This is a genomic window from Paenarthrobacter nicotinovorans, from assembly GCF_007670255.1.
GTDB classification, from domain to species: domain Bacteria; phylum Actinomycetota; class Actinomycetes; order Actinomycetales; family Micrococcaceae; genus Arthrobacter; species Arthrobacter nicotinovorans_B.
Window position 1 is genome coordinate 283,250 of record NZ_SZVS01000005.1, and the last position, 53,149, is coordinate 336,398.

Sequence of the window (53,149 nt, forward strand, 5' to 3'; positions counted from 1 at the left end):
CTTGGGCTGGCACCGGGAGGCCGGCTCCAAGAACGCTGTAGGCGAGTCCCGCAGTATCGGCCGAGGCCGCGTCGTCCACGGCGCTCAACGACTCCAGCGTCACCACCGCCACAACCTCCCGTGGGTGCACGGTTCCAAAGCTTTCGCCGCGGTCCAGGACCAGGAAGGCCGGCTCGCCAGGTGCCAGGCCACGGGCGTAAAGTTCGACGGCGGCCTCCGCCGCGGTCAGTCCGCTCGCCAGGAGCTGGACACCGGAAGGCGCACGGGTGAGCAGCGAACGGACGGTTCCGGACGGCGTCGTGGGTTCCAGAAAGCCCAAAGAGGTGAGCCAGTCGTCGTCGAAATAGGTTGAGAGGTAGTTCCGGCCGGAGTCGGGCAGGACCACCACGATGGTGTGGTTTTCGTCCAGGGTTTCGGCGAGCTGGAGGGCGGCCGCGAGTGCCGTGCCGCCGGTCGCCCCGATCAGCAGGCCTTCCTCACGGGCAGCGCGCCTGGCGGTGAAGATGGCGTCGCGGTCGGTGATGCTGAAGTACTTGTCCACGAGCGCGTTGTCGAACGCTTCGGGCCAAATATCTTCAACGGAAGCCGGGTGGAGCGGATGCCCGGCGCCTTCGGTGTATTTGAGCGAGCCGTTGCCGCCGCCGTAGCGGGAATGCTCGGGATCGGCGGCGATGACCTGCACTGCGCCGTCGCTGGCTTGCTTCAGGAATCGCCCGGTCCCGCTGATGGTCCCACCGGTTCCCACGCTTGCCACAAAGTGCGTGACGCTGCCCGAGGTGTCCGCCCAGATTTCCGGCCCAGTGCCGACAAAGTGTGCATCGGGATTGGCCGGGTTGTCGTACTGAAGCGCGAGCCAAGCTCCCGGCGTCGATGCCGCAAAGGCCGCCGCACGGTTGGCGAGGTGCCCGGGGTCCGAACGTGGCACGAAGTCGGCCACCAGATGGACTTCGGCTCCAAAGGCCTTCAGCAGCCGGATCTTCTCGGCAGCTGTGGCAGCCGGGGCGAAGATCACCGAACGGTAGCCCAACTGCGCGGCCACCAGGCTCAACCCGATGCCGGTGTTGCCGCTGGTACCTTCAACGACCGTCCCTCCGGGCTTCAAAAGCCCGGCTTCCTCGGCCGCCCGGATCATGGATAGCGCGGCCCTGTCCTTCACGCTTCCGCCGATGTTCTGGAACTCCAGCTTGGCGTAGATGCGTGGCCGGACACCCGCTCCAAGCTTCTGGAGACGTAGCAGGGGCGTGCCGCCGATGGCGTCGAGGACTGATTCGTGGACGGTCATGCGGCCAACGCTAGGGGTGCGGGAAACACCCGGCAAAAAGCATTGAGAATCGTGTGCTGATGCGTCGCCCGGACCGCCCGCAACAGTCACGGCAGGTCAACCGGAGTAACCCAAATTCATGCCCCTTAACCGGGTGACTCGCGATGCCTCCGGCCGCGTCAAGCGGGCCTAGAGTCACAATTATGGGTACAAACGCCACTCGTTCCGCCCTATGGCTTTGCCTGGGTGCCGGATTCATCACACTGCTGGATCAGTCGGTGTTCGTGCTCGCTGTCCCGGCGATGTCCGCCTCACTCCATGCCGATTCCGGGGCCGTCCAGTGGATCCTCGCGAGCTACTCGCTGGCATTTGGTGTCGCACTCGTTCCGGCGGGGAGGCTTGGGGACATCGTTGGCAGGCGCACCCTCTTCATCGCGGGCATTGCCGTCTTCGGCGCCTCGAGTTTGCTGGGCGGACTGGCCACGGACCCGTCGTGGGTGATCGCGGCCAGGCTCCTCCAAGGGCTGGGCGCGGGCACGCTGAATCCCCAGGTCCTTGGTTTGCTGCAGGACGTTTACACCGGCCACGACCGCGCCAAAGCGCTGGGCGCCTACGCCGCCGCGGGTGGTTCGGCAGCGGTGTGTGGTCCGCTGATCGGCGGGTTGGTGTTGTCCTTGGGCGACCCGGCCATTGCGTGGCGGATCCTGTTCCTGGCCAACGTTCCTCTCGTCCTGATCCTGGTCCCGCTGGCTTTCGCACTGTTGCCCAGGACCGCCCGCACCAGGGGAGGCAAGTCCTCCATAGATGTCCTCGGCGCGCTTTTGCTGGGCGGTGTGGTGGTGGCCTCGCTCATTCCCACGATTTACGGCGCGGGTGCAGTCGCGGTGATTTCCCTGGCAGTCGGTGCCGCGGCCCTGTTGGCGTTCACCGGCTGGGAAATCCTCTACCACCGCCGCGGCAAGACACCGCTGCTTAGCGCCGCACTCGCCACCTCCAAGGGGTACGCGCTGGGAACGATGGTCGCCCTGTGCCAGTTCGGCGTCGGCGCGGGCATGGCCGCCGTGACTTCCTTCTACTTCCTCTCCGGCACCGGCATGGCACCCCTCGCCGCCGCAGCAATCCTCGCCCCGCAAGCCGCGGGCATGCTCCTGGCATCAAGCTTCAGCTGGCGGTACTTGGCCCGTTACAAACGCGCCGGGATCGTCTTCGCCCTTCTCGCGAGCCTGGCCACCCTGGTAGCCAAGGACGTGTTCGTCCAACGCTTCGACTCCGCCACGGCGGCACTGGCGGTCGCCGTCGTCGGGCTCCTCCAAGGGATCGCGACCGGTCTGGTCGTGGCGCCCAACCAGACCCTGACGCTGGGTCACGCACCGGTCGGAGCTGCCGGCGTCGCGGCCGGTTTCTACCAACTCAGCCAACGCTTCGCCGCCGCGCTCTGTTCAGCTGCCGCGGCGGGCATGTTCCTGCAGGCCCAGGGCGCCGTCACGGGCAGGGCCGCGAAAGAAGCCTTCCACCAGGGCATCCTCCTGTGCTGCATCCTGCTGGGCGTCGCAGTCGTGGCAGGCAGCCTCGATTGGCTCCGCGAGGCACGCACCACAAAGGCGCGCACCACAAAGGCGGCCGACCCCGAAAACGGAAGTGCCGCCGTCGTGCCTTCCGAAGCGGAAAGCACGACGACGGCAACGGAACCGCAGGCGCCGGGCCGGGTTTCCGGAAGTACGACGGCGGGAGGAACCAGCCGCGCGGACGTCACCGAACCCGTGGACGCCTAAACGGATTCAGCCGGCGGTGCGGTAGGTCCGGTGGTGGGGACGCCGGCGTCGCGAAGGGCCGGGAAGCCGCCGTCGACGTGGACGGCGTTGGCGTAGCCAAGGACCTTGAGCTTCTCAGCGACAGGACGCGAGCCGTTGACCGAACCGCAGAACACCACGATCTTCTGGTCGGTGCCGGTGACCTGGGGGAGACGGTGTGCGGATTCGGGTGCGAAGTCCTCTTCCACATGTTCGCGGTTCACCACTACAGCACCGGGGACTGCGCCGGTGCTGGCACGTCCGCCTTCGCTGCGGACATCGATCAGCAGGACGCCGTCGGCAATCAGGGCGGCGGCTTCCTCCGCGGTGATGAGCTGGGTATCTTCCTGGATTTCGGTGGTCATTTGTGCTCCTTATGTTGAATGGGTGATCGGACAGGTTCTAGAGTCCCCACGCTTCGGCGAGCAACTGGTAGGAGTTCTCGCGGTCGGCGGGGTCGTGGGCAATGGTGGTGATGAGCAGTTCCTGGGCTCCGGTGGCACGTTGGAGGGTGCGCAGACTTTCGGTGACCTGCCCGGGGTCGCCGACGAACCGGGTGTCCAGACGGTCCTTGATCAGCTCGGAAGCTTCCGCGTCCACGGTGAACTCAGCGGCGTCGTCCGGGGAGGGGTAGGGGATGGCTCCCTGTCCGCTGCGGATGCCGTGGACCCACTGGGCGTAACCACGGCCGATACGGCGGGCACTGAATTCGTCGGGTGCCACCAAGACGTCTGCCGAAACGATGACATGGGGTTCCTGCAGCGTTTCCGAGGGCTTGAAGTGGGCGCGGTATTCGGCGATCGAGTCCAGCACTGTCGCGGGAGCCACGTGGTAGTTGGCTCCGAATGGCAGGCCCAGCTTCCCCGCAAGCCTGGCACTGGGGCCGGCCGTGGACCCGTGGATCCAGAACTGCGGGGACTGGCCCAGGGCGGGAGTGGCCGTGACGTCCTCGCCGTGCTTGGTGCGGTATTCCCCGGTGAAAAAGCCGATGATGTCCTGGACGTCGTTCTCGAAATTGTCTGTGTCGCCCGGGAACCGGCCCAGGAGTTCGCTTTGCAGGCGGAACTTGCGCGGAAGGACTGCGCCGAAAATTGGGCGGGCGGCGGGGACGACGAGACCGTCCACAACGCGCTCCGCCGATTGGTCCGCGGCGGGAGCGGGCTGGCCCGGCGCCGGTTCGCTCGGGGACTTGGGCGGACCGGAACGGCCAAAACCCAGATCCAAGCGGTCCGGGAACACCGCCGCCAGGGTTCCGATGCTCTCGGCGATCTGCAACGGGCGGTAGTTGCCCAACAGTGTGGCCGCGGTACCTACCCTGATCGTCTTTGTTGCCGATGCCACGAGCCCGGCCAGCACATGCGGCGCTGAACCTGCAACGCCGTCGTTGAGGTGGTGCTCGGCCAGCCAGTAGCGGGAGTAGCCGGCGGCTTCGGCTGCGACGGCCAAGGCAATGGTGCTGCGCAGGGCGTCGCCGGAGCTCTGGTTGGCTGACACCGGGCTGAGGTCAAGGACTGACAAGGGGATCACGGAAGGCTTCGGCATGTCACGACCCTACGGAGCGGAAGGGGCGCACCAAAGCCCGTTCGTCACCCGGCTCAACTGGACTCAACGCGGCTCAACCCGGAGCAATGGAATGTCATACGAGCCTGCAAATCGTGGGAAAAATGACGAACTTGGCAGCCGCTTGACGCGCTGTTTCCCGCGTTGACGCTTCAAGTCAACGCCGTTTGTACATTCCTTGGAGCCGCTCCTAGATTCAATTCCAGGTCAAGAGTCAGCGCGCCAAGGACCGGCTCGCGCTGCGGCAACCCTCAGGCATTAAGTGGCGGGGTGCTCCGGAAACAGACCTGGCCGCGACTGCGGCAAGTGAATGTCAACCCGGCCGCGCTGCGGCCTGTGAAAGAGAGAAACATGCCTTCCAAACCTGATTTCCGTTCGCGTGTTGTTGCCTTGGAGCTCGACGGCGATGGAGCCCACCCGGCTGCGTGGCGAAAGGCCCTCCATGATCCGCAGGCACTGTTGGGGGGCCAGCGGATCCGTGAGACTGTCCAGACAGCAGACATCGCGGGTTTCCATCTGGCAACCTTCAAGGACAGCCGCGTGGTGGATGACGGCACCTCCGGGGTTCCTACCCGTATCGACGCCGTCCAGCGCGCAGCCTTCGCCGCACCGATCACCCGCTCCCTGGGGCTGGTCCCGGAAGTGGGAACGCTCTTCACCGAGCCTTTCCACGTCGCCACGCAGCTCGCCAGCCTGGACTACTCCTCCCAGGGCCGCGCCGGCTGGTTGGTGAATGCGGACAATTTCGTGGCGGAAGCCCGCTCCGTGGGTCGCTCGCCGCTGCCGCCGGAAGAAACAGCAAGCGAGGCGGCGGACGTGGTCCAGGCCAACCGCAGGCTCTGGGACTCATGGGAAGACGACGCCGTCATCCGCGACGTTGCCACAGGCCGTTACCTGGACCGCGACAAACTGCACTACGCCAACTTCGAAGGGCAGCGGTTCTCCGTCAAAGGACCGTCCATCATCCCGCGCCCGCTTCAAGGCCAGCTGGTGGTGTTCGCCCCCGCGGAGCTGATTCCCGCCGTCGAAGCTGACGTTGCCTTGGTCTCCGCGGACTCCGCCGACGAGCTCGCGCAGGCGGCCCAGGCGGCAACGGCCTCAGGGGCGCAGCGAACGTTGGTTGAGCTCGACGTCGTACTGGACGCCCGCGGGCAGAGCGCTGCCGAGAGGCTCGAAGAGCTTGACGCCCATGAAAAGTGGCATGGCGGAGCCCGCTATGTGGGAGATGCCCAGGGGTTGGTGAAACTCCTCACCGCCCTCTTCGCAGCCACGGATGGCGTTCGCCTCAGGCCGGCCGTCCTGGACATCGATCTGCCGGAGTTGGCGTACAAGGTGTTGCCTGGACTGCACGCGTCAGGGCTTGTGACGCCCCCAACGCCGGGCACCACGCTGCGCGAAACCCTCCACCTTCCACGCCCCGTCAACCGCTACGCCGCGGCCTGAAACGCCCGCCGAGAAGCCAGAGAGAGCATCAGATGACCAATCACCACCGCATTGCAGGCAACGGGCAGATCCAGTTCGGGGTCTTCTTCCAGGGCGTCAACCACACCACCGTCTGGAAAGACGAAACCAGTGGCTCGCAGACGGATTTCGAATCCTTCCGCCGCGTGGCCCAGACCGCCGAACGTGGCCTGTTCACCGCGTTTTTCCTCGGCGAGGGCCTCCGCCTCCGCGAACACCTGGGCAAGATCCACGACCTCGACGTCGCTGGCCGCCCCGACGCGCAGACGGCGTTGGCCGCGCTCGCTGCCATCACCACCAACATCGGCCTGGTGGCTACCCAGAACACCACCTACAACGACCCCGCCGACCTTGCCCACCGCCTTGCCAGCCTGGACCTGTTGTCCGGCGGCCGGGCCGCGTGGAACATCGTCACGACGGACAATGCATGGACCGGCGCCAACTTCAGGCGCGGAGGGTTCCTCAAGCACGAGGACCGCTACATCCGGGCCGAAGCGTTCGTCCAGACTGCCAAGGCCATTTGGGATTCCTGGGCTGACGGCGCAATCGCCGGGTCCCGGAATGACCCACGCTGGCTCCGCGAGGACAGCATCACCGCGGTGCAGCGCAAGGACCAAAGCTTCGACGTCGAGATCACCGGACGGCTTCCCCGCTCCAGCCAGCACCACCCGGTGCTGTTCCAGGCCGGTGATTCTCCGGACGGCCGCGACTTCGCGGTCAGGAACGCCGACGTCATCTTCTCGGCCCACCCCGAGTTGGAGGACGCGAAGAAGTTCCGCGAAGACATCGTGGCCAGGACCCTCAAAGCCGGCCGCCCGGCAGACGACGTGAAGATCTTCCCCGGCCAGGAGTTCATCCTTGGCGCCACAGCTGCCGAAGCCGAGGAAAAGCACCAGTGGGTCCGTTCGCAGCAGGTTGGCCCGGAAACCGCGATAGCTTACCTTGAGCAGTTCTGGGGCCGGACCCTCACCGAGTATGACCCGGACGGGCCACTCCCGGACATCGACCCGGTGGTGGACGTCACCAACCCCACGCGCGGCAACGCCTTCCACGGCAAGAGCGCCAAGGAACTCGCCGCCCAATGGCGTGCCGAAGCCGAGGATAAGGGCCTGTCCATCCGGCAGTTCGTGGCTGCCCGCTCCCGCCTGAACGGCCGTGGACTAGTGGGCTCCTACGACGACGTCGCGGACAAGCTCGCCGAATACGCCCACGCAGGAGCCGTGGATGGCTTCAACATCACCCCGTGGATTGTTCCGTCCGGCCTTGACGACATCGTGAACGAGCTTGTCCCCAGGCTCCAGGACCGCGGGGTCTACCGCACCGAATACGAAGGCACCAACCTCCGCGAAAACCTCGGGCTCCGCGAGCCCCTCACCCGTCGCGGATCACTCACCAGCACCCACCACACTGAAAGCGAAAACGTCGCATGAGACTCCCCAAACCTTCCGCAGCCCGCAGCGGAAAGAAGCCCGCCGCCGTCGTCAGCGTCCTGGGAGCCGTTGCGCTCCTGGCCTCCGCCTGCGGTGGAGGGGCCGACGCCGGTGCGCAGCAAAGCGCCGCCGCCTCGCCTGTTGCCGGTGGGAACCTGAATTTCGCCGTCTCCGTGGACCGTGGCTGCATCGACCCGCAGCAGGTAGGCAACAACGATGCGATCGCGATCGCCCGCCAGACCGTGGCCTCGCTGACCGCGCAGGACCCGAAGACCGGCGAAATCGTGCCGTGGCTGGCCGAGAAGTTCGAGAACAACGCGAACGCCACCAGCTTCACCTTCACCCTGCGCACGGGTGCAACCTACGCGGACGGCACGGCGATTGATGCGGCGTCGGTGAAGACCAACTTCGAAGCCATCAAGGCCCTCGGCGCCAAAGCAACCCTCGGCTCCACGTACCTCAGCGACGTCAGCGCCATCACCGTGAAGGACCCGCAAACCGTGGTGGTGGACTTCTCCAAGCCGAACGCACAGTTCCTCCAGGCCACGTCCACGTTCACGCTGGGCCTGTTGTCTCCGGCGTCGGCCAAGCTCTCAGAAGCGGACCGCTGCGCCGGGAAGTTCTCGGGTTCCGGCCCCTTCAACGTCAAGAGCTACACCGTGGACAAGGAAGCCGTCCTGGAACGCCGCTCCGGCTATAACTGGCCGTCCTCCACCAACAGCAACAAGGGTGAGGCCTACCTGGACTCGGTCACGTTCAAGATCATCCCGGAGGCGGGCAACCGTACCGGCAGCCTGCAGTCCGGCCAGATCGATGCCACGGCGGCCATCTCAGCGGCGGACATCCAGTTGTTCAGTGGCAATGGTTTTTGGAACGAAACCCGCGCCAACCCGGGCGTCGTCTACAACCTGTACTCCAACGAGTCCAACCCCAAGCTGAAGGAAACCGCAGTACGACAGGCCATTTCCAAGGCCATCAACCGCGAGGAAATCACCAAGACCCTCCTGACCGAGGCGGACCAGCCGGCCAAGGGCATCCTGTCCCACACCACGCCGTACTTCAAGGACTACAGCTCGCTGCTGGCCCACGATCCGGACGGTGCCAAGAAGCTTCTGGACGACGCCGGGTGGAAGCCGGGTGCCGACGGCATCCGCGAAAAGAACGGCGAGAAGCTCTCCTTCAAGGTCACCTACTGGCAGTCACCCAAGGAAGTCCTGGAGCTTGTCCAGCAGCAGCTCAAAGCCATCGGCGTGGACCTGCAGTTGAAGTTCACCACGATTGCCGATGTCACGGCGGCCCAGGCGGACAAGACCTATGACTTCTCCTACGGCAACCTGACCCGAAGCGATCCGGATGTTCTGCGCACTGTCTTTGCCTCGAATACGGCCCGCGGTGGCAGCAACCTCCGCGAGAAACTTCCCGTCGATGACACCTTGGGCGAGCAGGCGGCGGCCTTGGACAAGGACGCCCGCCAGAAGCTGGTTGACCAGGCCCAGGAAGCACTGATCAAGGACGCACACTCCATCCCGCTGTACGAACTGTCCACCACGATTTCGGCCAGCGAGAAGGTCCACGACCTCAAGTTCGAAGCTTCCAGCCGCCTGGACTTCTACGACGCCTGGCTGAGCAAGTAGGCATCCCATGATCCGCTACATCGGCCGGCGGTTGCTGCAGGGAGCGTTCGTTCTCTGGGCTGCCTACACCGTGTCCTTCCTGATCCTGTACTTGCTGCCCGGCGACGCCGTGAGCATCATGGCCAGCGGCGACGAACAAAACGCCGTTGACCCTGCCCTCGTGGCCAAGCTGCGCAGCGAGTACGGGCTGGACAGGCCCATCCACGAGCAATACTTCATAGCGCTGGTGAAGGCCCTGCAACTGGACTTCGGCGTCTCCATCAAGAACGGAGTACCGGCCACGGCCACCGTCGCCGAGGTCCTGCCGGAAACCATCAAGTTGGCCATCGCAGGATTTGCGCTGGCCGTGGTCCTGGGCAGCGCCTTGGCAGTGGTTGCAGCCTTCAGCCGCAACCGCTGGATCCGCACGGCCTTCTCCTCGCTGCCGCCGCTGGGGATCGCGGTGCCGACGTTCTGGATTGGCCTGCTGCTGCTTCAGTTCTTCTCCTTCCGGTTCCGCTTGTTCCCGGCGATAGGGAACGACGGCGGTGAAAGCCTCGTGTTGCCGGCGTTGACTTTGGCCATACCCACCTCAGCCGTGATCGCCCAGTTGCTCACCCGGAGCCTGCACCAGACTCTCGGGGAGCCGTACATCGAACAGATCCGGGCCAAGGGAGCCAGCGAAGCACTGATCAACTTCGGCCATGCACTGCGGAATGCCGCCATTCCAACCCTGACCATGCTGGGGATCCTGGTGGGAAACCTGCTGGCCGGAGCCGTCGTGAGTGAGACAGTGTTCTCCCGCGCCGGAATCGGCAGGCTGACTGTCACGGCGGTGAACAGCCGGGATATCCCTGTGGTGCAGACACTCGTGGTCCTGGCCGCAGCCATCTTTGTGATCACCAGCTTGATCGTCGACCTGATCTACCCACTTGTGGATCCGCGCATCAACACGGCGCGCGGAGCCAAGGCCTAGGAGGGCCAGCATGTCGCAGCAACTTGATAGCCGGGTGGAGACTGTCCCGGATTCCCCATCCGGCAGTATGCTCCCGCAAGCGGCCGCCCTCCCGGAGGCCCCCACGGAAGCCGACCGCCCGGCGTCGGGCCTGTTCCCGGGGGCTCGGAAGGCCCGGGCTTGGCGATCCTTGGCACGCCGGGCCGCCGCCCGGCCGGGGCTGGTGCTGTCCGTCATTGTCCTGGCCACGGTGATCCTGTGGGCCTTGATCCCGACGGCGTTCACGTCATGGCCGCCGGACGCGGGTGTTCCCTCGTCCCGGCTCAAACCGCCGTCCGCCGAGCACTGGTTCGGGACGGACAGCCTGGGCCGCGACCTGTTCTCCCGCGTGGTGCATGGCTCGGCGACGTCCCTTGCTGCAACTGCCGTGGCTGTTGCGGTGGGACTCGTTGCGGGCTCTGCGTTGGGCCTGCTCGCGGGCTCCCTTCGCGGCTGGGTGGACGATGCGATCATGCGCGTCATGGACGTTCTCCTGGCCATCCCCAGCCTGTTGCTTTCGCTGGCTCTGATCACGGTGCTGGGCTTTGGAACCATCAACATTGCCGTCGCCGTCGGTGTTGCCAGCGTGGCTAACTTTGCCCGCATCATGCGCGCCGAGGCCCTCCGCGTCAGCACCGCCGTCTACGTCGAGGCTGCCCGTTCGGCCGGGGTGCGCTGGCACAGCATCCTGCTCCGGCACATCCTGCCCAATGCGGCCGGCCCGGTCCTGGCGCTGTCCGCGTTGGAGTTCGGCATGGCTGTGCTGTCCATTTCGTCGCTGAGCTTCCTCGGCTTCGGTGCTCCGCCGCCCGCAGCCGAATGGGGTTCGCTCGTGGCCGGAGGCCGCGACTACCTGGTGGCCGCGTGGTGGCTGGTGACCTTGCCCGGCGTGGTGATTGCCGCCGTCGTGCTGTCCACCAACCGCATTTCGCATGCGTTCCAGGACGCTGAAAGGAACCGGAAATGAGTCCGCTGCTGAAGGTCGAGGGGTTACGCGTCGATTACCTGGTCAACGGCGAAGCGAAAACCGCCGTGTCCGGTGTGTCGTTCGAGGTCAATGCGGGCGAGGTTGTGGCGATTGTCGGGGAGTCGGGCTCGGGCAAGACCACCACCGCGCACTCCATCATCAACCTGCTGCCCGGGAACGCGCGCTTTGCGGCCGGCAGCATCACGTTTGACGGGGCCGACCTCACCTCGCTGACCCGCAAGGAATGGCAAGGCGTTCGGGGCAAGGAAATCGGGCTGATTCCGCAGGACCCCACGGCATCGCTCGACCCGCTGCAGAAGGTGGGCGAGCAGGTAGCGGAGGCCCTGACCATTCACCGCCTGCAGCCTCGGAAGGAGGCCCGACGTCGGGCGGTTGAGCTGTTGGGGGAAAGTGGCATCCGTGATGCCGCCACCCGCGCGAAGCAGTATCCGCACCAATTCTCCGGCGGGATGCGGCAGCGTGTGCTGATCGCGACGGCCCTTGCCGCCCAACCAAAACTGGTCATTGCCGACGAACCCACCAGCGCTTTGGACGTCACGGTGCAGCGCCAGATTCTGGACAACATTGCCGCCCTGACCGCCGAACGGGGCACCGCCGTCCTCCTGATCACGCACGACCTCGGTGTCGCCGCAGATCGGGCAGACCGGATCATCGTCATGAAGCAGGGCGCCATTGTGGAGGAGGGGCCGGCCGCCGCGGTCCTGGGCAATCCGCAGCACCCGTATACCGAGCAACTCATTGAAGCGGCGCCCGGCTTGAGCCCGCGACGGTTGCGTTCAGTGGGCGCCTCCGGCTCCCTTTCCGGTTCTGTACCGGGCGGAAGCCCGACGGCGGATGGCCAGGTTTTGGTGCAGGCGGAGGCACTGCGGAAGGTCTTTTCGCTGCCCCGAACCGCCGGTGGTGCGCGTTCTTTGACCGCCGTGGATGACGTTTCCTTGGACATACGCCGTGGCGAAACGCTGGCGTTGGTGGGGGAGTCCGGCTCTGGAAAGAGCACGGTGGCCCGGCTGCTGTTGCGGCTCGAAAAGCCGACCTCCGGTTCGGTAGTGTTCGACGGCGTCGACCTCGCCTCGGTGCGGGGTGAGCGGCTGCGCCAACTGCGGCGGCGGTTCCAAGTGGTGTTCCAGAGCCCCTATGCCTCGGTTGATCCCCGGTTCTCTGTGGAGGACATCATTGCCGAACCGCTCCGGGCTTTCGCTGAGGGGTCTCCGGCAGAGCGGCGTGCCCGGGTGCGTTCCTTGTTGGACGAGGTGCATCTGCCCGCGGGCTATGGTTCCCGGCGCCCGGCTGAGCTTTCCGGCGGACAGCGGCAGCGGGTGGCCATTGCCCGGGCCTTGGCCTTGAAACCGGAACTCGTGGTGCTGGACGAGGCCGTGTCGGCACTGGATGTGTCCGTGCAAGCCCAGATCCTTGCCTTGTTGGTGGAGTTGCAGGCGCAGGAATCGTTGAGCTACCTCTTCATTTCGCACGACCTCGCCGTGGTCCAGCAGATTTCCGACCGAGTAGCGGTGATGCAGTCCGGCAAGCTCGTGGAGATCGGTGACGCCTCGGACGTTCTGGTGAACCCTGTGGAGGAGTACACGAAGGCCCTGATCTCAGCCATCCCCGGCCGCCAAAACCAACCCTCTCTCACATAACCCCGGCTTCCGGCGCACCCTCTCTCACATAACCCCGGCTTCCGGCCGACCCTCTCTCACCTGGTGATAGAGGGTCGACGGGAAAGGGGCGGTATGTGAGAGAGGGTTGGAGTGAGGCCGGGCTTGTCAGTGCTGGCCGAGCGAACCACCCAGAGGCGGCACGGCACCCGGTCCCCGTCGGCCCTCCGGTCCGGTGGCGTCCTCCGACGTGTCTCCTTCGAAGACTCCGGCACCTGATTCGTCCTCGTCCGAGCGCTCGGCCGCACTGCGGGTGTCGCTCTCAGCCGTGCCGTCCGAGTCGCCCTCAAGGTCATCGGCCAAGCCATTGGTCTGGTCGAAGGGGTGGGTGATCGGATCCAGGGTGTCTTCGCTTGCGGTGGTGCGTTCCGTATCCTTCTCGGTCACGGTGTCCTCCTCGCTGGCTCCAAATTCATCAGTAAACTTACAATATCCGCTATTGGAGCCGCGGACCAGAGGCTTGGCGCGGCGACCGCCGTCGAACGTCCATGCGTACCTTCCCGACCCTCTTTGGGGCGGCCTTGCAGCAAAATCAACCCATATTGGGTGCTTATCGCTTCAGGCCGCGGGAAAGTGGGTCGGGAAGGTGCGGGACTTACGACGCCGGGACGGCCGCGCTGCTGCGGGCGTATCGTTAAAAGCCCCGGCCGCCTCTCGAAACGGACCAGTGTCATGGCGCGAATCATCATCATGGGCCCCCCGGGTTCCGGCAAAGGCACTCAGGCAGTCCACATCGCCAAGCATTTCGGCGTCCCGGCCATCTCAACGGGGGACCTGTTCCGCGCCCACGCCCGGGAGAGGACCGGACTCGGTTTGGAAGCGGGCGCCTACATGGACCGCGGGGAGTTCGTGCCGGACCACGTCACCACCAACATGCTCAAACAGCGGCTCGAGGAAGTCGACGCGGCCAATGGCTTCCTGCTGGACGGCTATCCGCGGACGGTGATGCAGATCGGGGCCTTGGACGAGTTGCTGGCCATGAGGGGACAGGCTCTGGGAGTCGTCCTTGCGCTCACTGTGCCGGATGATGAATTGGTGGCCCGTATGCTGCTTCGTGCCAAGGAACAGGGGCGCCGCGACGATACCGAGGATGTGATTCACCGCCGTTTGGAGTTGTATCGGGATGAGACCCAGGCAGTGCTGACGGCTTACGTGCAGCGCGGAATCCTGCTCACTGTCGATGGATCCGGCGAGCCTGAAAACATCACGGCCGCCGCCATTGCCGCCGTCGAAAAAGCATTGGTGCCCTAGCCCGTTGCCGCCGGGAGTTCGCTCCCGAGCACCCGGAGGTAGGCCGCGAAGCCCTCAGGGGCGCGGGCGTAAGTGCGCCCGGACGTCAGGACGCGTGTGGTGTCCGTAGCAACCACGCGGAATCCATGGCTACGAAGACGTTCCACCAGGACACGGTCCTCGTGTGCCCGAAGTTTGGGAAATCCGCCCGCCGCCAGGTACGCGGAGCCCCGGACTCCCAGGTTCGCACCGTAAATGTGCTGGTGGTCCTCGCGGAACGGGTGCAGTTCCAACCAACGCCCCAACAATGATGGGTCGAGGTCGTCCGGGTCAGGTTCCACGGAGCCCAGGATGGCATCGGCTCCATCGTCAGCAAGCTCAACCTGGCGGGTCAGCCAGTTCGCCGGAACTGTGGAGTCGGCGTCGGTATTCGCGAGCCAAACCGCCTGCACCGAACCAGCCTGCAGCTGAGCCGGGTTCAGCTGAGCCGGGTTCAGCTGAGCCGGGTTCAGCGACGCCAATGCTGCGCGGATGCCCAGGCGCCGGCTGGACCCCGTGCTGCGGAGCGCAACGTTCATCGAACTGAACCGGGGATCGCCTGCCACGTAGGCAGCCGTGATGTCCGCCGAGCGGTCAGTGCAGCTGTCCAGGACGACGGTGACGGCGACTTGAATCTCCGGCCGCGCCTGCTGCAGAGCGTCCGCTGCCGTTCCGAGCGCAGCAAGCGCTTGGCCGATGTGCTTGTCCTCGTTGTGGGCGGGCATCACCACAGCCACCTGCCGGATGCCCTGCGCTGCCGGAGTTGTCATGTCGCCGTGTCCGGAGCGACGAGGACCTCCAGGATGAAGTCTTTCTCCCGGTACAGCCCGTGGGTCGGCCACTGAAGAGTGGTCCGGGCCATAGCATGCACCGCCTCCGCGTCGAGCTGCCAGCCGGAGATCGGGTGCCGCCAATGGCACAGAAGCAGCGTGCCTCCGGGCCGGGTGGAGGTCTGGATCCGTTCAAGGAGTTCGTTGAGTTCGTCCGGTGAGAGGTAGTAACCGGTCTCGGACAACACAACGAGATCGAAGGTACCCTCAGGCCACTCATGTGGCACGGTGAGATGGCGGAACCTGGCCGAAGGGTGTCCGGGGAGGCGTTTGCGGGCTTCTTCCAAGGCCGTGCTGCTGGCATCGACGCCGAGGAAAGTCCGGCAGCGTTCCGCGAGCTCCTGGCTCAGTGTGCCGATGGAACAGCCCAGTTCCAAGCCCGATTCATAGGATTCCCCGGGCAAAGCGGCCAGGGTCAGTGCGCGCTTCCGCCGTTCGTACCAGCTGGTGGTGTACCTCCAGGGGTCTGCCTCCCTGGAGTGGACCTCATCGAAAATCCGCTCCGCATCCTTGGCGCTGTTGTTGCCAGCCGTGGAAGGGTGCCACACGAAGGTCTCCCACGACCTGCCGAAGTGCTCCAGGAAGGTGCTTGAAAGCAGGGTCTCATCGCCGGGCTCTGCAGACAGGGGTTCCGTTTGTGAGGCGTGGGCGCTCATGGCGATGGCTTTGGCCTCCTGCTCGGCGGCCGAGAGCGGTACCCGGACCCACTCACGCCACGATCCGTCGTCCGGGCCCGCCCACAGCCAGTACCAGATGGGGTATTCCAGCAAGCCGTGGCCGCCGGTTGTGGCGACCTCCGCAGCCGTCGAGCCAAGGGTGTCGTGGTCGGTGTGTCCGTCCGAACGGTAGGGGGCAATGATGGCCACGTTTTCCGCCGGCCGCCCTGATGATGAAATGACCTCCCGCACCGCGGCCGAGATCCGGTCCGCGTTGGCTGCCAGTTGTCCGTCCGGCAGTTCCAAAAACCGCCAGTCCGCGCTGGGAGCCAGCCCGGACACGGCCGCGTCGAACTCTGTGAGCCTGACAGCGGCAAGCTGCTCCGCCGTCGTCGTGGGCGATTCCGGGTGCGACGCCTCCCCGGCAGTGCAGAGCACGAATCTCACGTCCGCGCCCGCAGCGTGCAGTTTGGCGACCAAGCCGCCCGCGCCGAGGGTTTCATCGTCCGGATGCGCCGCGAGCACTACGAACGTCATGCCCGCGAGTTCGTCATGGTCCAAGGCGAGCTCGGGGAGGGCGGCGACGCCGCTGCGCGCCCAATCGGCCTCGGCGGTGCCGGCATCGGCGTGCGTAAAGGTCACCAACTACGGTCCCCCTTCAGCGTCAAGGCGCCCAGCTGGGCGTCGTCGCGCATGGCATGGTGCTGCCGGATGTACAAGGACAGGTCCGCCATGCGCTTTCCGTAGGCCTCATCGAACGCCAGCGGGCCGGGGCCCAGGTTCTGCGTCACCAAGGTTTGGACGCGCTCGACGGCGGCCGCTACAGTTCCGCGGACACGCAGGGCATCGCTCCAGGGGCTTGGGTTGTCATGGGTGGCGTCGTCGGGATCGGCCTCGGCGTCGGGCTCGACGGCGTACGCCTCGCCGGCGTCGATGCGTTCGGCTGTCTGGGCGAGGTAGCCGATGACTCCGCTGATGGTGCGGTCGATGTCTCCCAAAGCGGCCAACGCAATCTGGTCCGGTTCGCGGCCACTGGCTGCGGCTTTCGTGAGTGCCGTGGCGAAGTCCCTTGCTATTGCGACAGCGCCGCCCAGCCAGCATGCGGCCACTCCCATGCCACCCCATGCGAATCCGGAGCGCTTGAAGTACCAATCATCGCCGCCGACGGGGATGGCCGGAACGTTGTCGAAGTGAACTGTTCCGCTGGGGATTTCCTGCAGGCCGCGGCTTGTCCAGGCAGGGGTCTCTGCCGTCACACCAGGGTTCTTCAGGTTCACAGCGAACGCGGCCCGTGCGCCGTTGTCCGGAAGGTGCGCTGTGATGAGGGCGCCGTCCAAGTACTGGGCCAGCGAGCACCATGGTTTGGAGCCGCTGAGGACAAAGCTGCCGTTTGCGGTCCCCTTGGCTTCGAGTTTCATCCCCGGACCCTCGGCGGCGAAGACTCCCCATGCACCTACGGTGTCGGTTTCGACGCCGGACTGGGACAGGATCGCGAGGGCATCCAAGTGGGGCTCAAGGACCCGCCCCGCGGCCACATCCACCGCCGTTACTGAGGCGAGGAGTTCCCATAGCTTGGCCGTGTTGCCTTCGCCGGGCATGGGAGCTGTTTGCCCAACGTCCTTTGCGATGCTGAGCAACGCCGGAACATCACCCACTGCGGCGTGCACTTGGTGGAGCAACGGCTCCAGGGCTTGGAGCTGTACAGGGACCGAGCTGATGTGTACGGGCTGGGGGTCGGGTGCGCTCATGGACCCAGCCTATTCTAAGGACCCTTAGTTTAGCTGCGGGCGGAAAAGGAACGACGGCGGGAGGTGCCCGCCGTCGTTCGCTTGCTTTTGTCTTCGCTTGCTAGATGATCAGGTTCATGGTGTTCCAGCCGGACCCCACCATGCCGCGGGGGAGCCAGCCTCCTTGGCCGTTGCTGGGGTAGAGCCACAGGGCGCCGCCCGCGTCGCGAGCCAGGAGGTCCACGTTGCCGTCGCCGTTGAAGTCGCCGGGGCCGACGATCGCGGTCATGGCGTTCCAGCCGTAGCCTACTTGGGTTGGCCCATGGAAGCTGCTGTAAGTGTAGAGGTCATATCTGGCTACGGAACCGCTATAGAGGCGTAACGTACCGCCTGCGTCGGTAGCCAGGAGGTCCACGTTGCCGTCGCCGTCGAAGTCGCCTGACCCCACGAGTGCCGTCAATACTTGCCACCCGTTGCTTAGTCGGCTCCGTTCCAGCCAGCCGCCGGCTCCGCTCCCTGGGTATAGCCAGAGGTAGCCGTCGGGATCGCGTGCTACCAAATCCGCGGCACCATCCAGATTGAGGTCCCCGACTGCGGTTACTGCGCTCATCGAAGTCCATCCCTGACCGACTTGGACTCTTTGAAGCCAGCCGCCGCGCCCATTGCCGGGGTAGAGCCAAAGTATGCCGCTGCCGTCCTGCGCCAATAGATCGGCTCTTCCATCACCATTGAAGTCACCGGGGGCCACGATGGATGTCATCACATTCCATCCGACGCCCACGTGGAGCCGGGGGAGCCAGCCGCCGTTGCCCTGACCAGGATATAGCCAGAGATTTCCGTACCCATCGCGGGAAAGGACATCTGGGTTTCTGTCGCCCGTGAAGTCGTGCCTAATGTCGTCGGGTTTGACGGTGATGGTGAAAGGTGGACTCACGGCATCAGGCGCATACGTGTTTGTGACCGCTATACGAAAAGTGAAGATGCCGGCGGAGGTGGGGATCCCTGACAGGTATCCGTCCGGGTTCCAGGACTCCAGAGTAAGTCCTGGGGGGAGCTTGCCATCTGCGACCTTGAACTGCGGTGTCAGCGATCCGGTGGCCGTAAACCTGAATCTGTACATTTCGCCGATCCGGCCGGTTGTCGGCGGAGCGCCGGATGTGATGGTTGGACTCACATTCTTGCCATTGATGACAGCCACGGAGCCACCCAGCACATCAGCGACATAGATCTTGTTGGTGGCTTCGTTGATCGCCAGATCTCGGGGTCCGCCGACTCCTGGTATTTTCCCCTCAGCGCCGGTTATGCCATCGAAGACAGATACGTAGTTTCTTGCGCCACTGCTTGCATACACCTTATTTGTTGCCTCATTGACGGCAATATCTGCAAAATGGTTATATTCACTTAGAGGAAGATACTCAACGGAATTTGTTGCGCCATCGAGGGCTATGATGCTGTTGCCCGGCCAGTTGGTCACGTAGACGCGGTTCGTCTTACGATTCACTGCCATCCCGTGGATGGTCGTAGCCTCCACGGGAACTGTGGTGACCGTATTATTCTTTGCATCTATAGTAACAATTGAGTGCGTGCTGGCTTGGCTGACGTAGACCTTGTTTGTTGAGTCATTAACTACAACTAAGTCACCGCGGGCGCCGATGTCGATGTTGGAAACTTCGTTGGTTACTCCATCAATCACAGCGATTTCTGAATCCAAGAAACCTGTCACATATAGTTTGTTTGTGATCGAGTTCAGTGCCATCTTTGCGTTATCTGGTATGGTCAACGGCACGATCGTAGAGGAGTTGGTGGCACCGTCGATAATCATCACACCGTCTCTGTACGCGATGTAGATTTTGTTTGTTGCTTCATTCACTTCCATGGAACTAGGCGACGTGCCAGATGCGAGTTCAGCGGTGATGTTGGTTGCACCGTCAATAACGCTCACGGAACCAATGCTTAAATGGGCCACATAAATCTTATTTGTTTTCTTGTTGACCGCTAGGTATCGGGGATAGTTGGCGACTGGGATGCTTGTGGTGGCTTTGGTCGTGAGGTCGACCTTCGTTATCGACCCGCCCTTCGGATCAAGTACGTAGGCGCTATTGGAAGCACTGTTGAAAACCATCCCGCCGGTGTTAGGCGCCGTTATTCGCTCTGACACGATGTCTGCCTGGGCTGGCTCGGCTGCGACGCCTACGAGGACCGTCGCCATCGTGATCAAGGCCAGGAATCCGGCAGCAAGACGCCTCCCCGCGCCCCCAGCAAAAGTCATCAATGTACCCTGAGCAGCCAATGCTCAACCCCCCAAAATCCGGTGCGCGACTATCGCGTCAACCAGCGAAGCTTACAGCCAACTATCAGGAAAATGTGATGCGGGACGCATTGTGTCCGTCGGGGGCTCAAAGGCCGACAGCCCCCAACGAGCCCACCCCCCGCAAAAGTTCCCCTTTGTCGCCACATGACACCGCATCTTCACAACTTTTGTCATGCGAGTCACATCTGCTTGTCACTGGGCATGACAGATTCCGTAGCTTGGAAGGGTCAGATCCCGAGCCAGGAGAACCCAATGCCCCAATCCAACGAATCCGCCACCATCCCCGCCGACTCCCACAGCCCGCCGGGACCGGAAACCAGCAAGCCCAGCACTGGAAAGCCCAGCTTCCTCAGCAACCTCGGCGCCGACCTCCCCGCATCGCTGGTGGTCTTCCTCGTAGCCCTCCCGCTGTCCCTGGGTATCGCCGCCGCCTCCGGAGCGCCCATCATGGCTGGCCTCATTGCCGCGGCCGTGGGCGGAATTGTCGCCGGCAGCCTTGGGGGCTCCCCACTTCAGGTGAGCGGCCCCGCCGCGGGGCTGACCGTCGTCGTCGCCGGTCTGGTTGCCGAGTTCGGCTGGCAGGTGACGTGCGCCATCACGGTGGGTGCCGGCGTCGTGCAGTTGCTCATGGGTGTCAGCCGTATCGGCCGTGCCGCGCTGGCAGTGTCGCCGGTGGTGGTCAAGGCCATGCTCGCGGGCATCGGAATCACCATCATTTTGCAGCAACTCCATGTGCTGCTCGGCGGGCAAGCCGCAGGGTCCGCCGTCGAAAACCTCACCGCGCTCCCTGCCGCCGTCACCAACGTCGAGCTGCACTCGGCGCTGTTGGGGCTTGCCGTCGTCGCGATCCTGCTGTCTTGGAAGTTCCTTCCCGCCGCGGTGCGAAAAGTGCCAGGGCCGCTTGCCGCCGTCGTTGCCGTCACGGCGCTGTCCGTTGCAGTGGCGCCGGGCGTGGAGCGGATCAGCTTCAGCGGTTCGATTTTCGACGCCGTCGCCCTCCCCAGCCTGCCCGACGGTAACTGGCGCGCCGCCGCCATGGCCGTCATCACCGTGGCGCTGATTGCCAGCATCGAGTCCCTGCTCTCCGCTGTCGCCGTCGACAAGATGCATGGCGGGATCCGCACCAACCTCAACCGCGAACTCGTCGGCCAAGGCTCGGCGAACATGGTCTCCGGCATGCTCGGTGGCCTGCCAGTGACCGGCGTGATCGTCCGCAGCGCCACCAACGTTGAAGCCGGCGCGAAGAGCCGGACATCCGCCATCCTGCACGGCGTGTGGGTCCTGGTGTTCTCCGCCTTGTTCGCGGGCCTCATCCAGCTGATACCGCTGTCCGTCCTGGCAGGTTTGCTGTTGGTGATCGGCGCGAAGCTCATCAAGGTGGCCGACATCCGCACCAGTCTTCGCACCGGTGATCTGCTGGTCTATGCCGTCACCGTGGTCTGCGTTGTGGTCCTGAATCTGCTGGAGGGGGTCATCATTGGCCTGGCCCTCGCCGCGTTGTGCGTGCTGTGGAGGGTGCTCCGGGCGCAGATCCAGGCGCACGCCCCAGCCGGGACCGGCCTGCCGTGGCGGGTGACCATCGCCGGCTCGTGCAGCTTCTTCGCGCTGCCCCGGCTCAACCGGGTCCTCCACTCCGTTCCCGAAGGCCAGGACGCCGTGGTGGAACTCAACGCCGACTACCTCGACCACGCTTTCCGCGAATCCCTGGTGGCCTGGGAGAAACAGCAGCGGAACAGCGGCGCGACCGTGGTGGTGGAGGAACACGGCACCACCGCCTTCACCGACGCAGAGGACAACACGCCGCAGCGCCAGGAACCGCGCGAATTTCCGCTTCCCCCGCGCACGACGTGGCAGGCGGCGGACGCGGCAGCCCAGAGGAACAACGACGACGGCGACCCCCACCCGCCGCTGCGGTCCATCCTCCTGGGCATCGACAAATACCATCGCCGGCACGCAGACAAGGTCCGGCCGTTGGTACAGGACCTCACCGAGGGACAAAATCCTGACACCTTGTTCGTGGCCTGCGTCGATTCACGCGTGAATCCCAACCTGATCACCAGCAGCGGCCCCGGCGATCTGCTCACGCTGCGGAACATTGGCAACGTAGTGTGCAGCGATGACCACGACGCTTCGATCGACTCAACGCTGGCCTTCGCGGTGAAGGCCTTGTCCGTGGACTCGATCGTCGTTTGTGGCCACTCCAATTGCGGAGCCATGAAAGCTGTGATCGCGGATGCCGAGGGTTCGGATGCTGGATTGGGGCGCGGGTTCGATACCTGGCTTGAGCACGCACGGCCCAGCTATCAGGCGCTCCTTGCCGGACACCCCGTAGCCCGTGCCGCCGAAGTCGAGGGCTTCAGCCGCCTGGATCAGTTGAGCATGGTGAATGTGGCCATCCAGCTGGGTAAGTTGTCCGAGCACCCCGTCACGGGACCCGCATTGGCGTCAGGGCAGGTGCAGGCAACGGGGCTGTTCTACGACATCTGCACGGCCCGCGTGGTCCTGGTAACGCCCGAGGGAATCGAGCAGTTGGACCCGAGCATGGCCGTCCGCTAAGTCAGGCGCGGCCGAGCCCGGCCGGCCCGCGCCGCCGCCACCCACTTTGGGCCGCGAAACTGCCCCGACGCGCCGTACCCACGGCGTGTCGGGGCAGTTTCGTGCCAAAGCAGGTGGTGGCGGCACACGCTTCGCCCAGTGGTTTCAATCACGCCGCCGTGGGTACGGGATTAACCATTGAAAGGTGCGGAATACTGGACGTAGAACCACGAATTCCGGCAGACGAGGGCTGCCGTTCGAGGAGGTGGCCCACACAGTGAATGACGGGAACAACGCTTTCAGGCGGAGGCTCGAACGCGGGGCGGAACTTCGTGCCGTTCGCGGCTGGGGCGGCAACGCGCAGGAAGACGCCGAGCTCGAAGCCGCGGAGGCTGAGGAACGCGAGAAACGCCGGAAGGTCGATGACGCCGCCCGCGTTGAATACCTGATCCGCGATGCCATGAACCAAGGGAAATTCGACAACCTGAAGTACGCGGGCAAACCGATTCCCGGGCTCGGCGAGCACTACGATCCTGACTGGTGGGTCAAGGGCCTCATCCAGCGTGAACGCCTGAGCGGGATCGGCCCTCCAGCCATCCTGCTGCGGATTGAAGACGCCGAACTCGACGAAAAGCTGGACCAGCAATACACCGAAAAACAGGTCCGGGACATCCTGGAAGACTTCAACAAGAGGGTCATCGAAGCCAGGCGTCAGTTGCAGGGCGGCCCTCCGGTGATCACAAAGCTCCGGGACGTGGACTCGGAGGTTGAGCGGTGGCGGCAGCGCAGAGCGGCCTCAGCACCAGCGGAACCGGAACCCGCTCCGGACATCAAACGCACGTGGTGGCAGCGCCTGTGGAACGGCTCCGGCTGATCCAACTGGTTCGCGCACAACAGCAGCCGACGGCGGAACCCGGGTCCCGCCGTCGGCTGCTGTTTAGGTTGTGGTGGCGTCAGGCCAGGCTGTCTTCCTTGGCTTCGACGGACCGGGAAGCGGCAGGCTTCCGCGTGATCAACGCCGACAGGTGTGCCTGCTGCTGGCGGAAGTGGCCGTGCGCGGTGAGCCCGAACTCGTAGGCGGACTCGGCGTGCTGCGTGAGGTCGACTCCGGTGATCTCGTGCTCGTGCGGAACGCGGAAGCCGATGGTCTTGTTGATGATCCGGCCGATCACCAGGGTGCCCAGGCCGGACAGGGCGATCGTGATGATGACAGCCACGGTCTGCGCGATGAGCTGCTGGGGGCCGCCGCCGTAGAAGAGGCCGCCGCCAACCCCGTCAACAGGGAAGGCGATGAAGCCGAGGGAAAGGGTGCCGATGACGCCGGCGCCGAAGTGCACGCCCACCACATCAAGGGAGTCGTCGAAGCCGAACTTGTACTTCAAATCAACGAACACGGCGCAGGCAGCTCCGGCCACAAGGCCCAGGCCAACAGCGGCCAGCGGGGTGATGTTGGCGCAGGAGGGGGTGATGGCCACGAGGCCGGCAACGACGCCGGATGCCGCGCCCAGGGACGTGGGGTGGCCGTGACGGATCTTCTCGACGACGAGCCAGCTGAGCATCGCCGCGGCAGGAGTTACCAGCGTGTTGACCCAGATCAGGCCGGCCTGTTCGGCTGTGGTCGCGGCACCGCCGTTGAAGCCGAACCAGCCGAACCAGAGGATTGCTGCGCCGATCATGATGAACGGGACGTTGTGCGGGCGGTGGTTGGGGTCCTTGGCGAATCCGTGACGCTTTCCCACGATCAATGCGAGGACGAAAGCGGCTGTTCCCGAGCTGACCTCAACTACTGCGCCACCGGCAAAGTCGATCACCTGGCCGAAGACATCGGTGATTGCACCGCCGGCGCTCATCAGGCCGCCGCCCCACACCATGTAGGCCAAGGGGCAGTACACAACGGTGACCCAGATCGGCACGAACAGCGCCCAGGCTCCGAACTTGGCCCGGTCGGCGATGGCACCACTGATGAGTGCGACGGTGATGATGGCGAAGGTCGCAGCGAAGGTTGCCTTGATGAGATCGGGGGTGCCTACGAGGTCCTGCAGGCCGAAGTGCGCGAAGGGATTGCCGAACAGCCCAAGGAAGCCGTCGCCGGTGGTCATCGAGTAGCCCCAAAGGACCCACACGACGCCCACGATGCCGGCCGAGATGAAGCTCATCATGATCATGTTCAGTGCTGCCTTGGCGCGGGTCATGCCGCCGTAGAACAAACCGAGGCCCGGGGTCATGAAGAGCACCATTGCCGCCGACAACATCATCCAGACGTTCTGCGCAGAGATCTCCACCTGCGTTCCCTTCTTATCAAGCCTGTCCGAAACGGGCTGGACGAATCCGGCCCTCGCTAGCCCCCCGATCAATATTCGGTGAGCTATGTTTCCGACTCAGAAGAGCAAAGTTGCAGATAAGTTACAGAAATCTCCGGTTCGTGAAGATCAGGTCACTGGCATGTTTCAAGGATGTTAACGGCGCTTCTCCCGCGGCCCGGCAGGGTAGCCGCCGCGGCGGCTGGCGATGATGATCGCCAGCGCTATCGCCGTCGGAATCGCAGCTGCCAGCGGAACCAGTTGGGCGCCGAAGCTCGTGAGGGCGAATGCGCCGTACACAGCGCCGACGGCGATGCCCAGTTGGATGGTCACCACCGTGAGACCGTTGGCAGCGTCCTTGTGCTCTCCGCCCGCGCGCAGGATCGCCGCCTGGTTGTAGATACCTACGGCACCGAACGCGATTCCCCACAATGTCATCAGGCCAAAAGCGCCCACCCAGGTGCCGCCCACCGCAGGCAGCAGGGCGAAAGCCAGCGTCAAAAGGACGACGGCGGCAATCACCGAACGCCGCGGGTGCGAGTCAGCGGTCATGCCGGCAATCCAGATGCCCACCAGGCTGGCCACTCCCACCACGGAGAGGGACAGGCTGGTAGCGGATTCAGGAAGACCTGATGCGAGCAGGAACGGCGCAACGTAGGTGAAGAGCGTGAAATGGGCCAGTAACAGCAGGGGCCAGGCGATGGCGATGGCGACCACACCCGGCAGTTTCATTGCCGCCCGCAGTGACGGAACATTTCGGCTGCCGTGATCATGGGCTCCGGGAAGAAGCCAGAAAGCAAGCACCGCCAAGAGCACACCTACTCCCGCAAGGACGAGGAAGGATGCCCGCCACGTCATCAGCGATCCCATGAGAGTGCCGATCGGAGCGCCCACGGCGAGTGCGATGCTGTTGCCGCTGAACACAACCGCCATGGCCTTGCCAACGGAGTGGGCCGGAACGATTCGTGCCACGAAGGGCGCCATGCTGGACCACAGCATGCCGTGTGCGATGCCGCCAAGAAGCCTGGCACCGATGGCCCACCCCAAGGCGGGGCTCAATGCCAGCAGGACATTGCTCAGCGCAAAGGCCAGGACGGTCGCTATCAGCAGGGTTTTCCGGGGCAACCTTCCGGCCAGGAAACGCGAGAGGGGCAGGGCAGTGAACACGATAATGGCCGCGTATACCGCCGTCAGTGAACCTACGGCTGATTCCTCCACGCCCAGGTCCCGGCTGATCTGGGGCAGCAACCCGGAGGGCAGGAGTTCCGTTGTTACCGCGGTGAAGCCGGCAGCTGCAAGCACCAACAGGCCACCCCACGGGATCTTGGCCGGCCGGTGGCTTGCTGGCTGGTCCCGGGATGTCGCCTCCTCCGGCCTGGGCGCTTGCTGGGTGTCTGCCGCGGCAGGGTCCTGCGTCAAAGACGTCTCCTTTGGTGTGGGTCGCGTTTCGGGGCGTTAGCGCGAACAATCACAACGCTACGCAACGAAAGCCTGCGGAGGGAGTGTCTGTCAGACCCACCCAGCACTTGGAATCTGCAGGCAACCTCCCGCACACTGGGCCTGTGAAGCCGTTCCTCCTGCTGGCCACCCGCGCCGAAGACGCCGCAGCCGATGATGAATACCAGGCCTACCTGCGCTATTGCGGCTTGGAGGAGCCCCAACTTGTCCGCGTCCGCCTGGAATCCGGCCCCATGCCGCCCGTCGATCTGGCGGACTACTCCGGGGTGATCGTCGGCGGGAGCCCGTACACATCCAGCGACCCTGTGGAGGACAAGAGCCCTGACCAGATTCGTGTCGAAGCTGAGCTCTCGGCCCTGCTGGACCGGATCGTGGCTGAGGACTTCCCTTTCCTGGGTGCCTGCTACGGCGTCGGAACGCTGGGAGTACACCAAGGCGCTCTCATCGACCGGCGCTTCGGTGAACCGGTGGGCGCCACGGAGATCAGGCTGACTGCGGAAGGGGAACGGGATCCCATGCTGCAGGGTGTCCCATTGACCTTCGAGGCGTTCGTCGGGCACAAAGAGGCATGCAGCAAACTCCCGGGCCACGCGGTGTTGTTGGCGAGCTCAGCGGCGTGCCCCGTTCATATGTTTCGGATCAAGAACAACCTCTACGCCACACAGTTCCATCCGGAGCTCGACGCCGATGGCCTCATTACCCGTATCAACATCTACAAGAACGCAGGGTACTTTCCGCCCCACGAAGCCGATGCGCTCATGGCAGCTGCCCGGGAGACGTCCGTAAGGGAACCCATGCGGGTGCTCCGGAACTTCGCGCGGCGGTACGCACGCTAGTTGTGCGGCCTGCTTTGCGTGCTTGGGAGACACCTTGGGGCGCAGAGCAGGCCTCGCAACGCAGGGGCCCCCGGCTTACCGCGCCGCGGGAGGAGAAGTGCTGGGCTGTGGTGCGGGCGGGGGAGCTGGTGCCGGGAACGGCCCGCTCGGGTAGAGTGCCGTGGCTTCCATCATGTAATTGGCCCACTGCGGGCCGGCGATCATGTAGCCGTCCAAGGACTTGTAGAACTTCCCGTTGATGGTGACGTTTTGACCCGCCCGCTGTTGTCCCGCCGTCGTGTCTCCAAAGAACGACGCCGTGGCGAGCGTCGTCGTGTACCCGGCCACCCAGGTGGCACCGTTGTTGTTGGACGTGCCGGTCTTGGCCGCTACCGGAACCCGGCTCTGGACTTTCGGTTCGATGTAGACGCCGGAACCCAGCTTGAGCACGTCCTGCAGGACGGCGTTGACGCCGCGCGCGACGGCCGGCTTGACGGCGTCGCGGCAGTCGGGCGTTTGGGCTTCGTATTCCCGTCCTTGGGCGTCGCTGATCCCCGTGATGGCGATGGGCTCGCAGTAGGTGCCGTCGTTGGCGAAGGTTGCGTAGGCGCTCGCCAGGATGACAGGCGCGACGCCGATGGAGCCCAGGAGGTTGCCGATCTGGTGCATGTTGATCGGTGCATTATCCAAACCGCTGTGAAGGCCAACAGTGTCCACCATGCGCTGGATTCCGCAGAAGTCCAGCTGGGCTGCGGTGGCGAAGGTTGCCGTGTTGATGGAGTTGTAGAGGCCGTAATTGATCGGCATGGGTCGGTAGTAGCCGGGGTCGTTGTTCTGGAGATCGTCATCCGCCCCAAGGTTCTGTGCTTTTTGCGCGGTGCTGTAGCCGCCCAGCACCTTGCCGCAACTGGAACGCCAGGGGAAGCCCACGGGGTAGACCCTCCGGGAGGCATCCACCACAGCAGTGGGGTTCTTGCCTTCGTTGAGCCACTCGGCGTAAATGAACGGCTTCATGGTGGAGCCGGGCTGGAATCCTCCGGCCCCGTTGAGGTCATAGCCGTTCTCATCTTTGGCATCGACGTTGAAGTTCAGTTGGGTATCGAACTTTCCGTCCTGGGGGACGAAGACTGTATTTTGTGCCATTGCGAGGATCTTGCCCGTGCCCGGCTGCACCGTGGTCATCGCAGCGCCCCACTTGTCCGTGTTGTCGCCGGCGGAGGCGTCCACCTGTTGCTGTGCGACTGCCTGCAGCCTGCTGTCCAAGGTGGTGGTGATGGTGAGCCCGCCCCGGTAGAGCAGCCTCTCACGGTCCTGGACAGTATCACCGTAGGCCTCGTCGTTGAGGATGAGGTGCGATACGTAATCACAGAAATAGGTGGCGATCGCAGCTCCGGCGCAGCCTTGCAGGGACGGGGTAATCTGCAATTCCACGGGAGTGGCCACTGCAACCCCATGGTCCACGGCCGTGATCATCTTTTGCTCCAGCATCCGGTCAAGGACAAGGTTCCGCCGTGCCAACGCCGCGGCGGGGTCCACGGTGGGATCGTAGATGCTGGGTCCGTTCACCAACCCGGCCAGCAATGCAGCCTGGGGGAGCGTCAGGTCCGCCGCGGAGGTGCTGAAGAAGTACCGCGACGCGGCTTCGATGCCATAGGCATTCCGGTTGAAGAACACGATGTTCAGGTATCCCTCGAGGATCTGGTCCTTGGTGAATCGCTTCTCCAGCTCCAGGGCAAGCTTGATCTCGCGCAGTTTGTCTCCCACGGTCTTTTCGCCGCTGAGTACTACATCCTCCGGGCGGCCTTGCGAGAGCCGTGATTCATTCAGCACATTGGTCACGTACTGCTGCGTCAGCGTGGAGGCGCCCTGTTTGGTTCCCTTGGTCAAGTTGGACGTCAAGGCACGCATGATTCCGTGTGCATCAACACCGGCGTGCTCGTAAAAGCGGCTGTCTTCGATGGCCACGATCCCTTCGCGGATGAAGGGCGACATATCCTCGAGGGGAACCTTGACCCTGTTCTCTGCGTAGAACGTCGCGATGAGTTGGCCGTCCGCGGTGACCACCTTGCTGGAAAGGGAGGGTGACTCCACATCCAGCTCACTGGGAAGGCTTTCGTAGAACCCTATGGATCCGCCCACTGTCGTGCTGGTGAAGGCAACCACCGGGACCACGAAGCCGGAGATCAACACCCCGCAGAGCAGGCTCACGACGAAAAACGCCAAGACCCGCAGCAGGACCTTGCCCAGACCCAGGGGTCCTTTGCTGTTCCGCGCCATTTTCGTGCCAATCCGTAGGGGATGCCAGGCTGAAAAGTAGCTACAGAATACGTCCGGATCGTCAGCTGTTCCATGGGTCAGGTACCCAATAAAGGTCCCAAAACGGACTCAATCCAGCGGCAGCGTCACCCGCACACTGGTGCCCCGCCCAACGCTGGAGTCGATGTCGACTGTCCCGCCGGCGTCGTGAACTGCAATGGACATCAGCAGCAGCCCGAAACCGTGACGGCGGCCGCTGGGTGCAGCGTGGATCTCGAAGCCGTCGCCATCGTCCGTAATGGTGAGTTGGATCCCGTGGTACACCGCGTTGAGGCGGACGGTCAGTTCAGAGGCGTTCGCGTAGTTCAACGTGTTGCTGAAGGCTTCCTGGGCCACGTGATAGAGCAGGGCCGCCGCGGAGGAAGAGATCTCGATGCCGTGGTGGGGAGTCTGCCAGTGGACGGTGACCCCGGCCCGGCGGAGCGGTGCGGCGAGCCTGTCGATGCATCCTGCGACGCCCAAAGCGTAGAAGTCGACGGGGTTCTGGTCCTGGATGATGCCCCGGACTGCCCTTACTTCTGTTGGAGCTGCTGCCTGTTCCATTGGTTCCCCCACGTCTTTGTGTTCCATACCGGAAATTCGTTGTCGGAAGGCCTCTGGTTTGGTCTTCCGCTTGAATCCAGCGTGGCGCGGCTATATCAAGGAACCTTTTCGATTAGCTCAATTTCGGATCAAGTTTGCGTGGCGGCGGGCAGGGGACTTGAAGGGTTCGCTAGAGCCCTCCTTCTGCTTCCAGGGCAGCTTCTTCTATGCGCTGACGGTGGGCGGCCAGTTCGTCTGCCGTTCGTTCAGGGATGTTGGGGTCATTTGGCCTTTGCCCGGCCTGGCCGTCAATGAGTTCCCGGATAATGTCCGCGTGTCCGGCATGGCGGGCCGTCTCGACACACATGTGGACCAGGATCTGGTGCAGGGTGACGTTCTTCTTTTCCTCGGACCACCACGGGACGACACCGGGGGCATCCAAGGGGAGAGCCTCGATGGTTTCGTCGCTGCGTTTGGCGGAGAAGTGGTGGAGGTCGATGATGTCCTGCATGCTCTCGTTTGCCGGAACCCACATATCGGCATCGGGCTCTGCGTTGTCCTCGTACCAGGGGAGATCGCGACCGTTGGGGCGTCCGAACGTTTCCCCAAAGTAGCCGAGCTCCACGCTGGCCACATGTTTCACCAAGCCCAGCAGATTGGTTCCCGTGGGCGTCATGGGCCGGCGGGCGTCGTATTCGCTGAGGCCCTCGACTTTGCCGAGAAGGTCCTGGCGGCGGGTGCGGAGATAGTTGAGCAACGTTGCTTTGTCATCCATGGGTGCACTCTACCGAAGTGCCTCGTCCGCGGTTCCCGCAGTGTTCCCGCGAACTCGGCCATGCTGCCCGCGAATTCGCTGGAAGATCGCGACTTCGCTGGAACCTTCCCTGCGAAGTCGCAGCGTTCCCGCGATCTCGGCGCGGCGGGTTAGCAGCCGCGCGGACAAACGGCCGACTTCGCCGGAAAACGACGAAATCGCCGGAACGTTCCCTGCGAAAGGGCAGCGTTCCGGCGATCTCGGCGTAAATCAGGTCAGCTTCACCTGGCGGTTCATATCCTTGTACAGCAGGTAGCGGAACTCGCCCGGACCACCGGCGTAGCAAGCCTGCGGGCAGAAGGCGCGCAGCCACATGAAGTCGCCGGCCTCAACCTCGACCCAGTCGTTGTTGAGCAGGTACATGGCCTTGCCCTCCAGGACGTACAGGCCGTGCTCCATGACGTGGGTCTCCGGGAAGGGGATCACGCCGCCGGGCTGGAACGTGACGATGTTGACCTGCATGTCGTGCGCGAGGTCGCTGGAGTCCGTGAAGCGCGTGGTCTTCCAGACGTCATTGGTGTCCGGCATGGACGTGGGCTCAATGTCCTTCTCGTTGGTGACGAAGGACTTCGCCTCGTAGCCCTCGAGCCGCTCGTAGGCCTTGCGGATCCAGTGGTAGGACACGATGTCGTCGGAGACGTTCTCCACGCCCCACTCCGCACCGGCGGCGAGGTAGGCGTAGCCGCCCTCTTCGAGGTGGTGCAGTTCGCCGTCGAGGGTCAGGTTGAGCTGGCCCTTGGTGACGAAAACAACGCCTTCGACGCCCGGCTCGAACTCCGCCTTCGGAGCGCCGCCGCCCGGAGCGATCTCCACGATCAGCTGCGAGAACGTGGTGGCGAAGCCGGAGATCGGACGCGCGATGATCCAGGACCGCGTGTTGGTGAAGCCCGGCAGGTTGCTGGTCACGATGTCCGTGAGGACGCCCTTGGGAATCACGGTGTAGGCCTCTGTGACGATGGCCCGCTCGGTGGTCAGGTGGGTCTGCGGCGGCAAGCCACCGGTGGGGTAGTAATAGTTGCCCATCAAGGTGCTCCTAATCAGTGGGAAGTCGGTTGTGCGAGCCGCGGGTGCGCCAGTGCGGTCAGCTGCGGAAGTTCGACGCCGGCAAGCGCCTTGACCTCGTCGGTCCCCACTGCGCCGCACTGGACGCCGCGGAGGACGAATCCGGCAAGCGCACGGGCGGTGGCGGGCTCGTCCATGACGCCGCCTTCGGTCCGCTCGACGTAGTTGCGCAGGCGCAGCGCCGCGGCGGGCAAGCCTTCGCGGTAGAAAGCGTACGACGCCGAGAAACGGCTGGGGAGCTGGGCGGCGTGGAGATCCCAGCCCTGGTAGTAGCCGTTCTCCAGGGAGCGGCGGACCAGTCGGCCGTGCAGCTTCCAGGCGTCTTCCACTGCGTCACCCACGGGGATGATGTTGGTGGAGCCGTCGGAGAGGCGGATGCCCGTGCCGGCAACGGCGAGCTGCATGACTTCCTTGGCGAAGTCGGCCACGGGGTGTTCCATGGACTGGTATTCCGCGGAGATGCCGAGGGATGCGCTGTAGTCGTAGGTGCCGTAGTGCAGTGCGCTGATGCGGCCGGGGACCACGTGCGGCAGCTGTGCCACGGGAGAGGTTCCGTCGGCGCCGAGGATGAGCTGAGGGGTTTCCACCTGCACCTCGAAGCGGAGCCGGCCGGAGGGGAGTCCGAGGACTTCCTCAAGGCGGGAGACCGCGTAGTCCATGGCCTGGACCTGGGCCACCGTGGTGACCTTGGGCAGGGTGAGGATCAGCCCTGCGGGAAGCTCCCCGGCCTCAGCCAGCGTGGTAACGAACAAGTCCAACGTCCGAAGACCACGGGCCCGGGTGGGGGCCTCGAAGCACTTGAAGCGGATGCCCATGAAGGGCGGAGCCGTACCGGCCGCAACCGCAGCGGCAACGGCCTTGGCGGCAGCAACGACGTCGGCGTCTTCTGCCTCGTCGCCCCGGTCACCGTAGCCGTCTTCGAAGTCCAGACGGAGGTCCTCGATGGGCTCGGAAGCGAGCTTAGCAGCAACCCGGGCCGCGACAGCGGCAGCGAGGTCGGGCTCCTGGCCCAGCAGCTGTCCCAGCTTTTCGAGGCCGCCGTGGGCCTCCGCCGTCGCGAGTGCCTGGGCACCCCAATCAGCCACAAAGGTGGGCGTGAAGCGGTCGGCGGGGACGTAGACGGTATGGATGGGCTGGCGGGAACCGTCGTCGCCCGGGTAGTTGCGGTCAAGCAACTGGTCCGTGGCGGCGAGCTGGTCCTCGATGTGGGCCAGATCGGAAGAGGAGAACGAACCCATCTCAGCCCACCAGCTCATACGCGGGCGTGGTGAGGAAGTCCGTGTACTCGTCGGAGAGGCAGATGTCCTCGATCAGCTTGGACGCGGGCTCGTAGTACTTGGTGAAGTTCTCGTCGCCGAATTCGATGCGCAGGCGCTCGGTCTCTTCGCCGAGGATGCGGGTGACGAGCTCGCGCGTGACCGTGTTGCCCGTGTCCGCGAGGATGGATTTGTTGCGCAGCTGCTGCCACACCTGCGAACGGGAGATTTCCGCCGTCGCGGCGTCTTCCATCAGGTTGTGGATGGCCACCGCGCCGCTGCCGGAGATCCATACGCCGGTATAGGCGACGGCGACGTAGAGGTTCAGGCGCAGGCCGGCTTCGGTGACGGTACCGCCGGCGGAGGCGACGTCGATCAGCTGCTCGGCAGTGACGTTCACCTCGGGGCGCTGCTTGTCGATCTGGTTCGGGCGGTCGCCGAGGACGGAGTCGAACACTTCGCGACACGTGGACACCAGGTCAGGGTGCGCAACCCACGAACCGTCGAAGCCATCGTTTGCTTCGCGGGTCTTGTCGGCACGGACCTTTTCGAAGGCCGCGGCGGTGACGTCCGGCTGCTTGCGATTGGGGATGACGGCGGCCATGCCACCCATGGCGAAGGCTCCGCGCTTGTGGCAGGTCTTGACCAGGAGTTCGGTGTAGGCGCGCATGAACGGGGCTGTCATGGCGACGGTGGCGCGGTCGGGGAGGACGAATTCCTCGCCGGCATCACGGAAGTACTTGATGATGCTGAAGAGGTAGTCCCAACGGCCGGCGTTCAGGCCTGAGGCGTGGTCGCGCAGTTCGTAGAGGATCTCGTCCATCTCGAAGGCGGCGGGGATGGTCTCGATGAGGACCGTGGCGCGGATGCTGCCCTGGGGGATGCCGAGGAAGTCCTGGGCGAAGACGAAGACGTCGTTCCACAGGCGTGCTTCGAGGTGGCTCTCCATCTTGGGCAGGTAGTAGTACGGGCCGTGGCCGTTGAGGAGCAACTGCTTGGCGATGTGGAAGAAGTGCAAACCGAAGTCCACCAGCGCGCCGACAGCCGGTTCGCCGTCGATCAGCAGGTGGCTCTCCTCCATGTGCCAGCCACGCGGGCGGGCCACAACAACGGCCAGGGGAGCGTCCGTGCGGAGGCGGTATTCCTTGCCCTCGGGGGAGGTGTAGCTCAGGGTTCCCTGGGCGGCGTCGCGCAGGTTGAGGATCGCGTCGATGACGTTGGGCCACGTGGGGGTGGACGCGTCTTCGAGGTCGGCGAGCCACACCTTGGCGCCGGAGTTGAGGGCGTTGATGGCCATCTTGGCGGGGGTCGCCGGGCCGGTCATCTCAACGCGGCGGTCCTGCAAAGCTGCCGGTGCCTCGGCAACCTTCCAGTCGCCGTCGCGGATTTCCCGGGTCTCCGGGAGGAAGTCCAAGCGGCTGGTCTCGGCAACCTTCTGGCGCTTGGCCTTGCGGGCCTGGAGCAGTTCGTTGCGGGTGCCTGCGAAGTTCTTGTGGAGTTCCTCGATAAAGGCCAGGGCCTTGGGGGTGAGGATTTCCTCGGCGCGATCGATCGGCCGGGGATCGGTGACTGTTATAGCCATGTGAGCGGATTCCTTTTTCTTGTATGCGCCGGTACTAGAGAGCGCTGGCGGCGTTGGCGTGCGCAGCGTTGGCTACGGCGGTCGCTACATCGGCGGCAACATGCGGATCGAAGACGCTGGGGATAATGTAACTCGCGTTCAGCTCCTCGTCAGCTACCCGGTTGGCGATGGCTTCTGCGGCGGCGACCAGCATGTCCGGCGTAATGTCCGAAGCCCCGGCGTCCAGCAGTCCACGGAAGAACCCCGGGAAGGCCAGCACGTTGTTGATCTGGTTCGGGAAGTCGCTGCGACCCGTGGCAACCACTGCTGCGTGCTTGGAAGCGATCACGGGATCGATTTCCGGCGTCGGGTTGGCCATGGCGAAGACGATCGCGTCCTCGGCCATCGAAGCGACCTGCTCTTCGCCGATCACGTGCGGGGCGCTGACGCCGATGAACACGTCCGCACCCTTGAGGGCGTCGTGGAGGGATCCGGAGAAGCCCTCTTCGTTGGTGTTCGCGGCAATCCAGCTGCGGTGTTCGTCGTCGTACTTCTCGCCCGAGTGGATGGCGCCCGAGCGGCCGGCGGCGATGATGTGCTGCGCGCCCTGGGCCTTGAGGAGCTGGATGATGGCCGAGCCGGCAGCGCCGACGCCCGAAACCACGATCTTGACCTCGGACAGCTTCTTGTCCACGACGCGCAGCGCGTTGACCAGGGCTGCCAGGGTAACGATCGCGGTGCCGTGCTGGTCATCGTGGAAGACCGGGATGTCCAGTTCTTCGCGGAGGCGGTTCTCGATCTCGAAGCAGCGCGGCGCGGCGATGTCCTCGAGGTTGATTCCGCCGTAGACGGGGGCCATTGCCTTGGCGATCTTGATGATCTCTTCGGTGTCCTGCGTGTCCAGGCAGACAGGCCATGCGTCGACGTTGGCGAACTGCTTGAACAGCGCAGCCTTGCCTTCCATGACCGGAAGCGCGGCGGCGGGGCCGATGTTGCCAAGGCCCAGCACGGCCGATCCGTCCGTGAGGACCGCGATGGTGTTGCGCTTAACCGTCAGGTTGCGGGCGGCGGCCGGGTCTTCTGCGATAGCCATGCAGACACGCGCGACGCCGGGAGTGTAGGCACGCGAAAGATCGTCGCGGTTGCGCAGGGCTACTTTGGGGACGACCTCGAGCTTGCCACCGAGGTGCATGAGGAAGGTGCGGTCCGAGACGTGCTGGACGGTGACGCCGTCGAGGGCGTTCAAGGCGTCCTTGACGCGTGCTGCGTGGTCGTCGTCGGTGGTGTTGCAGGTGACGTCGACAACGATGGTCTCGTGGTGGGATTCCGTGACGTCCAGGGCGGTGATTGCGGCACCGGCTGCGCCGACGGCTGCTGCCAGCTCACTGGTAGCGGTGAAGCTCGACGGTGCGGCGACGCGCAGGGTGATCGAGTTTCCGGGGCTCGGATTCGCCATTGAAATTCCTCCTGTAAGGCCCGTTCCCGGGCCGCCGTTCCAAACTGAATGTTTTCGTATTATGGATATTATTATCTACAAAGTGGAAACACAACCCCTTGCTTGGTCATGTTCGGTGTCATCGCGGAGGTGCGCCTCGTGCTGTATCTTGGGTGTTCTAAGCAATTCTTTTCACGATGCGGATAAGAGTTGTCGGAATCTGAGTCATTGGAGACAAGGGAATGGCTGAAAAAGCCTCCGGAGGCGTGCAGTCCGTTGAGCGCGTCTTTGAACTGTTGGAACTGATCACGGACGCGGGCGGCGATGTCACCCTGAGCGAACTTTCGTCGTCCACTGACCTGCCCCTGCCCACTATCCACCGCCTGCTGCGCACGCTGGTTTCGCTGGGTTACATCCGCCAGCTGCCCAACCGCCGCTATGCCCTGGGCCCGAGGCTCATCCGCTTGGGCGAAGGTGCCAGCAAGCAGCTCGGTGCGGTGGCCCGTCCCCAGCTGAAGACCTTGGTGGAGCGGCTCGGCGAGACGTCCAACATGGCCGTCCTCGATTCCGACATGGTCATCTACGTAGCCCAGGTCCCGTCCATGCACTCCATGCGCATGTTCACCGAGGTCGGCCGCCGCGCCCACACGCATGACACCGGCGTGGGCAAAGCCATCCTCGCCCAGTTGGACGACGACCAGGTCAGGGGCATCGTTGCCCGCACCGGCATGCCCACCCCCACGGCCAAGAGCATCGGGGACATCGACTCCCTGCTGGCGGACCTGAAGCTCATCCGCGAACGTGGCTACTCCATTGACGAGGAAGAGCAGGAGCTCGGCGTGCGCTGCTTCGCCATGGCCGTGCCCAACGCTCCGACGCCCACCGCCATCTCCGTCTCCGGCCCCATCACCCGCGTGGACCAGAGCTTCGCGGACCGCGCCGTGCCCATGCTGCGGGAGGCGGCCCTGGCGATCTCCGCGGAGCTCAACCAAAACTAGCACCAGCTCTTTTCCCCGCCGAGTTGGCACTTAATGACAGTGTTTCCCGCAAACATTGTCATTAACTGCCAACTCGGCGGGGTTTTTTGCGCATGTTCTTAAGCCGGCGAAAGACGGCAGTGCCCCCAAGGAAACACTGCCGTCTTGCTTGCTCGCCGCGAGCTACCGAGCTAGTGCTCGGACGCCGAGGTGCTCTTGAGCGGGACCTCGTTGCCGTCGGCGTCGATCAGTTTGCCGTTCTCGAAGCGGTCGCCATGTTCAAGGCACTTGATGTCCTCGGGCGTGACCACCCGCTCCGTGCCCGCAACGAACACCGACTGGTTCTCTGAGTTGCCGGCCTTGAAGTGGTTGAACAGGATGTTCAGGATGATCGCCATGACTGCGGCCGAGCTGATGCCGGAGTGGAAGATCGTGGAGAACCAGGACGGGAACTGGTCGTAGAACTTCGGGGCGGCAATCGGGATCATGCCGAAGCCGATCGAGGCAGCCACGATGATCAGGTTCATGTTGTTCTTGTATTCGACCTTGGCGAGGGTGCGGATACCGCTGGCGGCAACCGTACCGAAAAGTACGACGCCGGCACCGCCCAGGACGGGCGTCGGAACCGCTGCGACAACCCGGCCAAGAATCGGCAGGAGGCCCAGGACAACCAGGATCAAACCGCCGGCGCTGACGACGAAGCGGCTCTTGATGCCCGTAATGGCAACGAGTCCCACGTTCTGGGCGAAGGCGCTCTGGGTGAAGGAGTTGAACAGCGGGGAGATGGCGCTGGAGAGCATGTCTGCGCGGAGACCGTCGCCGATGCGGCGGGAGTCCACCTTGGTGTCAACGATTTCGCCGACTGCGATGATGTCCGCGGAGGTTTCCGTCAGGGTCACCAGGATGACGATCAGCATGGAGATGATCGCAGCGATCTCAAAGGTCGGGGCGCCGAAAGCGAAGGGGGTCGGGAAAGCGACGATGTCGCCCTGGCCAACCTTGGAGAAATCTGCCATGCCGGCGATCAACGCGATGATGGTGCCGATGATCATGGCCAGCAGGATCGAGAGCCTGGAGATGGCGGCGTTGCCGACCTTGCTCAGGAGAAGGACCACGCCCATGGTGGCTGCTGCGAGTCCGATGTTGGCAATGCTGCCGTAGTTGTCAGCCTTGGCGTTGCCGCCCATGGCCCAGTTCGCGGCGACCGGCATCAGTGTCAGGCCGATGGTGGTGATCACCGTGCCGGTAACCACAGGCGGGAAGAACTTGATGATCTTGGAGAACAGAGGAGTGATGGCCAAGCCGATCAGCGACGCCACGATCACTGAACCGAACACCGCCTGGATTCCGCCGCCGCCCTGGACGATTGCCACCATGGTGGAAACGCCGGCGAAGGAAACACCCTGGACCAGCGGGAGCTGGGAGCCGAACCACGGGATGCCGACCGTCTGGAGGATGGTGGCCAGGCCGCCCACAAACAAACAGGCTGCGATCAGGAGGCCGATATCCTGCGAGGACATGCCGGCGGCTGCACCGATGATCAGCGGCGGGGCGATGATTCCGCCGTACATGGTCAGCACGTGCTGGAAACCGTAGGCGAAGGTGCTTCCGATGGAGAGGCGCTTGTCCTCGGGCCGCTCCGGACGGTTCCGCTGTGGCTCGCTGGACGAGGTGGTATTCGCGGGGCGGGACTTCTTCTTGATGTTCATGGCAGACTTTCTGGGTTCATGGCAGACGTCTTCGTCTGGCTAACTGTGTCTGGCTAACAAAATCTTTGGTTGTGGGGTTTTTGGGGTCGGGTTTTGTACAGGTAATGCCTCTAAAGGGGGCGCTCAAGGGCATTACCTGTACAAGAACTCCGAAGGGTGGTGCGGTTTAGCAGAAGCCGGCGATGCCGCTCCAGGCAACGGGTGCAGCCTCGATGTTTTCGCGCTGGACGGTTGCTTCGATGAGGCCGTACGGGCGATCCGCGGCGAAGAAGACCTCGTTGGGGTTGTCCAGGCCGAACGGGCTCAGGTCAACCAGGAAGTGGTGCTTGTTGGGCATGGAGAACTTGATCTCGGCAACTTCGCTGTGTGCTTCCAGGACCTTCTTGCCCATGTCGAACAGCGTCTGCTGCAGTGCGTGGGAGTAGTTCTCGGTGAAGCCTTCGAGCAGGAGTGCCTTGATGTCGTCGTAGCTCTTGTTGAAGTCGGTGCTTGAGACGTCCAGGTTGGTGTTGTAGCGCCAGCGGGCGGATACGTCGGTGGCCAGGATGCGGTCGGTGGTCTCCGGCAGGGTGGTGTATTTGTCGCGCGGGTAGCCGACAAAGCCGGACTGTGTGGTCTTCAGGACGGTCAGGTCCTTGAGGCCGGAGACGACGTGGGTGGTTGCGCCATCACGGACGACGACGGCGGTACGCACCTCTTGTCCGTTGCGGACGAAGCTGTGGTCGTGACCCTCGCCGTGGGCCTGGATGCGGTCCCAGGCGTAGGCCTCGGCTTCCCAGCGGCCGCCGGTAACCCAGTCGAATCCACCGGTGAAGTGGTCTGCGAGGCGCAGGAGGAAGGACTCGGGGGAGCCGATGCCTTCACGGGCGAACGCGTAGACGGTGTTCTTCTGCGTGTCGGTGGCAACGACGTGGCCGTTGTCGCCCTCAAGGTGTGCGGCCTGGAAATCGCCCCGCAGCTGCGAGGTGACGTTCAGGTCTTCGATGTGGTGGCGATCTGTATCCCGAGTGACCTTGACGACGCGGACTTCTGCCTTGCCGTACTGGTTTTCGCCGAGGACGATGTTGTTGCTCATGGTCATATCCCAACTTCTGTGCGGTGGAACCTACGTTCCATCAATGAAATTAAGCGCGTGTTTCCACTGCGTTTCTGGTGGCGCCGACCCAACAAAAAAGAGCCGGCATCCATGGATGCCAGCTCATTACGACCCTGCCTGCTGCTCTCAGGTTACGTGACCTACGCCACGAACTCATTCGAGAGTAGCGCATGATTTCGCTTTGTGTACATGGGCCTCCGGGGATCGTTATGAACTATCCGAATGTGACCGGGGCAACTTCCCGTGGCTGGTTCGGGGGTCTTGACGGCTCGATCGCCGACTGCTTAGACTTTCCACATAACAATAAAAGTTTTCCGAAGAGCGGAAACTGCGCACAAGAATGAGGAGGAACAGATGGACTCGAAGGATACGAACAGCGTCGTGGAATTCCCGGCGCCGGGCCAGGAACTGTACCTGCCCTTTGGTGCGACAGATCCGGACTTCTACATTCCGGCCGACTGCGACCGCAAAGCCGGCGGGTTCTCCCGTTGGCTCCGCGCGCTCCCGGTGTTCGGCCGGCAGCGTCCCTGATCTGCAACAGGGACGCGGACTCTGCGCAACAGAGCCAAGGGCGGGCGACACCTGGGGAGGTGTCGCCCGCTTTGTTGTGCCCGCCCGCCTGCGTGCTCACCCGCATCCCGTCTTCGAAGTCGCGGGAAGAGCGCCAAATCGCCGGAAGCTTCCCTGTGAAATGGACGTGTTCCGGCGATTTCGCGTGCCCGCAGACGCCGGACTGGCCGGAGTTGGCCGGAATGGGCCGACGTCACATTCCGACGGCGTGTGGTCTAGATCACGTAAGCTGGGCTGACGGCCGCCCTCCGGGTTCTTAAATGGGCCGTTGCGGCCCCATTGCGGGCCGCACTTGCTGGCTCGATGGCGCCGGACATTCGTCCGCACGTGTCGTATTGCAGCAGGTCGGGCAAAGACTGACGCTCGTCATCGAGCTGTGCCGGGATGTGGATCCCGGCTGATAAACCCTGCCTTGCAGGAGAAAAAGAGAGCCGGGAGTGGGGATCCGGCAACGCAGCAGCTTCGTTTGCGGCTGCTACCCAAAGGAAATCAATGTCATGAAACCCACTATTTTCACGCTCGGGGCGGTGCTCGCGTTGGCCCTCGCCGGGTGCACGGACCCGGGAACGCCCCCGCCCACCGAAAGCCCTACCGCAACGTCGACGGCGACCGCGGAGCCAACCGCGACCGGCTCGCCGACAGTGGAACCAACCGCGACGGCGACGGCGACGCCAACGGAGGAACCGACGTCGATACCCACCGCGACGGCGACGCCAACGGAGGAACCGACGTCGTCACCCACCGCGACGGCGACGGCGACGCCAACGGAGGAACCGACGTCGACACCCACCGCGACGGCGACGGCGACGCCAACGGAGGAACCGACGTCGACACCCACCGCGACGGCGACGCCGACGGACGAACCGACGTCGACCCCGACGCCCACCGCCACTCCAACCCCCACCGCCACCCCAACGGCCACCGCCACTCCAACCCCCACCCCCGGCAACCTCGATGCCCTGGCCCGGATCCCCTGGGATGGCGGTCCCAGCTACTGGAAGAAGTTCCCGAAAGCTGACGCGGCGGGCTGGGACGATCCAACGTTCCTGCCGATCGTGGTCTGGTACGGCTCGCCGGGAAGCGACGCGCAGCTGAAGTACGACAAAGCGCTCGGGATCAACACCTACGCACAAGGCAACCCTGCAACCCCTTCTGCGGGCATCACGGCCAACGGCATGTACACGTTGTTCTCGCCCGCTGACGCACCCGCGGGCTGGGCCAGCCAAGTGGGGACGCTCCTGGATGATGAGGTGGACGGCCGATTCGACACTGCCTCGGGCCTGGCGCATATGCGTTCGCTGGCGGCGCAGTCTGATCCCGCCACAACGGGCCGCTTCACCTACTCAAACTGGACATCGGGAATCCTCACCTACGACCGGTCCATGCAGTTCAGCGTTGACTACTACAACACGGCCAACGTGAACTCGGTGGATCAGTACTTTTACGCTGTACCGCAGTGCGACTGGGGAGACAACCAGCTCCGGTGGCGTACGCCCGCAGGCCAGAATCCTATCGTGACGGCGAACTGCCGAACGGCGTCGAGCTATGGCAAGATCATCTCGCTGCAGAACGAGGTCAATGCGGCCCGCGGTGTCCAGGCTCCCATCTGGGCCCTTCCGACCGTTGTATCCACGGGCGGATCGACGGGTGGGTACAGGCAGCTCACGCCTGAGCAGACCAAGGCTCAAGTGTGGGCGAGCATCATTCACGAGGCCCGCGGCATCGTCTGGTTCAGCCAGTCGCCCGACCAGCAAAACATCAATGACTGCATCAGTGGGGACGCCTTCGCCGATGCGCGGCTCAAAGGTACCCCGTGCCTCAAGGATCAAGTGGCAGCGGTCGGCGTCGTGAACAACCAGATCAAGGAGCTCGCCCCGGTGATCAACACACAGTCGTATGTGTGGAACTTCGGTCAGGGCATCGACTCGATGTTGAAGGTCAAGGATGGCTCCGCGTATGTCTTTGCCATGGGCAAGGATGGCGCCACCGGGTCCAAGACCTTCACCCTGCCGGCAGGAATCACAGGCACGCAGGTAGACGTGGTGGGCGAGAACCGGAGCATCCCGGTCCAGGCTAGCAAGTTTACTGATTCGTTCGCGAACGAGTACACGCACCACATTTACAAGATCACGATCTAGCCGGGCCGCGTCGACGCTGGAGATCGACGCGACCCACGGCGTGAGACCGCTGGAAAGCTGCGAAAACGCCGGAACGTTCCCTGCGAAGCGGACGCGTTCCGGCGTTTTCGTGCGCGGCCGCAACCTCGTGAAGACTACCCAGCCACCAGCTTCCGGGCAGCCGCAGAGTGCTCCGCGATCAACCCAGCGACGTCCAGATCAGGAATCGCCCCATCCACAACCCGCCACGAACCTCCGACCATCACGCGGTCTGCCCGGTCTGCGCCGCACAGCAACAAAGCAGCAACGGGATCGTGGCTGCCCGAGAAGCGCAGGGAATCGAGCTTGAACAGGGCCAGATCGGCCTGCAAACCCGGTGCCAGCTGACCGATATCAGAACGCCCAAGCACTGCGGCGGATCCCCGCGTCGCCCAGCCAAGTGCACGGGACACAGGAACCGATGCTCCATAGCGCAGCCGCTGCAGGTACAGGGCCTGCCGCGCCTCAAGGATCATGTTGGAGGCATCGTTCGACGCCGAACCATCCACTCCCAGCCCCACCGGCACACCCGCTGCCTCAAGTTCCAGGACCCGCGCGGTCCCGGACGCCAGCCGCATGTTGGAGGTTGGGCAATGCGCGACGGCGGTGCCCGCGGCTCCCAGCCTGGCGATCTCCTCGTCGTTGAAATGGATTCCGTGGCCCAGCCAGGTCCGGGGCCCGAGCCAGCCAACCGATTCCAAATAGTCCACGGTCCGCAGGCCGAACATTGACCGGCAGAAGTCTTCCTCGTCGATGGTTTCGGCAAGATGGGTGTGCAGCCGGACGTCGAAGCGTTCGGCCATGACCGCGGATTCGGCCATGATTTCCTTGGTCACGGAGAATGGCGAGCAAGGAGCCAGCGCGATCTGAACGGAGGCGCCGGGACCGGTCTCGTGATACGTGCGAATCAGCCGTTCGCTGTCCGCAAGAATCGCCTCAGGTGACTGGACCGTGGTCCGGGGCGGCAGCCCGCCGTCGTCCTCTCCCAAGGTCATGGAACCGCGCGTGAGGGTGGCCCGCATCCCCATGGATCGGACGGCGGCAACCTCAATGTCGATTGCGTCTTCCATGCCGTCAGGGAAGAGGTAGTGGTGGTCGGCGGCCGTGGTGCAGCCGGACAGCAGGAGTTCGGCCAGCGCAACCTTCACGGCCAGCTCCAGGCTCTTGGGGGTCAGCCGCGCCCACACCGGATAGAGGTTCTGAAGCCAGGGGAAGAGCGGAACGTCGGCCACCGGTCCCCAGGCGCGCGTGAGCGTTTGGTAGAAGTGGTGATGGGTGTTGATGAGCCCCGGCAGCACCACGTGCGCTGAGGCATCGAACTCGGTGCAGGGAACCGTTGGGCGAGCGCCCGATGGTACGAGTTCCAGAATGGTGCCGGACTCCGAAACCACCAGTCCGTTGCCGGCGTCGAGGTCGTTTGCGGTGAAGATACCCAGTGGGTTTTTGATCCAAAGCATGCACAGGTTCCTTGTCTGGTCGGCATGAATGCGTTCCAGCTCAGTTAGGTCCTGTCTGCTGATCCAGGCACCGGTCGCCAGAGAGGCGCCGGTCCAGAAATCGTAAAAGGCGCGACGGCGGCAGTCAACGCCCGCGGCGCAGGCCGCCGGTCACATTGGCGCACCAAACGGTGGTGAGGCACGCTGAATAAGTAATTTCGCATGACGAAATTAAACTTTCAAAAAACTATGGCGCGGCTCACAAACGTGGTGCTACGCTTTCAACTGCCAAAGGCGGGCACCCGGACCTCGGGAAGCTATCTACCAGGCGCAACTTAACCTTCATCGCACATGCTGAAGCCTGGTAACCAAGCTAACTGGAGCTCTTTTTGCAGCGCCCCCAACAGGTTCACCCGGCTTCCACAGCACTAAGGAAGTCGCAACATGAGTACAACCGTCACGGCCGAGCAATTCCTGGCCACCTCCATTGAGCTGGCAACAGCCAATGTCCTGAACAGTGGTGGCCCTTTCGGCGCCGTCATTGTTACCGCGGACGGACGAGCCTTCGAAGGCGTCAACCGCGTCACCGCCTCGAACGATCCCACAGCACACGCAGAAGTCACGGCCATCCGTAACGCCTGCCGCGAACTGGGAACCTTCGACCTCAGCGGAGCAACCCTCTACACCAGCTGCGAGCCATGCCCCATGTGCCTGGCTTCCGCGCTGTGGGCACGCGTGGACCGCGTGTTCTTTGCCGCAGACCGTCACGACGCCGCATCCGTTGGCTTCGATGACGCCGTCTTCTACGAGTACTTCGAGAACGACAACCGGGACGCGCTGATGCCGGTAGCCAAGCTGGAACTGGGCGACCCCCAGGCTCCGGAGGCCCTCCAGCCGTTCAACACATGGAACACGCTTGATTCCAGGATTGACTACTAGGGCCCGGTGGCTGACATGGAAATCCTGGATACCGCAGACATGCGAAACTCTGCTGAAAAGCAGACAGCAGCTGAAAAGCAGGCTGCGCTCTTCCCCAACGGGGACAACGGCGCAGAGCCCACAGCAGCAAAGCACACGGCAACCGGCCCCGCCAATGGCAACGGCCAGAAGCCCCCACACTTCCTGGACAAGTTCTTCCAGATCACCAAGCGCGGCTCGACTCTGGCCCGGGAATTCCGAGGCGGCCTGGTCACCTTCTTCACCATGGCCTACATTGTCATCCTCAACCCGCTGATCCTGGGCGGCTTCTCCGCGGAAAATGCTCCCACGGACGTGGCAGGCGGTTGGCTCTCGGCAGCACAGGTTGGTGCCGTCACGGGCCTGACCGCCGGCGTCATGACCATCGTCTTCGGCCTGGTCGCAAACCTCCCCTTCGGACTTGCGGCGGGCCTGGGCATCAACTCGTTCCTGGCCGTCGCCGTGATCCAAGAGGTCACCTGGCCCGAAGCCATGGGCCTGGTGGTCATCAACGGCATCCTGATCGTCCTCTTCGGAGCCACGGGCGCCCGGACGGCGATCTTCAAGGCAGTGCCCAAGGAACTCAAGGCCGCCATCACCGTCGGCATCGGCCTGTTCATTGCCTTCATCGGCTTCGTCGACTCCGGCTTCGTCCGTCCCACCAAGGGCGGCCCACCGGTCCAGCTCGGCAACGATGGATCCATCACCTCCATCCCCACCCTTGTTTTCATTGTCGGATTGCTGGTTATGGGTATCCTCGTGGCACGCAAGATCCAGGGCGGCCTGCTCATCGGCATCGTCGCTACAACCGTCCTCGCCGCTGTTGCCGAGGCCGTGTTCCGGATCGGTCCCGGCACCGCGGACAACCCCGGCGGCTGGCACCTCAACACCCCGGTGCTCTCCGGCCAGTTGGTGTCCGTTCCGGACCTGAGCCTGGTGGGCCAGTTCGACCTCTTTGGCTCGTTCGCCCGGATTGGCGGCCTGGCCGCTACGATGTTGGTCTTCACCCTCGTGTTCACCAACTTCTTCGACGCCATGGGCACCATGACCGGCCTGGCGAAGAGCGCCGGCGTGGCCCACAAGGACGGCACGTTCCCCAAGCTGAAGTCCGCGTTCATCGTCGAGGGCATGGGTGCAGTGGTCGGTGGCGCAACCTCGGGCTCGTCCAACACCGTGTACATCGACTCCGCAGCGGGCATCGGTGAAGGCGCCCGCACGGGACTGGCCTCCGTGGTCACCGGCTTGCTGTTCCTGGGCTCGATGTTCTTCACCCCGCTGACCTCCGTGGTTCCGCTCGAAGTGGCAGCGGCAGCGCTGGTGGTGGTGGGTGCGATGATGATGGCCCAGATCCGCGAGATCAAGTTCACCAAGTTCGCGATCGCGCTCCCTGCCTTCCTGACCATCGTCACGATGCCCCTGACCTACTCCATCGCCAACGGCATCGGCGTCGGCTTCATCTCCTTCGCCGTGGTCAACGCGGCGTCCGGTAAAGCCAAGAAGGTCCATCCGCTCATGTGGGCGGTCACGGCGGGCTTCATCATCTACTTTGCCCGCGGCCCGATCAACGCCCTGATGGGGATCTGACCGGAGCCGCAACATCCCGGGCCGGCGGGTCTTTTCCGGCACTCTGATCGGCGGTCCGCCGGACCCACCGCACGAATAGGCGTACGTCGTCGTGGTCCCTTTCACCGGGCACGACGGCGGGCGGCGGCCGGGTGCCGACGCTCCGTCAGGGAACGGGGGCAGGGAGATGAAGCCCTTGCCCCCGTTCCTATGGAATGTCAGTTCCCATGAACTCTTGTCGAATTGGCGCGACTACCCCTCAACACCCACTGCGAATGAGAACATGGGGCAAGATCGCGCACTGCTCCGGCCGGGCCATTCCGGCCGGGACACCTGGAAAAAGGACGTGTTGCCATGCTGGATCTGATGCCCTCACTGGGCGGCTGGCGGCCTGCGGTCTCGGGCCAACGCTTGGCGGTGGCCACGATCGTGGGCAGCGGCGGCTCCGTGCCGCGGCCCCTGGGGACCTCCATGATGGTCTCCGAAAACGGCGATATCCTGGGCAGCTTGTCCGGTGGTTGCGTGGAGGGCGCTGTTGTCGAGGCTGCTTTGGAGGCCATGCGCGACGGCGGTTCGCGCCTTGAGTCCTATGGCTACAGTGCCGAGGACGCGTTCGCCGTCGGACTTACCTGCGGGGGCGAGCTGGAAGTCCACATCCAGCCTTTCGGTGCCGGAGCGCCGGAACTTGCCGTCTTCGCCGGGGAGCGACGCCCCGCAGCCTTGATCCGCCGGCTCGATGCCGGGGGAGGGGTCATGGTGGTCGAGGATCCTGTGCGGTTCCGGGCTATGGAATCCGAGGAACTGGCCGTCCTGGTGGGCGACCATCCCTCCACACTCTTTGCGGCCGCCGCGCAGGTCGAGCCCTTGCTCCAAGGCGGCCGTGCCGGCTTGGTCCGCCTGGCGCCGCCCGAGGGTTGCATCGATGGCTGGGTCACCACGGAAAGGTTGGCGGCCCCGCCCCGGGAGGTGGAAGAGCCGCAACCCATCACGCTGTTTGTGGAAAGCCGGTTGCCGGCAGCCCGCATGCTGATTTTCGGTGCGAACGACTTCGGTGCGGCGTTGCTTCCGGCCGGGCAACTCCTGGGCTACGACGTCACCCTCTGCGATGCACGGCCCGCGTTCGCTTCCCAGGCCCGTTTCGCCGGCGCTGACCAGGTAGTCACCGACTGGCCGCATCGCTATCTCGAGGCCGAAGCCGCCGCCGGTCGGCTCGATTCCCGGGCAGTGGTGTGCGTGCTCACCCACGACCCCAAATTCGACATCCCCTTGCTCAAGGCCGCCCTCCGGCTGAACTTGTCCTACGTCGGGGCCATGGGTTCACGCCGCAGCCACCGGCAACGGGTGGACGCCCTCGTCGAGGCAGGAACTCCCGCCGAATATTTGGAACGGCTGCATTCGCCCATCGGACTGGACCTTGGCGCGGTAACTCCAGCCGAAGTCGCGGTCTCCATCACAGCCGAGATCATCGCCGAGCGGGGCGCCGGCGCAAAGACCACAGGCTTTCCTTCCCTGAAGGACAGCACCGGCCCAATCCACCCAGCACCTCAACACCTCACCCAGGAGGACCCATGGACATGAACACCATCGAGGCCGTGGTCCCCACCACGGACCCGAAACAATGGCGCGACGGCGATGCCTGGCTCGCCGGCGGAACGGTCCTTTTCTCCTATGGGAGCACCGTCCTCAAGCGGCTACTGGACCTTGGAAACGCAGGCTGGCCCGCCATCACCATTACCGACGAAGGCATCGAACTTGCCGCAACCTGCACGGTGGCGGAGCTCTACGCTCTGCCTGACTCTGCAGAAGTGGCCCACCGCGAATGGCCCGGACTGGCCTTGATCCGTCCCAGCTGCGACTCCTTCGTGGCCTCTTTCAAGGTCTGGAACATGTCTACAGTGGGCGGGAACATCTGCACCTCACTTCCTGCAGGACCCATGACCTCGCTGTGCGCCGGTCTCGACGGCGTCGCCACCATCTTCAGCCCCGACGGCAGCAGCCGCACCGTCCCGGTAGCGGACTTCGTGACCGGAGACATGGAGAACGTCCTCGCTCCTGGAGAGTTGCTTCGCAGCATCCACCTTCCTGCCGAGGCACTGTCCGCCCGGGTGGCCTTCCGTCGGCTGTCCCTGAGCAACCTTGGACGCTCCGGTGTGCTCCTGATAGGCCGGCTGGACCCCGTTTTCGGCTTGGTCATCACCGTCACCGCGTCCACCAAACGTCCGGTGCAGCTGAGGTTCGCCGCGGACGAGGTTCCTGACGCCGCGGCGTTGGCTGCCGCCGTCGAGCATTCCATCCCGCAGGAGCTGTACCACGATGACATCCACGGCCTTCCGGCGTGGCGTCGGGACATGACCGTGAAGCTTGCCGAGGAGATCCGGGCGGAGCTGCTGGATGAGTCGATGACCGTGTCCGGCGATTTCTGGCCGCCGCACGCCACCTCGCCCCAGCCGTCCACGCAACCCGAAACTCCAGGCACCCAGAAGGAGGCCTCCCATGGCAATTGAGATCAACGGCGCTGCCTCGCAGGCCACACCCCGACCCGGCCAGTGCCTGCGTACTTTCCTCCGCGAGCAGGGCAACTTCGGCGTCAAGAAGGGCTGCGACGGCGGTGACTGCGGTGCGTGCACCGTGCACGTCGACGGGACGCCGGTCCACAGCTGCATCTACCCGGCCGTTCGCGCCGAGGGCAAAGCCGTCACCACCATCGAAGGCCTCGCGACCGCTGACGGCCTGCATCCAGTGCAGGAGCAGTTCCTGGAGGCCCAAGGTTTCCAGTGCGGGTTCTGCACCGCCGGGATGATGATGACTGCAGCAACGTTCGACGACGAACAGCGCGCCAACCTGCCGCGCAACCTCAAGGGAAACCTGTGCCGGTGCACGGGTTACCGCTCAATTGCCGACGCCGTGTGCGGGCAAGGTGGCGAGCACCAGCATGGCGCGGATCAAGGCGTGGGCCAGCTCGGGGACAACGTCCCCGCCCCCGCCGGCCAGGCCGTGGTCACCGGGACCGCCCGCTACTCACTGGACGTCCCGGCCGAGCAGCTCCCGGGCCTGCTGCACATGAGACTCCTGCGTTCGCCGCACCCACACGCACGCATTGTGTCGATCGACAAGGCACCCGCGTTGGCTGTTCCCGGCGTGGTGGCTGTGTTCACCCACGAGGACGCTCCGCAGCAGCTCTTCTCCACGGCCCAGCACGAGAACTACACGGACGATCCCGACGACACCCGCGTCTTGGACAACGTGGTTCGCTTCATTGGGCAGCGCGTTGCCGCCGTCGTGGCCGAATCCGTGGGCGCAGCAGAAGCAGGTGCCCGGGCGCTGGAAGTCCAGTACGAACTGCTGGAAGCCGTGTTCACTCCCCAAGAGGCCATCCTTCCGGGAGCCCCCGCGATCCACGGCGAGAAGGACGGCGTGTTCTCCCGCATTTCGCGGCCGCTGCAGAACGTCGTGGCAGAGGTTCATGCCGAACTTGGCAGCGTGGAGGACGGATTCGCAGCGTCCGATTTCATCCATGAGCACACGTACCAGACGCAGCGTGTGCAGCACGTGGCCATGGAAACGCATGCCTCCATTGCCTGGGTGGATGAGGAGGGCCGACTGATGGTCCGTTCGTCCACGCAGGTTCCTTTCCTGGTGAAGCGTACGCTGAGCCGCCTGTTCAACCTGGCTCCTGAGACCATCCGGGTAGTTGCCGGACGTGTGGGCGGCGGTTTTGGCGGCAAGCAGGAAGTGCTGACCGAGGACCTGGCGGCGTTGGCTGCCTTGGCCCTTCGCAGGCCGGTGCAGCTGGAGTTCACCCGGACCGAGCAATTCACCGCTACCACAACCCGGCACCCGTTCACCATCCACCTCAAGGCGGGGGCCACCAGGGACGGCTACCTCACTGCCCTGCAACTGAACGTCCTTACGAACACCGGGGCCTACGGAAACCACGCTCCCGGCGTGATGTTCCACGGTTGTGGTGAATCGTTGGCCGTCTACAAGTGCGTGAATAAGAAGGTGGACGCCCACGCCGTGTACACCAACACGGTTCCCGCCGGGGCTTTCCGCGGGTATGGCTTGAGCCAGATGATCTTCGCCATCGAGTCGGCCATTGATGAGCTGGCCACCGGGATCGGCATGGATCCCCTGGAATTCCGGCTCAAGAACATGGTCCGTCCCGGTGACCATATGCTCTCCACGACTCCCGAGCCCGAAGAAGACGTGCACTACGGAAGCTACGGCCTGGACCAGTGCGTGGCGTTGGTGCGGGATGCTTTGGACCGTGGCAAGGAACGCTACCGTGCCGCAGGACTGGAGGACCTCGGCCCGGAGTGGGTGGTGGGGGAGGGCTCAGCCCTGTCCATGATCGACACCGTCCCGCCCCGCGGCCACTTCGCCCACACTCGGGTGAGCCTGGAAGCGGACGGAAGGTTCGCCGTCGACGTCGGTACTGCGGAATTCGGGAACGGCACCACAACCGTGCACGCGCAGCTGGCTGCCACCGCGCTGGGGACCACTGCCTACAAGATCCTTGTGCGGCAATCGGACACCGACCTGGTGGAGCACGATACCGGCGCGTTCGGTTCGGCCGGGACCGTGGTTGCGGGCAAGGCGACGCTCGGTGCGGCGCTGGAGCTGGCTACCCGCATCCAAACCGTCGCCGCTTCGCTGACCGGCGTTCCTCTGACGGAATGCCGTCTGGTGGACGGGGCGGTTGAGTGCGGGGACCGTTCGGTGCCGCTGAGGGAAATCGCCGACGCCGCCAGGCTCCAAGGCGTCCGGCTCGCCACCGATGGCAACTGGGGAGGAACACCCCGCTCGGTCGCGTTCAACGTGCATGGTTTCCGGGTGGCCGTTAACAAGGGCACGGGCGAGCTGCGGATCCTGCAGAGCGTGCAGGCGGCCGACGCCGGGGTGGTGGTGAACCCGCGGCAATGCCGGGGCCAGATCGAGGGCGGCATTGCACAGGCCCTTGGCGCCACACTCTATGAGGAAGTGAAGGTGGACGACGCCGGCCGGGTCACAACGGACATCCTGCGGCAGTACCACATCCCGTCGTTCGCCGACGTGCCCCGGAGCGAGGTGTATTTTGCCAAGACCAACGATTCCACTGGTCCGCTGGGCGCCAAGTCCATGAGTGAGAGCCCCTTCAACCCGGTCGCTCCCGCGCTGGCCAACGCGATCCGCAACGCCACGGGGATCCGCTTCGGCGAGCTCCCCATCGCGAGGGACAAGATCTACCTGGCCCTCCGCGACCACACCCTGATCCCCAACTGAACCAACTAGGGGACAGCAAACGTCGCAATGGACGCCCGTAGCGACGTTTGCTGTCCCCTACTTGGGTTGAAGGGGGAGTTCCATGAACACGCTGTTTGGGTCCAGGGCGTAGTCGGCAAAAGGAGCGCACTCCGTGAAGCCGTGCCGGGCGTACAAACGCCGCGCCGGGGCGAAGTAGTGTTCGGTACCCGTCTCCAAGGCCAACCGTGAAAGACCCCGGTTCCTGGCTTCAGCCACAATGTGCTCCAACAAGAGTGTTGCCACACCTCGCCCGCGTGCCTCTGCGGCAGTGCGCATCGATTTCAGCTCCGCCTCGCCCGGCACGCCAAGCACCTTCAACGCACCGCAGCCCAGCAGGATGCCGTTCTCCCGGGCCGTCCAGAACGTGATCGACTCATGGGACAACGCCGAGTGGTCCAAGGCATGCACGCTCTCCGCGGGCGATGTCGCGAACATGTCAGCCAAATGCTCGCTGAGGAGGGCGTGGACGTCAGGGCGTGCGGGATCATCGGTCTCAATGCGGATCATGAACCCGAATTTACCGGCTTCACATTTCCAGCAAGTGAAGCTGGTCTTTGGTATCCAGGTCCTCGCCCGAGCACAGATCGCTGCAGTCCACCAGATCCACCAACCCCGGATGCGCCTTGAGGAACGAGCGCGCGCCGGTATCGCCATGGGCTGCTGCCGCCGCTTGGGAGCGGAGTTCGACGTCGAAAATCACCGGGTGCCTCCGCTTCAGGCGGCCCGACTCATCTGGATACGCGGCTGCGGTGACCCGTCCCGGACGGTGGCTGCCCAGCAGCCTGCTCACCGCCGTCGGGGTTAATCCGGGCTGGTCCACCAAAGCGACCATGATGCTGTTTCCCGCGGCTGCGGCGTCGATGCCCGCGCGGAAGGATCCTGCCATGCCCTTGGCCCAGTCCGGGTTTTCCACCACCTTGTAGGCGCCCAGGTCCGTGCTGCTGCGGATACGGTCGGCCTCGGCACCGAGCACCACCACGACTTCGCTGCAGCCGCCGTCGAACAGGGTATCGGCCAGGACTTCCACCAGCGTCCGGGCGCGGTACGGCAACAACGCCTTGGGCCCGCGGCCCAATCGTGTGCCGGCGCCCGCGGCGAGCAGGACGCCCGTGGTGGGCGCCGTGCCGGTCTGAGTCATATCCTCACCATACGCGCGGGGGTCCATCGGGTCTCTAGCTCCATGCTGGCTTTCCATTTGATCTACCTATATCGGTTTCAAACTACTGCTGAGTAGGGGTTTTGGGCCTGTGAAATGGCCGTTATGGTCGTTGAGGAGTTATGAAGTCAGCTCGAGAACGCAACGACGCGTGAAAGAACAGGGGACATGGCGGGCACTTTCGAAATCCTCAAGTCAGGGAGCAATTCATTCCGTTTCCGGCTCACAGCAGACGACGGCACGGTGGTGGCAATGTCGCCGCAGTTTCCGAACCTGAAGGCAGTGGTGGCCGGCATCAACGCAGTCCGTGAAAACGCGGCGACTGGCTTCGTGGTCGATCGGCGGAACCTGGGCACCTGATGCTCCGCCTGCGCAACGAGAAGTGGCGGCAGTGTTCATGAAGAACACTGCCGCCACTGCTGTTAAGGGGACTTAGGCGTCTCCGCCTGCGCCTCCCGTGGTGCCGGCGTTCACGTCCAGCAACTTGTAGCGGTCAATGGCGTACGACGGCGCGCCCTCCTCGACCTCGCCCCTCGCCGCCAGCATCTGAAGGGTTTTGGTGACGATGGAGTGGGTGTCGTTTTTGAAGTAGCGGCGGGCGGCTTGGCGGGTGTCGGAGAAGCCGAA

At 64.3% G+C, this 53,149-nt stretch carries 44 protein-coding genes and 1 riboswitch (1 of these 45 only partly in view); of the genes, 21 read left to right on the plus strand and 23 right to left on the minus strand.

The features are described 5' to 3' along the window. On the minus strand, positions 1–1,282 hold the 5' portion of the coding sequence (locus FDP28_RS10345) for a PLP-dependent cysteine synthase family protein (RefSeq protein ID WP_144661343.1). It extends 77 nt beyond the left edge of the window; 1,282 of the gene's 1,359 nt are visible here — the first part of the coding sequence; the start codon lies at positions 1,280–1,282; the stop codon falls past the left edge of the window. 182 nt (positions 1,283–1,464) lie between these two features. On the opposite strand from FDP28_RS10345, the gene FDP28_RS10350 reads away from it, so the two are divergent. Next, entirely contained in the window at positions 1,465–3,033 is a 1,569-nt protein-coding gene (locus FDP28_RS10350) for an MFS transporter (RefSeq protein ID WP_144661344.1), read from the plus strand. On the opposite strand, the gene FDP28_RS10355 is transcribed toward FDP28_RS10350, so the two are convergent. Together FDP28_RS10355 and FDP28_RS10360 are read right to left on the minus strand one after the other, a co-directional pair. Further along, on the minus strand, positions 3,030–3,416 hold the full coding sequence (locus tag FDP28_RS10355; RefSeq protein WP_144661345.1) for a rhodanese-like domain-containing protein: 387 nt from the start codon (positions 3,414–3,416) through the stop codon (positions 3,030–3,032). The genes FDP28_RS10350 and FDP28_RS10355 overlap by 4 nt on opposite strands. Before the next feature lie 37 nt (positions 3,417–3,453). Next, positions 3,454–4,593 (minus strand): LLM class flavin-dependent oxidoreductase, encoded by a 1,140-nt coding sequence (locus FDP28_RS10360; RefSeq protein ID WP_144661346.1) that lies wholly within the window; start codon positions 4,591–4,593, stop codon positions 3,454–3,456. 223 nt (positions 4,594–4,816) lie between these two features. After that, positions 4,817–4,926: riboswitch (SAM riboswitch) on the plus strand. Positions 4,927–4,962: 36 nt separating this feature from the next. Between FDP28_RS10360 and FDP28_RS10365 the strand changes: the two genes are divergently transcribed. Genes FDP28_RS10365 through FDP28_RS10390 form a run of 6 tightly spaced genes read left to right on the plus strand, consistent with a single transcriptional unit; the run spans position 4,963 to position 12,734 of the window. Continuing rightward, entirely contained in the window at positions 4,963–6,054 is a 1,092-nt protein-coding gene (locus FDP28_RS10365; RefSeq protein WP_144661347.1) for an LLM class flavin-dependent oxidoreductase, read from the plus strand. A gap of 32 nt (positions 6,055–6,086) precedes the next feature. Beyond that, positions 6,087–7,502, plus strand: a complete 1,416-nt coding sequence (locus tag FDP28_RS10370) for an NtaA/DmoA family FMN-dependent monooxygenase (RefSeq protein ID WP_144661348.1) — start codon at positions 6,087–6,089, stop codon at positions 7,500–7,502. Further along, positions 7,499–9,136 carry an ABC transporter substrate-binding protein gene (locus FDP28_RS10375; protein ID WP_144661349.1) on the plus strand — a complete coding sequence of 546 codons (1,638 nt, stop codon included), beginning with the start codon at positions 7,499–7,501 and terminating at the stop codon, positions 9,134–9,136. Before FDP28_RS10370 ends, FDP28_RS10375 begins: the two co-directional genes overlap by 4 nt. Before the next feature lie 7 nt (positions 9,137–9,143). Beyond that, positions 9,144–10,091, plus strand: a complete 948-nt coding sequence (locus tag FDP28_RS10380) for an ABC transporter permease (protein WP_144661350.1) — start codon at positions 9,144–9,146, stop codon at positions 10,089–10,091. 10 nt (positions 10,092–10,101) lie between these two features. Then, the gene (locus FDP28_RS10385) at positions 10,102–11,076 is read left to right on the plus strand and encodes an ABC transporter permease (protein ID WP_144661351.1); all 975 of its coding nucleotides are present in this window, start codon (positions 10,102–10,104) and stop codon (positions 11,074–11,076) included. Continuing rightward, positions 11,073–12,734, plus strand: coding sequence for a dipeptide ABC transporter ATP-binding protein (locus FDP28_RS10390; protein ID WP_144661352.1), 1,662 nt, complete (start codon positions 11,073–11,075; stop codon positions 12,732–12,734). The genes FDP28_RS10385 and FDP28_RS10390 overlap by 4 nt, the downstream gene beginning before the upstream one ends. Before the next feature lie 126 nt (positions 12,735–12,860). Here FDP28_RS10390 and FDP28_RS10395 read toward each other — a convergent pair whose 3' ends face one another. Continuing rightward, positions 12,861–13,139 (minus strand): hypothetical protein, encoded by a 279-nt coding sequence (locus FDP28_RS10395; protein WP_260842421.1) that lies wholly within the window; start codon positions 13,137–13,139, stop codon positions 12,861–12,863. Between the two features lie 285 nt (positions 13,140–13,424). Here FDP28_RS10395 and FDP28_RS10400 point away from each other — a divergent pair, with 285 nt between their 5' ends. Continuing rightward, on the plus strand, positions 13,425–14,003 hold the full coding sequence (locus FDP28_RS10400; protein WP_144661353.1) for an adenylate kinase: 579 nt from the start codon (positions 13,425–13,427) through the stop codon (positions 14,001–14,003). Here the strand turns inward: FDP28_RS10400 and FDP28_RS10405 are convergent. The 4 genes from FDP28_RS10405 to FDP28_RS10420 form a co-directional block, all read right to left on the minus strand. Continuing rightward, complete coding sequence (locus FDP28_RS10405) at positions 14,000–14,791, minus strand: glycosyltransferase family 2 protein (RefSeq protein ID WP_144661354.1); 792 nt, start codon at positions 14,789–14,791, stop codon at positions 14,000–14,002. The genes FDP28_RS10400 and FDP28_RS10405 overlap by 4 nt on opposite strands. Continuing rightward, the gene (locus FDP28_RS10410; protein WP_144661355.1) at positions 14,788–16,152 is read right to left on the minus strand and encodes a bifunctional PIG-L family deacetylase/class I SAM-dependent methyltransferase; all 1,365 of its coding nucleotides are present in this window, start codon (positions 16,150–16,152) and stop codon (positions 14,788–14,790) included. Before FDP28_RS10410 ends, FDP28_RS10405 begins: the two co-directional genes overlap by 4 nt. Continuing rightward, a complete protein-coding gene (locus FDP28_RS10415) occupies positions 16,146–17,255 on the minus strand; it encodes an acyl-CoA dehydrogenase family protein (protein ID WP_144661356.1) in 1,110 nt (369 codons plus the stop codon). Before FDP28_RS10415 ends, FDP28_RS10410 begins: the two co-directional genes overlap by 7 nt. A gap of 100 nt (positions 17,256–17,355) precedes the next feature. Next, positions 17,356–19,503 (minus strand): FG-GAP-like repeat-containing protein, encoded by a 2,148-nt coding sequence (locus tag FDP28_RS10420; protein ID WP_144661357.1) that lies wholly within the window; start codon positions 19,501–19,503, stop codon positions 17,356–17,358. A 294-nt stretch (positions 19,504–19,797) separates the two neighbouring features. On the opposite strand from FDP28_RS10420, the gene FDP28_RS10425 reads away from it, so the two are divergent. Further along, positions 19,798–22,101 carry a SulP family inorganic anion transporter gene (locus FDP28_RS10425; protein ID WP_144661358.1) on the plus strand — a complete coding sequence of 768 codons (2,304 nt, stop codon included), beginning with the start codon at positions 19,798–19,800 and terminating at the stop codon, positions 22,099–22,101. A gap of 256 nt (positions 22,102–22,357) precedes the next feature. After that, positions 22,358–22,954 carry a DnaJ family domain-containing protein gene (locus FDP28_RS10430; protein ID WP_144661359.1) on the plus strand — a complete coding sequence of 199 codons (597 nt, stop codon included), beginning with the start codon at positions 22,358–22,360 and terminating at the stop codon, positions 22,952–22,954. A 79-nt stretch (positions 22,955–23,033) separates the two neighbouring features. Here the strand turns inward: FDP28_RS10430 and FDP28_RS10435 are convergent, their stop codons facing one another. Both FDP28_RS10435 and FDP28_RS10440 read right to left on the minus strand, forming a co-directional pair. Then, positions 23,034–24,362 carry an ammonium transporter gene (locus FDP28_RS10435; RefSeq protein ID WP_144661360.1) on the minus strand — a complete coding sequence of 443 codons (1,329 nt, stop codon included), beginning with the start codon at positions 24,360–24,362 and terminating at the stop codon, positions 23,034–23,036. A gap of 174 nt (positions 24,363–24,536) precedes the next feature. Further along, positions 24,537–25,703, minus strand: coding sequence for an MFS transporter (locus FDP28_RS10440; RefSeq protein ID WP_144661399.1), 1,167 nt, complete (start codon positions 25,701–25,703; stop codon positions 24,537–24,539). Positions 25,704–25,942: 239 nt separating this feature from the next. On the opposite strand from FDP28_RS10440, the gene FDP28_RS10445 reads away from it, so the two are divergent. Continuing rightward, positions 25,943–26,674, plus strand: a complete 732-nt coding sequence (locus FDP28_RS10445; protein ID WP_144661361.1) for a glutamine amidotransferase — start codon at positions 25,943–25,945, stop codon at positions 26,672–26,674. A 75-nt stretch (positions 26,675–26,749) separates the two neighbouring features. Here the strand turns inward: FDP28_RS10445 and FDP28_RS10450 are convergent, their stop codons facing one another. The 7 genes from FDP28_RS10450 to FDP28_RS10480 all read right to left on the minus strand — a co-directional run bounded on the left by FDP28_RS10450 (position 26,750) and on the right by FDP28_RS10480 (position 35,640). Then, on the minus strand, positions 26,750–28,930 hold the full coding sequence (locus FDP28_RS10450; RefSeq protein ID WP_144661362.1) for a transglycosylase domain-containing protein: 2,181 nt from the start codon (positions 28,928–28,930) through the stop codon (positions 26,750–26,752). Between the two features lie 108 nt (positions 28,931–29,038). Beyond that, the gene (locus tag FDP28_RS10455) at positions 29,039–29,539 is read right to left on the minus strand and encodes a sensor histidine kinase (RefSeq protein WP_144661363.1); all 501 of its coding nucleotides are present in this window, start codon (positions 29,537–29,539) and stop codon (positions 29,039–29,041) included. A 142-nt stretch (positions 29,540–29,681) separates the two neighbouring features. Further along, complete coding sequence (locus tag FDP28_RS10460; RefSeq protein ID WP_144661364.1) at positions 29,682–30,266, minus strand: DinB family protein; 585 nt, start codon at positions 30,264–30,266, stop codon at positions 29,682–29,684. A 249-nt stretch (positions 30,267–30,515) separates the two neighbouring features. Next, the gene (locus FDP28_RS10465) at positions 30,516–31,328 is read right to left on the minus strand and encodes a bifunctional allantoicase/(S)-ureidoglycine aminohydrolase (RefSeq protein WP_144661365.1); all 813 of its coding nucleotides are present in this window, start codon (positions 31,326–31,328) and stop codon (positions 30,516–30,518) included. 14 nt (positions 31,329–31,342) lie between these two features. Continuing rightward, complete coding sequence (locus tag FDP28_RS10470; protein WP_144661366.1) at positions 31,343–32,605, minus strand: DUF6986 family protein; 1,263 nt, start codon at positions 32,603–32,605, stop codon at positions 31,343–31,345. Position 32,606: 1 nt separating this feature from the next. Beyond that, positions 32,607–34,205 carry a malate synthase A gene (gene aceB, locus FDP28_RS10475; RefSeq protein WP_144661367.1) on the minus strand — a complete coding sequence of 533 codons (1,599 nt, stop codon included), beginning with the start codon at positions 34,203–34,205 and terminating at the stop codon, positions 32,607–32,609. Between the two features lie 34 nt (positions 34,206–34,239). Beyond that, the gene (locus tag FDP28_RS10480; RefSeq protein ID WP_144661368.1) at positions 34,240–35,640 is read right to left on the minus strand and encodes an NAD-dependent malic enzyme; all 1,401 of its coding nucleotides are present in this window, start codon (positions 35,638–35,640) and stop codon (positions 34,240–34,242) included. A gap of 221 nt (positions 35,641–35,861) precedes the next feature. On the opposite strand from FDP28_RS10480, the gene FDP28_RS10485 reads away from it, so the two are divergent. Then, complete coding sequence (locus FDP28_RS10485; protein ID WP_144661369.1) at positions 35,862–36,617, plus strand: IclR family transcriptional regulator; 756 nt, start codon at positions 35,862–35,864, stop codon at positions 36,615–36,617. Between the two features lie 170 nt (positions 36,618–36,787). Here the strand turns inward: FDP28_RS10485 and FDP28_RS10490 are convergent, their stop codons facing one another. After that, positions 36,788–38,305, minus strand: coding sequence for a nucleobase:cation symporter-2 family protein (locus FDP28_RS10490; RefSeq protein WP_186313585.1), 1,518 nt, complete (start codon positions 38,303–38,305; stop codon positions 36,788–36,790). A 166-nt stretch (positions 38,306–38,471) separates the two neighbouring features. Next, positions 38,472–39,386 carry a factor-independent urate hydroxylase gene (gene pucL, locus FDP28_RS10495; RefSeq protein ID WP_186313586.1) on the minus strand — a complete coding sequence of 305 codons (915 nt, stop codon included), beginning with the start codon at positions 39,384–39,386 and terminating at the stop codon, positions 38,472–38,474. Between the two features lie 369 nt (positions 39,387–39,755). On the opposite strand from pucL, the gene FDP28_RS20540 reads away from it, so the two are divergent. The 3 genes from FDP28_RS20540 to FDP28_RS10505 all read left to right on the plus strand — a co-directional run bounded on the left by FDP28_RS20540 (position 39,756) and on the right by FDP28_RS10505 (position 42,109). After that, positions 39,756–39,932, plus strand: coding sequence for a hypothetical protein (locus FDP28_RS20540; RefSeq protein WP_018778855.1), 177 nt, complete (start codon positions 39,756–39,758; stop codon positions 39,930–39,932). A 589-nt stretch (positions 39,933–40,521) separates the two neighbouring features. Further along, positions 40,522–40,989: a hypothetical protein gene (locus FDP28_RS10500; protein ID WP_144661371.1), complete on the plus strand. Its 468-nt coding sequence runs from the start codon at positions 40,522–40,524 to the stop codon at positions 40,987–40,989. A gap of 37 nt (positions 40,990–41,026) precedes the next feature. Then, positions 41,027–42,109: a hypothetical protein gene (locus FDP28_RS10505; RefSeq protein WP_260842422.1), complete on the plus strand. Its 1,083-nt coding sequence runs from the start codon at positions 41,027–41,029 to the stop codon at positions 42,107–42,109. A gap of 134 nt (positions 42,110–42,243) precedes the next feature. Here FDP28_RS10505 and FDP28_RS10510 read toward each other — a convergent pair whose 3' ends face one another. After that, complete coding sequence (locus FDP28_RS10510; RefSeq protein WP_222120630.1) at positions 42,244–43,584, minus strand: 8-oxoguanine deaminase; 1,341 nt, start codon at positions 43,582–43,584, stop codon at positions 42,244–42,246. Positions 43,585–44,007: 423 nt separating this feature from the next. On the opposite strand from FDP28_RS10510, the gene FDP28_RS10515 reads away from it, so the two are divergent. From FDP28_RS10515 to FDP28_RS10535, 5 genes are all read left to right on the plus strand, one after another. After that, complete coding sequence (locus tag FDP28_RS10515; RefSeq protein WP_018778860.1) at positions 44,008–44,502, plus strand: nucleoside deaminase; 495 nt, start codon at positions 44,008–44,010, stop codon at positions 44,500–44,502. Positions 44,503–44,508: 6 nt separating this feature from the next. Beyond that, complete coding sequence (locus FDP28_RS10520; protein WP_144661373.1) at positions 44,509–46,104, plus strand: NCS2 family permease; 1,596 nt, start codon at positions 44,509–44,511, stop codon at positions 46,102–46,104. A 333-nt stretch (positions 46,105–46,437) separates the two neighbouring features. Further along, on the plus strand, positions 46,438–47,661 hold the full coding sequence (locus tag FDP28_RS10525) for an XdhC family protein (protein WP_144661374.1): 1,224 nt from the start codon (positions 46,438–46,440) through the stop codon (positions 47,659–47,661). Beyond that, positions 47,652–48,587 carry an FAD binding domain-containing protein gene (locus tag FDP28_RS10530; RefSeq protein WP_144661375.1) on the plus strand — a complete coding sequence of 312 codons (936 nt, stop codon included), beginning with the start codon at positions 47,652–47,654 and terminating at the stop codon, positions 48,585–48,587. The genes FDP28_RS10525 and FDP28_RS10530 overlap by 10 nt, the downstream gene beginning before the upstream one ends. Then, complete coding sequence (locus tag FDP28_RS10535) at positions 48,577–51,345, plus strand: molybdopterin-dependent oxidoreductase (RefSeq protein WP_144661376.1); 2,769 nt, start codon at positions 48,577–48,579, stop codon at positions 51,343–51,345. Before FDP28_RS10530 ends, FDP28_RS10535 begins: the two co-directional genes overlap by 11 nt. Positions 51,346–51,402: 57 nt before the next feature. Here FDP28_RS10535 and FDP28_RS10540 read toward each other — a convergent pair whose 3' ends face one another. Then, a complete protein-coding gene (locus FDP28_RS10540; protein ID WP_144661377.1) occupies positions 51,403–51,873 on the minus strand; it encodes a GNAT family N-acetyltransferase in 471 nt (156 codons plus the stop codon). Positions 51,874–51,892: 19 nt separating this feature from the next. After that, positions 51,893–52,531 (minus strand): nicotine blue oxidoreductase, encoded by a 639-nt coding sequence (gene nboR, locus FDP28_RS10545; protein WP_144661378.1) that lies wholly within the window; start codon positions 52,529–52,531, stop codon positions 51,893–51,895. 159 nt (positions 52,532–52,690) lie between these two features. Between nboR and FDP28_RS10550 the strand changes: the two genes are divergently transcribed. After that, positions 52,691–52,882 carry a YegP family protein gene (locus FDP28_RS10550; RefSeq protein ID WP_144661379.1) on the plus strand — a complete coding sequence of 64 codons (192 nt, stop codon included), beginning with the start codon at positions 52,691–52,693 and terminating at the stop codon, positions 52,880–52,882. A gap of 72 nt (positions 52,883–52,954) precedes the next feature. Here FDP28_RS10550 and FDP28_RS10555 read toward each other — a convergent pair. Further along, positions 52,955–53,149: hypothetical protein (locus tag FDP28_RS10555; RefSeq protein ID WP_144661380.1), on the minus strand; the 195-nt coding region annotated here is incomplete at its 5' end.

Bases quoted from the DNA above. Each gene is read 5' to 3' on its own strand.
- FDP28_RS10350 (WP_144661344.1), top strand. From the start codon at position 1,465: ATGGGTACAAACGCCACTCGTTCCGCCCTATGGCTTTGCCTGGGTGCC.
- FDP28_RS10355 (WP_144661345.1), bottom strand. From the start codon at position 3,416: ATGACCACCGAAATCCAGGAAGATACCCAGCTCATCACCGCGGAGGAA.
- FDP28_RS10360 (WP_144661346.1), bottom strand. From the start codon at position 4,593: ATGCCGAAGCCTTCCGTGATCCCCTTGTCAGTCCTTGACCTCAGCCCG.
- FDP28_RS10365 (WP_144661347.1), top strand. From the start codon at position 4,963: ATGCCTTCCAAACCTGATTTCCGTTCGCGTGTTGTTGCCTTGGAGCTC.
- FDP28_RS10370 (WP_144661348.1), top strand. From the start codon at position 6,087: ATGACCAATCACCACCGCATTGCAGGCAACGGGCAGATCCAGTTCGGG.
- FDP28_RS10375 (WP_144661349.1), top strand. From the start codon at position 7,499: ATGAGACTCCCCAAACCTTCCGCAGCCCGCAGCGGAAAGAAGCCCGCC.
- FDP28_RS10380 (WP_144661350.1), top strand. From the start codon at position 9,144: ATGATCCGCTACATCGGCCGGCGGTTGCTGCAGGGAGCGTTCGTTCTC.
- FDP28_RS10385 (WP_144661351.1), top strand. From the start codon at position 10,102: ATGTCGCAGCAACTTGATAGCCGGGTGGAGACTGTCCCGGATTCCCCA.
- FDP28_RS10390 (WP_144661352.1), top strand. From the start codon at position 11,073: ATGAGTCCGCTGCTGAAGGTCGAGGGGTTACGCGTCGATTACCTGGTC.
- FDP28_RS10400 (WP_144661353.1), top strand. From the start codon at position 13,425: ATGGCGCGAATCATCATCATGGGCCCCCCGGGTTCCGGCAAAGGCACT.
- FDP28_RS10405 (WP_144661354.1), bottom strand. From the start codon at position 14,791: ATGACAACTCCGGCAGCGCAGGGCATCCGGCAGGTGGCTGTGGTGATG.
- FDP28_RS10415 (WP_144661356.1), bottom strand. From the start codon at position 17,255: ATGAGCGCACCCGACCCCCAGCCCGTACACATCAGCTCGGTCCCTGTA.
- FDP28_RS10420 (WP_144661357.1), bottom strand. From the start codon at position 19,503: ATGACTTTTGCTGGGGGCGCGGGGAGGCGTCTTGCTGCCGGATTCCTG.
- FDP28_RS10425 (WP_144661358.1), top strand. From the start codon at position 19,798: ATGCCCCAATCCAACGAATCCGCCACCATCCCCGCCGACTCCCACAGC.
- FDP28_RS10450 (WP_144661362.1), bottom strand. From the start codon at position 28,930: ATGGCGCGGAACAGCAAAGGACCCCTGGGTCTGGGCAAGGTCCTGCTG.
- FDP28_RS10455 (WP_144661363.1), bottom strand. From the start codon at position 29,539: ATGGAACACAAAGACGTGGGGGAACCAATGGAACAGGCAGCAGCTCCA.
- FDP28_RS10460 (WP_144661364.1), bottom strand. From the start codon at position 30,266: ATGGATGACAAAGCAACGTTGCTCAACTATCTCCGCACCCGCCGCCAG.
- FDP28_RS10465 (WP_144661365.1), bottom strand. From the start codon at position 31,328: ATGGGCAACTATTACTACCCCACCGGTGGCTTGCCGCCGCAGACCCAC.
- FDP28_RS10470 (WP_144661366.1), bottom strand. From the start codon at position 32,605: ATGGGTTCGTTCTCCTCTTCCGATCTGGCCCACATCGAGGACCAGCTC.
- aceB (WP_144661367.1), bottom strand. From the start codon at position 34,205: ATGGCTATAACAGTCACCGATCCCCGGCCGATCGATCGCGCCGAGGAA.
- FDP28_RS10480 (WP_144661368.1), bottom strand. From the start codon at position 35,640: ATGGCGAATCCGAGCCCCGGAAACTCGATCACCCTGCGCGTCGCCGCA.
- FDP28_RS10485 (WP_144661369.1), top strand. From the start codon at position 35,862: ATGGCTGAAAAAGCCTCCGGAGGCGTGCAGTCCGTTGAGCGCGTCTTT.
- FDP28_RS10490 (WP_186313585.1), bottom strand. From the start codon at position 38,305: ATGAACATCAAGAAGAAGTCCCGCCCCGCGAATACCACCTCGTCCAGC.
- pucL (WP_186313586.1), bottom strand. From the start codon at position 39,386: ATGACCATGAGCAACAACATCGTCCTCGGCGAAAACCAGTACGGCAAG.
- FDP28_RS20540 (WP_018778855.1), top strand. From the start codon at position 39,756: ATGGACTCGAAGGATACGAACAGCGTCGTGGAATTCCCGGCGCCGGGC.
- FDP28_RS10510 (WP_222120630.1), bottom strand. From the start codon at position 43,584: ATGCTTTGGATCAAAAACCCACTGGGTATCTTCACCGCAAACGACCTC.
- FDP28_RS10515 (WP_018778860.1), top strand. From the start codon at position 44,008: ATGAGTACAACCGTCACGGCCGAGCAATTCCTGGCCACCTCCATTGAG.
- FDP28_RS10525 (WP_144661374.1), top strand. From the start codon at position 46,438: ATGCTGGATCTGATGCCCTCACTGGGCGGCTGGCGGCCTGCGGTCTCG.
- FDP28_RS10530 (WP_144661375.1), top strand. From the start codon at position 47,652: ATGGACATGAACACCATCGAGGCCGTGGTCCCCACCACGGACCCGAAA.
- FDP28_RS10535 (WP_144661376.1), top strand. From the start codon at position 48,577: ATGGCAATTGAGATCAACGGCGCTGCCTCGCAGGCCACACCCCGACCC.
- FDP28_RS10540 (WP_144661377.1), bottom strand. From the start codon at position 51,873: ATGATCCGCATTGAGACCGATGATCCCGCACGCCCTGACGTCCACGCC.
- nboR (WP_144661378.1), bottom strand. From the start codon at position 52,531: ATGGACCCCCGCGCGTATGGTGAGGATATGACTCAGACCGGCACGGCG.
- FDP28_RS10550 (WP_144661379.1), top strand. From the start codon at position 52,691: ATGGCGGGCACTTTCGAAATCCTCAAGTCAGGGAGCAATTCATTCCGT.